This is a genomic window from Corallococcus sp. AB011P (genome assembly GCF_003611605.1).
Classification (GTDB): domain Bacteria; phylum Myxococcota; class Myxococcia; order Myxococcales; family Myxococcaceae; genus Corallococcus; species Corallococcus coralloides.
In genome coordinates, this window is record NZ_RAVX01000005.1 from 337049 (window position 1) to 392951 (window position 55903).

General features: G+C 70.4%; 52 protein-coding genes (2 of these 52 cut by a window edge). 21 read left to right on the forward strand and 31 right to left on the reverse strand.

What is annotated here, in order from left to right; genetic code table 11:
• From argG to D7X30_RS17120, 5 genes are all read right to left on the reverse strand, one after another.
• Nucleotides 1–48, reverse strand: the 5' end (the start) of a protein-coding gene (gene argG, locus D7X30_RS17100) for an argininosuccinate synthase (RefSeq protein WP_120563994.1). Its footprint begins 1140 nt before the window's first position; 48 of the gene's 1188 nt are visible here — the first part of the coding sequence; it begins with the start codon at nt 46–48; its stop codon lies off the left edge, out of view.
• Between the two features lie 40 nt (nt 49–88).
• Nucleotides 89–1438, reverse strand: coding sequence for an argininosuccinate lyase (argH, locus tag D7X30_RS17105; protein WP_199724366.1), 1350 nt, complete (start codon nt 1436–1438; stop codon nt 89–91).
• On the reverse strand, nt 1431–2492 hold the full coding sequence (locus D7X30_RS17110; protein ID WP_120563996.1) for a M20/M25/M40 family metallo-hydrolase: 1062 nt from the start codon (nt 2490–2492) through the stop codon (nt 1431–1433). Before D7X30_RS17110 ends, argH begins: the two co-directional genes overlap by 8 nt.
• Nucleotides 2489–3415, reverse strand: a complete 927-nt coding sequence (gene argB, locus D7X30_RS17115; RefSeq protein WP_120563997.1) for an acetylglutamate kinase — start codon at nt 3413–3415, stop codon at nt 2489–2491. Before argB ends, D7X30_RS17110 begins: the two co-directional genes overlap by 4 nt.
• A 61-nt stretch (nt 3416–3476) precedes the next feature.
• Nucleotides 3477–4481 carry an N-acetylornithine carbamoyltransferase gene (locus D7X30_RS17120; RefSeq protein WP_120563998.1) on the reverse strand — a complete coding sequence of 335 codons (1005 nt, stop codon included), beginning with the start codon at nt 4479–4481 and terminating at the stop codon, nt 3477–3479.
• 180 nt (nt 4482–4661) lie between these two features.
• Between D7X30_RS17120 and D7X30_RS17125 the strand changes: the two genes are divergently transcribed.
• Nucleotides 4662–5081, forward strand: coding sequence for an arginine repressor (locus D7X30_RS17125; RefSeq protein WP_120563999.1), 420 nt, complete (start codon nt 4662–4664; stop codon nt 5079–5081).
• On the opposite strand, the gene D7X30_RS17130 is transcribed toward D7X30_RS17125, so the two are convergent.
• Entirely contained in the window at nt 5062–5586 is a 525-nt protein-coding gene (locus tag D7X30_RS17130; protein WP_120564000.1) for a 2'-5' RNA ligase family protein, read from the reverse strand. The two genes, D7X30_RS17125 and D7X30_RS17130, sit on opposite strands and share 20 nt — an antisense overlap.
• Nucleotides 5587–5631: 45 nt before the next feature.
• Nucleotides 5632–6549 (reverse strand): NADPH-dependent F420 reductase, encoded by a 918-nt coding sequence (locus D7X30_RS17135; RefSeq protein WP_255424205.1) that lies wholly within the window; start codon nt 6547–6549, stop codon nt 5632–5634.
• Between D7X30_RS17135 and D7X30_RS17140 the strand changes: the two genes are divergently transcribed.
• On the forward strand, nt 6481–7221 hold the full coding sequence (locus D7X30_RS17140) for a glutathione S-transferase C-terminal domain-containing protein (RefSeq protein WP_120564002.1): 741 nt from the start codon (nt 6481–6483) through the stop codon (nt 7219–7221). The genes D7X30_RS17135 and D7X30_RS17140 overlap by 69 nt on opposite strands.
• Nucleotides 7222–7291: 70 nt before the next feature.
• On the opposite strand, the gene clpB is transcribed toward D7X30_RS17140, so the two are convergent.
• Entirely contained in the window at nt 7292–9916 is a 2625-nt protein-coding gene (gene clpB / locus D7X30_RS17145) for an ATP-dependent chaperone ClpB (RefSeq protein ID WP_120564003.1), read from the reverse strand.
• Between the two features lie 255 nt (nt 9917–10171).
• Between clpB and D7X30_RS17150 the strand changes: the two genes are divergently transcribed.
• Entirely contained in the window at nt 10172–10690 is a 519-nt protein-coding gene (locus D7X30_RS17150; protein ID WP_199724368.1) for a hypothetical protein, read from the forward strand.
• 51 nt (nt 10691–10741) lie between these two features.
• Here D7X30_RS17150 and D7X30_RS17155 read toward each other — a convergent pair whose 3' ends face one another.
• From D7X30_RS17155 to D7X30_RS17165, 3 genes are read right to left on the reverse strand one after another with little or no spacing between them, the layout of a single operon-like run.
• Nucleotides 10742–11404 carry a hypothetical protein gene (locus D7X30_RS17155; protein ID WP_199724369.1) on the reverse strand — a complete coding sequence of 221 codons (663 nt, stop codon included), beginning with the start codon at nt 11402–11404 and terminating at the stop codon, nt 10742–10744.
• A complete protein-coding gene (locus D7X30_RS17160; RefSeq protein WP_120564005.1) occupies nt 11401–11712 on the reverse strand; it encodes a DUF1844 domain-containing protein in 312 nt (103 codons plus the stop codon). Before D7X30_RS17160 ends, D7X30_RS17155 begins: the two co-directional genes overlap by 4 nt.
• Nucleotides 11709–12014: a hypothetical protein gene (locus tag D7X30_RS17165; protein WP_120564006.1), complete on the reverse strand. Its 306-nt coding sequence runs from the start codon at nt 12012–12014 to the stop codon at nt 11709–11711. Before D7X30_RS17165 ends, D7X30_RS17160 begins: the two co-directional genes overlap by 4 nt.
• Before the next feature lie 93 nt (nt 12015–12107).
• Between D7X30_RS17165 and thiE the strand changes: the two genes are divergently transcribed.
• Genes thiE through D7X30_RS17180 form a run of 3 tightly spaced genes read left to right on the forward strand, consistent with a single transcriptional unit; the run spans nt 12108 to nt 14291 of the window.
• Nucleotides 12108–12767, forward strand: a complete 660-nt coding sequence (thiE, locus tag D7X30_RS17170) for a thiamine phosphate synthase (protein WP_120564007.1) — start codon at nt 12108–12110, stop codon at nt 12765–12767.
• 19 nt (nt 12768–12786) lie between these two features.
• On the forward strand, nt 12787–13554 hold the full coding sequence (locus tag D7X30_RS17175; RefSeq protein ID WP_120564008.1) for a gamma-glutamyl-gamma-aminobutyrate hydrolase family protein: 768 nt from the start codon (nt 12787–12789) through the stop codon (nt 13552–13554).
• Nucleotides 13551–14291 carry a bifunctional hydroxymethylpyrimidine kinase/phosphomethylpyrimidine kinase gene (locus D7X30_RS17180; RefSeq protein WP_120564009.1) on the forward strand — a complete coding sequence of 247 codons (741 nt, stop codon included), beginning with the start codon at nt 13551–13553 and terminating at the stop codon, nt 14289–14291. Before D7X30_RS17175 ends, D7X30_RS17180 begins: the two co-directional genes overlap by 4 nt.
• Before the next feature lie 8 nt (nt 14292–14299).
• Here D7X30_RS17180 and dnaB read toward each other — a convergent pair whose 3' ends face one another.
• The 12 genes from dnaB to D7X30_RS17240 all read right to left on the reverse strand — a co-directional run bounded on the left by dnaB (nt 14300) and on the right by D7X30_RS17240 (nt 24156).
• Nucleotides 14300–15691 carry a replicative DNA helicase gene (gene dnaB, locus D7X30_RS17185; RefSeq protein ID WP_120564010.1) on the reverse strand — a complete coding sequence of 464 codons (1392 nt, stop codon included), beginning with the start codon at nt 15689–15691 and terminating at the stop codon, nt 14300–14302.
• A gap of 158 nt (nt 15692–15849) precedes the next feature.
• Nucleotides 15850–16620, reverse strand: a complete 771-nt coding sequence (locus D7X30_RS17190; RefSeq protein WP_120564011.1) for a LytTR family DNA-binding domain-containing protein — start codon at nt 16618–16620, stop codon at nt 15850–15852.
• On the reverse strand, nt 16617–17735 hold the full coding sequence (locus D7X30_RS17195) for a sensor histidine kinase (protein ID WP_120564012.1): 1119 nt from the start codon (nt 17733–17735) through the stop codon (nt 16617–16619). The genes D7X30_RS17190 and D7X30_RS17195 overlap by 4 nt, the downstream gene beginning before the upstream one ends.
• Entirely contained in the window at nt 17732–18889 is a 1158-nt protein-coding gene (locus D7X30_RS17200; protein ID WP_120564013.1) for an acyltransferase, read from the reverse strand. The genes D7X30_RS17195 and D7X30_RS17200 overlap by 4 nt, the downstream gene beginning before the upstream one ends.
• 196 nt (nt 18890–19085) lie before the next feature.
• Entirely contained in the window at nt 19086–19529 is a 444-nt protein-coding gene (rplI, locus tag D7X30_RS17205; protein ID WP_120564014.1) for a 50S ribosomal protein L9, read from the reverse strand.
• 30 nt (nt 19530–19559) lie between these two features.
• Entirely contained in the window at nt 19560–19970 is a 411-nt protein-coding gene (rpsR, locus tag D7X30_RS17210) for a 30S ribosomal protein S18 (protein WP_120564015.1), read from the reverse strand.
• 48 nt (nt 19971–20018) lie between these two features.
• Entirely contained in the window at nt 20019–20495 is a 477-nt protein-coding gene (gene rpsF, locus D7X30_RS17215; RefSeq protein ID WP_120564016.1) for a 30S ribosomal protein S6, read from the reverse strand.
• A 275-nt stretch (nt 20496–20770) separates the two neighbouring features.
• Nucleotides 20771–21346 carry an aminoacyl-tRNA hydrolase gene (gene pth / locus D7X30_RS17220; protein WP_120564017.1) on the reverse strand — a complete coding sequence of 192 codons (576 nt, stop codon included), beginning with the start codon at nt 21344–21346 and terminating at the stop codon, nt 20771–20773.
• A gap of 115 nt (nt 21347–21461) precedes the next feature.
• Nucleotides 21462–22151 (reverse strand): 50S ribosomal protein L25/general stress protein Ctc, encoded by a 690-nt coding sequence (locus tag D7X30_RS17225; RefSeq protein WP_120564018.1) that lies wholly within the window; start codon nt 22149–22151, stop codon nt 21462–21464.
• Between the two features lie 222 nt (nt 22152–22373).
• Nucleotides 22374–23327, reverse strand: coding sequence for a ribose-phosphate pyrophosphokinase (locus D7X30_RS17230; RefSeq protein ID WP_120564019.1), 954 nt, complete (start codon nt 23325–23327; stop codon nt 22374–22376).
• A gap of 41 nt (nt 23328–23368) precedes the next feature.
• Complete coding sequence (gene spoVG / locus D7X30_RS17235) at nt 23369–23668, reverse strand: septation regulator SpoVG (RefSeq protein ID WP_120564020.1); 300 nt, start codon at nt 23666–23668, stop codon at nt 23369–23371.
• Between the two features lie 116 nt (nt 23669–23784).
• Nucleotides 23785–24156: a DUF5658 family protein gene (locus D7X30_RS17240; RefSeq protein WP_120564021.1), complete on the reverse strand. Its 372-nt coding sequence runs from the start codon at nt 24154–24156 to the stop codon at nt 23785–23787.
• A 195-nt stretch (nt 24157–24351) separates the two neighbouring features.
• Here D7X30_RS17240 and D7X30_RS17245 point away from each other — a divergent pair, with 195 nt between their 5' ends.
• The 4 genes from D7X30_RS17245 to aqpZ all read left to right on the forward strand — a co-directional run bounded on the left by D7X30_RS17245 (nt 24352) and on the right by aqpZ (nt 27347).
• The gene (locus D7X30_RS17245) at nt 24352–24951 is read left to right on the forward strand and encodes a thymidine kinase (RefSeq protein WP_043321219.1); all 600 of its coding nucleotides are present in this window, start codon (nt 24352–24354) and stop codon (nt 24949–24951) included.
• A 41-nt stretch (nt 24952–24992) separates the two neighbouring features.
• Nucleotides 24993–25808, forward strand: coding sequence for a uracil phosphoribosyltransferase (locus D7X30_RS17250; RefSeq protein ID WP_120564022.1), 816 nt, complete (start codon nt 24993–24995; stop codon nt 25806–25808).
• Nucleotides 25809–25820: 12 nt separating this feature from the next.
• Nucleotides 25821–26357, forward strand: coding sequence for a hypoxanthine phosphoribosyltransferase (hpt, locus tag D7X30_RS17255; RefSeq protein WP_120564023.1), 537 nt, complete (start codon nt 25821–25823; stop codon nt 26355–26357).
• A gap of 162 nt (nt 26358–26519) precedes the next feature.
• Nucleotides 26520–27347 (forward strand): aquaporin Z, encoded by an 828-nt coding sequence (gene aqpZ, locus D7X30_RS17260; protein WP_120564024.1) that lies wholly within the window; start codon nt 26520–26522, stop codon nt 27345–27347.
• A gap of 80 nt (nt 27348–27427) precedes the next feature.
• On the opposite strand, the gene D7X30_RS17265 is transcribed toward aqpZ, so the two are convergent.
• The 3 genes from D7X30_RS17265 to D7X30_RS17275 form a co-directional block, all read right to left on the reverse strand.
• Entirely contained in the window at nt 27428–28438 is a 1011-nt protein-coding gene (locus tag D7X30_RS17265) for a ribonucleotide-diphosphate reductase subunit beta (RefSeq protein WP_120564025.1), read from the reverse strand.
• A 63-nt stretch (nt 28439–28501) separates the two neighbouring features.
• A complete protein-coding gene (locus D7X30_RS17270) occupies nt 28502–30859 on the reverse strand; it encodes a ribonucleoside-diphosphate reductase subunit alpha (RefSeq protein ID WP_199724395.1) in 2358 nt (785 codons plus the stop codon).
• Between the two features lie 542 nt (nt 30860–31401).
• On the reverse strand, nt 31402–32187 hold the full coding sequence (locus D7X30_RS17275; protein ID WP_120564027.1) for an IF-2 protein: 786 nt from the start codon (nt 32185–32187) through the stop codon (nt 31402–31404).
• 128 nt (nt 32188–32315) lie between these two features.
• On the opposite strand from D7X30_RS17275, the gene D7X30_RS17280 reads away from it, so the two are divergent.
• The 4 genes from D7X30_RS17280 to D7X30_RS17295 are packed head-to-tail and all read left to right on the forward strand — an operon-like array spanning nt 32316 to nt 43011.
• Nucleotides 32316–38726 carry a methyltransferase domain-containing protein gene (locus D7X30_RS17280; protein WP_120564028.1) on the forward strand — a complete coding sequence of 2137 codons (6411 nt, stop codon included), beginning with the start codon at nt 32316–32318 and terminating at the stop codon, nt 38724–38726.
• Between the two features lie 24 nt (nt 38727–38750).
• Nucleotides 38751–39602: a diaminopimelate epimerase gene (gene dapF / locus D7X30_RS17285; protein ID WP_120564029.1), complete on the forward strand. Its 852-nt coding sequence runs from the start codon at nt 38751–38753 to the stop codon at nt 39600–39602.
• Between the two features lie 34 nt (nt 39603–39636).
• Nucleotides 39637–41487: a response regulator gene (locus D7X30_RS17290; RefSeq protein WP_120564030.1), complete on the forward strand. Its 1851-nt coding sequence runs from the start codon at nt 39637–39639 to the stop codon at nt 41485–41487.
• Between the two features lie 24 nt (nt 41488–41511).
• A complete protein-coding gene (locus D7X30_RS17295; RefSeq protein WP_120564031.1) occupies nt 41512–43011 on the forward strand; it encodes a DUF4388 domain-containing protein in 1500 nt (499 codons plus the stop codon).
• Between the two features lie 4 nt (nt 43012–43015).
• Here D7X30_RS17295 and D7X30_RS17300 read toward each other — a convergent pair whose 3' ends face one another.
• Entirely contained in the window at nt 43016–44386 is a 1371-nt protein-coding gene (locus D7X30_RS17300) for a cytochrome P450 (protein ID WP_120564032.1), read from the reverse strand.
• A 133-nt stretch (nt 44387–44519) separates the two neighbouring features.
• Between D7X30_RS17300 and D7X30_RS17305 the strand changes: the two genes are divergently transcribed.
• Together D7X30_RS17305 and D7X30_RS17310 are read left to right on the forward strand one after the other, a co-directional pair.
• Nucleotides 44520–45548: an AraC family transcriptional regulator gene (locus D7X30_RS17305; protein ID WP_158619285.1), complete on the forward strand. Its 1029-nt coding sequence runs from the start codon at nt 44520–44522 to the stop codon at nt 45546–45548.
• Nucleotides 45549–45634: 86 nt separating this feature from the next.
• Nucleotides 45635–46234, forward strand: coding sequence for an RNA methyltransferase (locus tag D7X30_RS17310; RefSeq protein WP_120564034.1), 600 nt, complete (start codon nt 45635–45637; stop codon nt 46232–46234).
• Nucleotides 46235–46247: 13 nt separating this feature from the next.
• On the opposite strand, the gene D7X30_RS17315 is transcribed toward D7X30_RS17310, so the two are convergent.
• Nucleotides 46248–46490, reverse strand: a complete 243-nt coding sequence (locus D7X30_RS17315; RefSeq protein ID WP_233591618.1) for a hypothetical protein — start codon at nt 46488–46490, stop codon at nt 46248–46250.
• A 142-nt stretch (nt 46491–46632) separates the two neighbouring features.
• Between D7X30_RS17315 and D7X30_RS17320 the strand changes: the two genes are divergently transcribed.
• On the forward strand, nt 46633–47958 hold the full coding sequence (locus tag D7X30_RS17320; RefSeq protein ID WP_120564036.1) for a tetratricopeptide repeat protein: 1326 nt from the start codon (nt 46633–46635) through the stop codon (nt 47956–47958).
• Here the strand turns inward: D7X30_RS17320 and D7X30_RS17325 are convergent.
• On the reverse strand, nt 47939–49258 hold the full coding sequence (locus D7X30_RS17325) for a pitrilysin family protein (protein WP_120564037.1): 1320 nt from the start codon (nt 49256–49258) through the stop codon (nt 47939–47941). The genes D7X30_RS17320 and D7X30_RS17325 overlap by 20 nt on opposite strands.
• Nucleotides 49255–50796, reverse strand: a complete 1542-nt coding sequence (locus tag D7X30_RS17330) for a HAMP domain-containing sensor histidine kinase (RefSeq protein WP_120564038.1) — start codon at nt 50794–50796, stop codon at nt 49255–49257. The genes D7X30_RS17325 and D7X30_RS17330 overlap by 4 nt, the downstream gene beginning before the upstream one ends.
• A gap of 123 nt (nt 50797–50919) precedes the next feature.
• On the opposite strand from D7X30_RS17330, the gene D7X30_RS17335 reads away from it, so the two are divergent.
• The 3 genes from D7X30_RS17335 (at nt 50920) to D7X30_RS17345 (ending at nt 53897) form a co-directional block, all read left to right on the forward strand.
• Nucleotides 50920–52437: a kelch repeat-containing protein gene (locus D7X30_RS17335; protein ID WP_120564039.1), complete on the forward strand. Its 1518-nt coding sequence runs from the start codon at nt 50920–50922 to the stop codon at nt 52435–52437.
• Between the two features lie 63 nt (nt 52438–52500).
• A complete protein-coding gene (locus tag D7X30_RS17340; RefSeq protein ID WP_233591619.1) occupies nt 52501–53394 on the forward strand; it encodes a DUF2381 family protein in 894 nt (297 codons plus the stop codon).
• 11 nt (nt 53395–53405) lie between these two features.
• The gene (locus D7X30_RS17345; protein ID WP_120564041.1) at nt 53406–53897 is read left to right on the forward strand and encodes a serine/threonine protein kinase; all 492 of its coding nucleotides are present in this window, start codon (nt 53406–53408) and stop codon (nt 53895–53897) included.
• Between the two features lie 66 nt (nt 53898–53963).
• On the opposite strand, the gene D7X30_RS17350 is transcribed toward D7X30_RS17345, so the two are convergent.
• Nucleotides 53964–55079: a cell envelope biogenesis protein TolA gene (locus tag D7X30_RS17350; protein ID WP_120564042.1), complete on the reverse strand. Its 1116-nt coding sequence runs from the start codon at nt 55077–55079 to the stop codon at nt 53964–53966.
• Between the two features lie 178 nt (nt 55080–55257).
• Between D7X30_RS17350 and D7X30_RS17355 the strand changes: the two genes are divergently transcribed.
• A protein-coding gene (locus D7X30_RS17355) for a 2-oxo acid dehydrogenase subunit E2 (protein ID WP_120564043.1) crosses the window boundary here: on the forward strand, nt 55258–55903 show its 5' portion. It continues 194 nt past the right edge of the window; the window shows 646 of its 840 coding nt (coding positions 1–646); its start codon is at nt 55258–55260; its stop codon lies off the right edge, out of view.

The window sequence follows — 55903 nt, forward strand, 5'->3', positions numbered from 1 at the left end:
GGTATCGAGGCCGCCGGAGAACGCCAGCACCACGGACTTCTTGCTCATCTTCGGACTCCTGTTGCTGCGAAAGGGGGTGAGGAAGGGTTCAGGGGGCCCAGACGCGCGAAGCGGCTTGTGCCTGCTGTGCGTGGGTGCGCGTGAGCCAGTCGCGCGCATCCGCCAGTTCCTCGCGCGCGGTGGCGAGGCCCAGGTTTCCGGCGCCACCCAGGTGGGTGGCCGTCAGCGCGCCGCGGTCCGGCTGGAAGCTGCCGTCGTTGAGCTGACGGCCCACCTCCCGGTACGCGTCGCGGAAGGGCTGGCCCTTCGCCACGAGCGCGTAGGCGTGGTGCGCGGCGTAGAGCGTGTCGTCGCACGCCGCGCGAGCCTTCTCCGCGTTCACCTTCAGCGCGGGCACCAGCCGCGAGAGCACCTCCAACAGCGCCTTCGCGCTGGTGAGGGCCTGGAGGGTGGGGCGCTTCAGCAGCTGGAAGTCACGGTGGTAGCTGGAGGGAAGGCCTCCGGCCACCGCCTCCACCTGGTGCGCCAGGCCCCGCAGCTCGCGGCAGCGGCCCCGGGCCAGCTCCACCACGTCCGGGTTCTTCTTCTGCGGCATGATGGACGAGCCGGTCGTGAAGGCATCCGGCAGGGCCAGGAAGCCGAACTCGTCCATGCTGTAGAGCTGCACGTCCCAAAGCCACTTCTCCAGAGTGCCCGCCACCGAGCACGCCCAGGTGAGCAGCGCCGCTTCATGCCGCCCCCGACTGTCCTGCGCGTCGATGGGGCTGCGTTGAACTCGACTAAAACCGAGCAACCGCGCGACATATTCACGGTCGATGGGCAGCGGCACACCGAAGCCCGCGGCGGCGCCCAGCGGGCAGCGGTCGAGCCGTCCCCACACGCCCTTCAGCGCCTCCAGTTCCTCCAGCAGTCCCTCCGCGAACGCCATGCCCCACAGGCCGAACGTGGACGGCATCGCGCGGCGCAGGTGCGTGTAGCCGGGCAGGGGCAGGTCCGCGTGCGCTTCCGCGAAGTCGAGGAACGTGCCCGCGAGCTCCGCCGTGCGCGCACCCAGCGCGAGCAGCTCCTCGCGCATGAACAGGCGCAGGGCCAGCAGCACCTGGTCGTTGCGAGAGCGCGCCAGGTGGATGCGCTTGCCCGCTTCGCCGGTGCGCTCCACGAGCGCGGCCTCCAGCGCGGTGTGGCCGTCCTCCTGCTCCGGGCGGATGGTGAAGCGGCCCGCGCGCGCCTCGTCGTGGAGCGCGTGCAGGGCGCTCACGAGCGACGTGGCGGCCTCCGGCGTGAGCAGCCCCACGTGCGCGAGCATGCGCGCGTGCGCGGCGCTGCCCAGCGCGTCGTGCGGCACCAGCGACAGGTCCACCACGGGGTCGTCGCCCACGGTGAAGGCGTGGATGGCCGCGTCCAGCGGCTGGCCCTTGCCCCACAATGTCTCAGCCACGCGACACCTCCCCGGCATAGCCGTGCAGCAGTCGTCGATAGAACGCGAGCCCCGCCTCCAGCTCCGCGCGCGTGAGGTACTCGTTCGCCTGGTGGCTCCGGAGCGTGTCGCCCGGGCCCACCTTCACCGCCGGGAGGTCTCCCAGGAACGCCCAGTCGGACGTGGTGCTGGAGCCCACCGTGTCCTGGCCCGACGCCACCACCGCCGCGCGCACCAGCGGATGCGACGCGTCCGTGCCCTTGGGCAGGTAGCGCGCGGAGTGCACCACCACCTCGCTCTCCAGCGCCTGACCCACTTCCTCCGCCACCTTCGCGTGGTCCATGCCCGGCGTGGTGCGCAGGTCCACGAAGAACTCGCACCGGTCCGGCACCTGGTTGCGAGCCAGTCCGCCGGACACCTGCGTCACCTGCGCCCGCGCCTCACCCAGCAGCGGGTGCGCGGGGAAGCGCAGCGCGGACACGGCCTGGATGTCCCGGGCCGCCTTGAGGATGGCGTTGTCCAGCCCTCCTGTATGCGCGTGCGCCACGTGGCCGCTCTTGCCGTGCGCCACGCAGCGCAAAAGCAACATGCCCCGCTGCGCCGTGCAGGGCTTGAGCGACGTGGGCTCGCCCACGATGGCAGCGTCCAGCGGCCCCAGCGTGGACAACAGCGGCCCCAGCCCCTTGCCGCCCGTCTCCTCCTCGGCGGTGAGCGCGAAGACGCACTCGACACCCTTCGGCGCACCTTCCTCCAGGAGCGCCTTCGCGGTGAGGAGCATGGCGGTGACGCAGCCCTTGGCGTCGTTGGCGCCCAGGCCGTAGAGCGTGTCGTCCTTCCACACGGCCTCGTGCGGCTCCGTGTTCCACCCGGCGCACGGCTTCACCGTGTCCAGGTGCGAGTTGACGAGCAGGCGCTTCGGCCCGCTGCCCACGCTGAACCACACGTTGTGGCCCTGGCGGTGCACGCGGGCACCCCAGGACTCCGCATGGCCCGCGACGAGGTCCGCGATGCGGGCCTCGTCGCCGGAGACGCTGGGCGTGGCGACCAGCGCGGTGAGCAGCTCGGCGGGGTTCAACCCTTGGCCTCGCCGTGCTTCACCGGGTGCTCGCGCACGACCATGGTGCCGCTGCCCTCGTTGGTGAAGACCTCCTCCAACAGGGCGTCGGACTGCTTGCCGCTCACCAGGTGCACGCTGCCCACGCCGCCCACGAGCGCGTGGCGCATGGCGTGCGCCTTGGGACGCATGCCGCCCGTGAGCCGCCCTTCCGCCTCCAGGGACGCCAGGTCCGACAGCGTGGCCAGCGAGATGAGCGACGACGGGTCGGAGACGTCCTTGAGGAGCCCCGGCACCTCCACCATGAAGAACAGCTTCTCCGCGTGCAGCGCCGCCGCCAGGGCCGCCGCCACCGTGTCCGCGTTGGTGTTGTACACGGCGCCGTCCTGGCCGCCCGACAGCGGGGCGATGACGGGCACGTAGTCCGCGGAGCGCAGGTGCTCCACGACGCGCGTGTCCACGGACTCGATGTCGCCCACGAGGCCGTAGTCCACCATGCGCCCTTGAGTCTCGCCGGGCTCCGTCACCAGCACGGGCGGGCGCTTGCGCGCCTTGATGAGGCCCGCGTCCACGCCAGACAGGCCCACCGCGGGCACACCCGCGGCCTGGAGGTCCGCGAGCAGGTCCGTGTGCAGCTTGCCCGCGAGCACCATCTTCGCCGCGTCCAGCACGGGCGCGGAGGTGATGCGGCGGCCAGCCACCTTCTCGATGGGCAGGTGCAGGGCGTCACAGAGCGAGTCCAGCTCCGGACCGCCGCCGTGCACCACGACGGGGCGGATGGAGAAGGCCCACAGGAGTGCGATCTGCTCGCACGCCGTCTTTCGGGTGCGCGGATCCGTCAGCACGGCTCCGCCCAGCTTCACCACGAAGGTCTTGCTGCGGAACTGCTTCACGTACTTCGCCGCGTTGCGAAGTGCGGCGTACGGGTCGGGAGACAAAGGCACGGTGGACCTCTGAAAAAGCAAAAAGGGGACGAAGAAGGGTGGGGCGGCGGGCTTCTACGGCTCAGCCGCCGCGCATCCAGGCCAGGAGGGCGCGCTGCACGTGGTAGCGGTTGCCCGCCTCATCCACGACGCGGCTGCTGGCGTGATCCAACACCTCGTCGGCGACCTCCACGTTGCGGCGCACGGGCAGGCAGTGGAGGAACGCCGCGTCCTTCGCGGCCTTCGCCATGTGCCGGCGCGTGGGCATCCACCCCGAGTACGACGCGAGCAGCGCCGCCACGTCCGTGGGCGTGCTCGCCGTCTGGGCGGTGGGGCCCCAGGACTTCGCGTACACGGCGCGGCTGCCCACCAGCGCCTCGTCCTGGTCGTGCGTGTACGTGATGCTGCCGCCGGTGGCCTTGGCGTACGCCTCCGCCTCCGCGCGCACGGCCGGGTGCAGGTCGAAGCCCGGCGGATGCGCCACGCGCACCTCGCAGCCCGCGGCCGCCGCGGACAGGAGGAAGGAGTTGGGCACGGCCTTGGGCAGCGGCTTGATGTGCGGCGCCCAGGTGAGCGTCACCGGCAGCTTCTTCGTGGTGCCGAACGTCTCGCGCAGGGTGAGCGCGTCCGCCAGGCCCTGGCAGGGGTGCTCGCGCGCGGACTCCATGCTCACCACCGGCACGGTGGCCCACTTGCGGAAGGCGTTGATGACGGGGTCGGCCTCGTCCTCCTCGTCACCGCCACCCTGGGAGAAGGTGCGGATGCCGAGCATGTCCACGAAGCGCGACAGGACGGGCGACGCCTCCTTGATGTGCTCCGCGCGGTCCGCGTTCATCACCGCGCCGGGCCGGTCCTCCAGCTTCCACACGCCAGAGCCCACGTCGAGCACGATGGCGTGCCCGCCCGCGCGCAGCATCACCGCCTCGAAGGACGTGCGCGTGCGCAGGGACGGGTTGAAGAACACCATGCCCAGGAGCTTCCCCGGGAAGATGGACCCCGGATCCTTCTGCTTCCACGCGGCCGCCTGCGAGAGGACCGCCTCGACGCCTTCCGGGCCCAGGTCCTGAATGCGGGTGACATGCTTCATGGGCTTCGTGCTCCCCCGGCCGCGCCGGATGGATGGGGACTGCTGAATATGCACTTGAATTCGTGCATATTCCTTAAGGAGGCGCGGATATTATGCAGAACGGCGCAGCGCGCAAGAACATTCACTGGGATTTTTCATGCGCCTTGCGTGCGTATTCAGCCGCATGCATGGTGAACGTGAATGAACCTGGACGACGCCATCCTTCAGCTCATCTCCCGACAGGACGTTCCGGATCAGTTCGTCCTGCAGTCGTTGCTCGAAGAGGCGGGGCACACGCCCAGCCAGTCCACGCTGTCGCGGCGGCTGAAGAAGCTGAGCGTGCAGAAGGTGAACGGGCGCTATCAGCGCGCCGAGCCGCCGGTGGCGCCCGTGCCGCTCGCGCCGCGCGTGACCATCATCGAAGCGCCGCCCAACATGCTGGTGCTGAAGACGGCGCCCGGCTACGCGCAGATCTTCGGGCTGGCGTTGGATCGCGAGACGGTGGAGGGCCTGGCGGGCACGGTGGCGGGCGACGACACCATCTTCATCGCGGTGAGGGATCCGTCGTACCTGCGGGACGTGCGCGAGGCGGTGGAGGAGCTCATCCAGCGCGGCCCGTGAACGGGAAGCGGCGCACGGACTCCCACGGGCCGCCGAGGTAGCGCCAGAGCAGCAGCGCGGGTGAGTGCGACTCAAAGGCGGACCAGCCCGCGCCCAGCTCCACGAGCGCGGCCTTCGCCTCCTCCACCGTGGCCTTGTTCATCAGCGTGACGTGGGGCCGGAAGGGCTGACGGTCCTGCGGCGTGAGCCACTCCACGTAGGCGCGGGAGAGCTCGCGGTGCACGGGAGAGAGGCCGGGGGCTTCCACGTCCACCGCCATGCCGCGTCCCAGGCTCCGCAGCTTCGTGAAGCGCAAGCCAGGCGCGGGGCGCTCGGTGACGACCTCGAGCGCGGCCTCCACGGCGTCCTGCTCGTGCGCGGGCAGGTGGTGGAAGAGGGAGACGTGCGCCGGGATGACGTTGCGCTCGGGCGGGAAGTAGCGGCGGCGCAGGCCGTCCAGGCGCGTGAAGGCTTCTGGCTCCAGCTCGGCGGTGACGAGCAGCGGGGCTTCGGAGAGGGCGGCCATGCGGCGCACACCTTCGGTCCGAAGCCCCGGGGGCACAAGAGGGGCCTACTTCTGCGACGCGAAGAAGGCCCGCAGGGAGTCGTCGGCCTTCTGGCGGTACTCCGGCAGGCGCGAGCGCTCGGCCTCGGCGAGGGCCTTCTTCACGCCCGCCGCGTCGAAGTCGTGGGTGTAGACCGGCGTGCCGGGCTGCTGGCGCCACGAATCCGCGAGGCTTCCCGCGTCGATGGCGTCGAAGCCCAATTCCTCCACGAGCTTGAGGACCTTCGCGCGGTGCTCGGGCGGATCCCCGGCGATGGGCAGCGCGACGCGTCCGGGCGTGCCCTTCGGCGTGCCCTTCTCCAGGAGGCTCTGGAAGAAGATGTTGTTGAAGGCCTTGATGACGGGGCGGCCGATGAGCGACGCGACCCACTCGCTCTCGACCTTGCCGTTCTCCAGCTCCGGGATGCTTCCGTCGCGCACGGGGTAGTAGTTGCCCGTGTCGATGATCACGACGTCCTTCGGCACGTTCGCGAACAGGCCCTTCCGCAGGTCGGGGACCGCCTTCTGGGGAATGGTCACGACGACGACCTCACCCGCCTTCGCGGCCTCTTCGACGGTGACGGCCTTCGCGCCGGTCTCCTTCGCCAGGTCGCGCAGGGTGTCCGGCCCGCGTGAGTTCGCGATGGACACCTCATGGCCCAGCTGGGTCCACCTGCGAGCAAGCGTCCCGCCGATCAGCCCCGCGCCAATGATTCCGATCTTCATGTCGTCCTCCTCCGGAAAGTGAGTCCTACGACTGCATGCGCCGGTCGGATGCGCGGCCCTTTTCCGCGATGCGCGGGACCTGACGGGTTTTTCGTGAGGCCCCCGGGCACCGGGCGCGTTCCCGCGCGCCTTGATAGGGTCCCGCCCCCTATGCGAATCCTCGTCGGACTGACGTCGTCGGGCTGGACGGAGAAGGCCCGGTGGGCGTTGGACCACCACCGCGTCGCCTACCGCTACCAGGACTACGTCCCCCTCATCCAGGAGCGCTGGCTGCGCAAGCAGGTGGCGCCGGGCGTGAAGCCCTCCGTGCCGCTGCTCGTGGACCCGCCCCAGCCGGCCACGCACGGCTCGTTCGCCATCGCGAAGCACGCGGAAGGAGTGGGGCAGGGCAGCCCGCTCTTCCCGGCCGGGCATGGAGACGCCATCACCGCGTGGAACGACCTCAGCGAACACGTGCTGGACCTGGCGCGCGCCTACGCCATGCCGCGCATGCTGACCAACACCCGCGCCCAGGCGGAGATGCTGCCGAAGTTCGTCCCCGGCTGGCTGCGCACGGTGTTCGCGCCCTCCGCGCGCCTGGGCATGCGCTTCGTGGGGAAGAAGCACCAGGTGGCGGACGCCTCTCCGGAGTCCATCGAGGCCGCCGTCGCCCCCTCCTACGAAAAGCTGCGCGCCGCGCTGGGAGGCCGGCCCTACCTGCTGGACGCGGGCTTCACCTACGCGGACATCACCACCGCGGCGATGCTCGTGCTCTTGGGGCCGCCCGCGGACCGGCACCTGCCCATGGGGCCGGGCACGCGCGAGGTGTGGACCCATCCGGGGCTCGCCGCCCGCTTCCCGGACCTGCTCGCGTGGCGCGACGCGCTCTACGACAAGCACCGCCGCACCTGAAAAACACCACGGGCCGCCTCCCGGTGAGGGAAGGCGGCCCGCCGTGTGAATCACCGGTGCGTGAAGCCGGCTACCCCGCCTGCTTCACGCCCTTCGAGTTGTCCACCAGCACCTTGGCGAAGGTGAGCCCGTCGGGGCCCGCGTCCGCCTGGATGTGCTCGCCCGGCGCGAACTCGCCGTTCAGCACCTTGATGGCGAGCGGATCCAACAGGTACTTCTGCACGGCGCGCTTCAGCGGCCGGGCGCCGTACGTGGGGTCGTAGCCGCGCTCCGCCAGCAGCTCCCGTGCGCCTTCCGTGAGATCCAGCGTGAGGCGCTTGGCCTGGAGCAGCTTCTGGAGCTTGCCCAGCTGGATGTCCACGATGCGGTAGATGTCCTTCTTGCGCAGCGGCTCGAAGATGACGATCTCGTCCACGCGGTTGAGGAACTCCGGCCGGAAGTGTCCGCGCAGCGCTTCCATCACCTCGCCGCGCGTCTTCTCGTTGAGCGTGTCCGTGCCCGCCATGCCTTCCTGGATGGCCTGCGAGCCGATGTTCGACGTGAGGATGAGCACCGTGTTGCGGAAGTCCACCGTGCGGCCCTGGCTGTCCGTCACCCGGCCCTCATCCAGAATCTGCAGCAGGATGTTGAACACGTCGTGGTGTGCCTTCTCGATTTCGTCGAAGAGCACCACCGTGTACGGCCTGCGGCGCACGGCCTCCGTCAGCTGGCCGCCCTCCTCGTAGCCCACGTAGCCCGGGGGCGCGCCCACGAGCCGGGACACCGCGTGCTTCTCCATGTACTCGGACATGTCGATGCGGACCATGGCCGTGTCGTCGTCGAAGAGGAACTCCGCCAGCGCCTTCGCCGTCTCCGTCTTGCCCACGCCCGTGGGGCCCAGGAAGATGAACGAACCGATGGGGCGGTTCGGGTCCTGAAGTCCGCTGCGCGCGCGGCGCACGGCGTTGGACACGGCCTCAATCGGGGTGCGCTGGCCAATCACACGCTCGGCGAGCCGGTCCTCCATCTTGACCAGCTTCTGCATCTCGCCCTCCATCAGCTTGGAGACCGGGATGCCCGTCCACTTGGCCACCACGGAGGCGATGTCCTCGGAGTCCACCTCCTCCTTGAGGAACTTCTGGTTCTTCTGAAGCTCCGCCAGCTTCACGTTCTGCGCGGCGACTTCCTTCTCCAGGCCCGGGATGACGCCGAACTTCAGCTCCGCCGCGCGGTTCAGGTCGCCCTGGCGCTCGGCCGCGGCCTGATCATTGCGCGCCTTCTCCTGCTTCTCCTTGAGCGAGCGCAGGGCCGCGATGGCCTTCTTCTCCTCGTCCCAGTGGGCCTTGAGCGAGTTGAACTTCTCGTTCAGGTTCGCGAGCTCCTTCTCGATGGTGGCCAGGCGCTCACGCGAGTGCGGATCCGTCTCCTTGCGCAGGCCCTCGCGTTCAATCTCCAGCTGCGTCACCTTGCGGCGGATGTCGTCGATCTCCGTGGGCATGGAGTCGATTTCGATGCGCAGGCGGCTGGAGGCCTCATCGACCAGGTCGATGGCCTTGTCCGGCAGGAAGCGGTCCGAGATGTACCGGTGGCTGAGCGTGGCCGCCGCGACGAGCGCGGTGTCCTGGATGCGCACGCCGTGGTGCACCTCGTAGCGCTCCTTCAGGCCACGCAGGATGCTGATGGTGTCGTGCACCGTGGGCTCGCCCACGAACACCGGCTGGAAGCGGCGCTCCAGCGCGGCGTCCTTCTCAATGTGCTTGCGGTACTCGTCCAGCGTCGTCGCGCCAATGCAGTGCAGCTCACCGCGCGCGAGCGCCGGCTTGAGCATGTTGCCCGCGTCCATGGCGCCTTCGGCCTTCCCGGCGCCCACGAGCGTGTGCATCTCGTCGATGAAGAGGACGATTTCGCCCGCCGCGTCCGCGACCTCCTTGAGGACCGCCTTGAGGCGCTCCTCGAACTCGCCGCGGTACTTGGCGCCGGCCACCATGGAGCCCAGGTCCAGGGTGATGAGGCGCTTGTTCTTCAAGCCCTCCGGCACATCGCCGTCCACGATGCGGCGCGCGAGCCCCTCCGCGATGGCCGTCTTGCCCACGCCTGGCTCACCGATGAGCACCGGGTTGTTCTTGGTGCGACGGCTGAGCACCTGGATGCAGCGGCGGATCTCCTCGTCGCGGCCGATGACGGGATCCAACTTGCCGCTTCGCGCGGCCTCCGTGAGGTCGCGGCCGTACTTCTCCAGCGCCTGGTAGGTGGACTCCGCGTCGGCGCTCGTCACGCGCGAGGAGCCACGCACTTCCTTGAGGCCCGCCTGCACGCGCTCGCGCGTCACGCCGGAGGACTTCATGGCCTCGCCGACCGCGCCCTTGTCCTGGGTCAGCGCGAGCAGCAGGTGTTCCGAAGAGGTGAACTCGTCCTTCAGCGCCTTGGCCTCGTCCTCGGCCTTGTCGAAGGTCTTCATCAGGCGCTGGCTGAGCATGGCGCTCTCGCCGCCCTGGATGCGCGGGAGCTTCTGGAGCGCTTCGCCCAGCCGGCCCGCGAACAGCTTCACGTCCACGCCAATCTTGCGCAGAAGAGGGTCGACGATGCCGTCCTTCTGCCCCAGCAGTGCCGCGGCGAGGTGCTCCGGCTCGTAGTGGGGATTGTCGGCCCGGCGGGCCAGGGACTGACCCTCCTGGATCGCCTCCTGCGCCTTCACCGTGTATTTGTCGAGTCGCATGACTTCAACGTAAGGGCCGGGGACCCCTTGGCAAGGCGACACTGCCCGTATGCCCGGCGTTTTCCCCGGAATACTTTGAGCCGCTGGAAGCGGCCGGGTAATCGTGGTGGCGAAGTTGCCAGGGGGTGGGGGGGTCGGTTATAGGCGGCGCCCATCCTCGGGGGCTTCACTCTGGACGCGCACGGCGGCTATCTCGTTCGACTCGACACCTTCTCCGGGTTGGCGCTCGTGCGTCTGGCCCGGGAGGCCCTGTCGATGGACAGCGTCCTGGCCGCCACGGCGCTGCGCGTCACCATCAACCGCCGCCGCAAGGTGGTGCGCCTGGCCTTCCTGGGGCCCTTCTCCCAGGGACGGCAGGGCGCCCATTGGTACGCGGCGCACCATGCCCTGGCCCGCCTCCTGTCCGCAGCCGCCAACGCCACCGTGCACGCCTACGTGTACGACGCGGACGAAGGCGAAGAAGTGATTGCCTACGGCAACGGCCGCCGGGTGGGTGGGGAGAAGGTGGTGTACGAGGACGCGGAGCTGCCGTGTCCCCTGGAGGAGCTGGATGACGAGGCCTTCGCCCGGCTCCAGTCCCGCTGGCCCATGGGGCACCTGGCGTACGTGTTCGGCCTGACGCGGGACGAGCTCCTGCGCATCCCCCAGGCCCCGCTGGCCCGCGTGCTGCCGCTGGAGGGCACGGCGGCCGGCTCGGAAGCGGATGCGATGGCCGCCCTGGAGGCGCTGCTCCTGGGGCCCGCGCTGCCTCGCGCGGAGACGGACGCGGGCTGAAGCAGCACGGACGGCCTGTTCGCACCGCGCCGCGTCAGCCCTGCCCGGACTTCAGGGGTCTTCGGTGGGCCCGTCGAGCGTGAGGATGGCCTCGCGCACGCCCTCGCTGCGGAAGTACTGGGCGAGCAGGGCGAAGCCACCGGCGACGAGCACCGTGGGCAGCACCGCGCTGATGGTCATCAGGGACGGGACGAGTGCGTAGAGTTGCTGCGACGCGGCAGGGTCCTGGAACTCTGGCAGGCCCTTGAGTCCCTCCACCATGGCCTGGCTGGTGTGGCGGGCCACGACGGTCCACTGGGCCCCATCGATGGTGCGCATCAGCGCGGCGAAGATGCCCGCGCCGCCCAGCATCTGCCGGAAGCCGTTCCGGGGGATGCCGTCGGGGGAGCGCAGCATGCGGCTGGAGGCGAAGAAGAGCAGGGTGCAGGCCACCGTCAGCCCGGTCAGCACCAGGGCGCGGGACTCGCGCATGGGGGAGAGCGCGGACAGCTGCGCCTCCATGATGGCCTGGGTGACGGCGGGGTCCTTGCCCAGCAGGGCAATGGTGGGGGTGTGCTCCCGCTGCGCTTCGCGGTGGGCCTCGAAGTTCATCATGACGGAGGCCTCGCTGCAGGCGAGGAACCCCGTCAGGGTGGAGAGCATCAGGCACAGCCCGGCGGCGATCCGCACACCCCGGGGCAATCCCCCCGGGCGGGTGACTTCAGCAGGCTTCACTTCCGGCTTGCCTCCACGTAGCGCAGGCGCAGGTCGGACAGGAGGTTGTCCACCAGCTTGTCCTCCTCCGCGGTGAGGTTGCCGCGAGTCTTCTCGCGGAGCATCGCCAGGAGGTCCAGGTTCTGCCGGGCCGAAGGCAGGTCCTTCTCCATGCGGCCCGTCTCCGGGTTCGGCGCCCCACCCAGGTGGATGAGGACGGCGGAGCCCAGTCCGACGACAAAGGTGCTGAACGACAGGGACTCCTCGGAGGCGGGGCTCGCTTCCCCCGTCATCACGAAGGTCTCACCCCGCTTCTCCGAAGGGCTCATTCGGACGCCTTGTCCTCTTCGTTGGCAGGCTCGTCCGCCTTGTCCTCGTCCGCCTCGTCCGCCTCGTCCTCGTCCGCCTCGTCCTCGTCGGAGGCGTCGTCGTCCATATCGTCGTCGTCCTCGTCATCGAGGTCGTCGTCGATGTCGCCATCCATCAGCGTCTCGATGGGGACGGACTTGTCGGCCACGTCCGGCAGCTCCTCGAGGTGCTTCTTGTACGCGTCCTCGTCCACCTGGCCGCTGCGCTGGTAGCGCTCGGCGGTGCGCTTGTCGAGGTGCTTCGGGTTGATGCCTTCAGCCATGATTCAAATCCTCGGAATTGCTTGGAAAACAGCGCGGCACCTTATAGCAGGAGGGGCGCCTGTCAACGCTGGTGTCCCCAGGCCCGGAAACCGATGAACGTCTCGCCCCGCCCCCCGCTTCCCCAAGGCCCCTACCTGCTGTGCGACGACAGCATCCGCCCGGAGCTACCCCTGGTGGACAAGGCCGGCCAGCTGCTTGGGGGCGGTGCCCGGGTGCTCCAGCTGCGCATGAAGCACACCCCTCCCCGGGAGGCGCTGGCCGCGGCCCGGGCGGTGGTGGCCCTGTGCCGGCGGGCAGGCGCGGTGTGCCTCATCAACGACCGGGTGGACCTGGCGCTCCTGTCGGACGCGCATGGGGTGCACGTGGGGGACGAGGATCTGCCCCCGGAGGCGGCGCGGGAGCTGTTGGGCCCGGGGCGGTACGTGGGCGTGACGGCGCGGGGGACGGAAGGGGCGAAGGCGGCCCGGGCGGCGGGGGCGGACTACGTGGGCGTGGGGCCGCTGTTCGGCACGACGACGAAGGTGGTGGCGGCGCCGGTGCTGGGGCTGGAGGCCTTCCGGCGGGTGGTGGCCGACAGCCCGCTGCCGGTGGTGGGCATTGGCGGGGTGGGCCTGTCCAACATCGCGAGCGTGGCGGCGACGGGGGCGCACGGCGCGGCGGTGGTGTCCGACGCCCTGCTCGCCCAGGACATCGCCGAGCGGGTGCGTCAGCTGGCGGCGGCGTTTGACAGCGCGCGGGGGACTGGCCTCTAACCGGAGGGAGTACCCCACCATGAACCATCCGCCTCCGCGTCATCACGGGACGACACCGCGTCGTCCCAACATCGGCCTCAGCCCGGATTGGGCCCAGCCGGCCGACTCCGCCTTTCCCCGCTACGAATTGAAGGTGCCCTACGCGGAGGCGGTCCTGCGCGCGGGGGGCCTGCCCTTCGTGCTGCCGTACACCGACGACCCGTCCTGCGTGGACGCCTACCTGGAGCGGGTGTCCGGGCTGGTGGTGACGGGCGGCGCGTTCGACATCCCTCCGTCCGCGTATGGCGAGGAGGTCCGCGAAGGCATGGGGCCGCTGAAGGAGGGCCGCACGGCCTTCGAGGCGCAGCTCATCCGCGGCGCGCTCAAGCGCAACCTGCCGGTGCTGGGCGTGTGCGGCGGCATGCAGTTGTTGGCCGTGGTGCTGGGCGGCACGCTGTTCCAGGACATCCTGAAAGAGATTCCGGGCGCGCGCGACCACGAGCAGAAGCACGACCGCACCCAGCCGCAGCACCCGGTGGAGGTGAAGAACGGCACGCTGCTGGCGGAGGCCGTGGGGCACGGGCAGCTGATGGTGAACTCCACGCACCACCAGTCGGTGAACAAGCCGGGCACGGACGTGACGGTGAGCGCGGTGTCGCCGGACGGCGTGGTGGAGGCGATTGAATCCACCGCGCACATCTTCGCGCTGGGCGTGCAGTGGCACCCGGAGCTGATGCTCGGGACCATCCCGGTGCACCTGGGCGTCTACAAGGCGCTGGTGCAGAAGGCGCGAGAGCACCGCCGGTGAGGCCGCGCGTCCTGCTCCTGGCGGGACTGGAGCCCACGGGCAGGGCCGGGCTCCTGGCGGACGTGGCCGCGGTGCGGGCGCGGGGCGGCGACGCGGTGGCGGTGCCCACGGCCCAGACGGCGCAGGGCTCGCACACCTTCGCGGTGGTGCCGGCGTCCCCGCGCATGCTGGCCGCGCAGGTGTCGGCCGCGCGCGAGTGGGGCCCCCTGCACGCGGTGAAGTGGGGCGTGGTGCCCGGGCCGTCACAGCTGGCCACGGCGAGGGCGGCGCTCAAGGACGCGGACGCGTGGTGGGTGGTGGATCCGGTGGTGCGCTCCTCCCGGGGGCAGGTGCTGTCGCGGCTGACGCCCCGGCACTACCTGGCGCTCGCGGGCCCGCGTGTGCTGGTGACACCGAACCTGGAGGAGGCCGCGTGGCTGCTGGGCCGGCCCGCGCTGGGCACGGTGGAGGACGCGCAGGAAGCGGCGGAGGCGCTGTGTCAGCGCGGCTTCGGCGCGGTGCTGGTGAAGGGCGGGCACCTGCCGGAAGGGCAGGGGCTGGCGGACGTGCTGGTGTACTCAGGGCGCACGGTGGTGATGCGGGGGCGCCGGTTGAAGCGGCCCCCGGAGCGCCGGGGCACGGGTTGCCGGTTGGCGTCCGCGCTGGCGGCGGAGCTGGGCCGGGGCACGGGGCCGGAGGCCGCGGTGCGGGCGGCCCGTGAGCATGTCACGGGCTACCTGCGCACCGGCCGGGACTGACGCGGCGACTACTCGCTCCGGGCGCGGCTTTCGAAGCGCGTGTACTCCGCGAGGAACACCAGCTCCACGGACCCGATGGGGCCGTTTCGCTGCTTGGCGACGATGAGCTCCACGGGGATGACCGTGCTGCTCTGGCCGCCACCCCCGCCACCGCCGCCTCCGCCACCACCGCCTTCGCCACCTTCCTCCTCCGTCTCGCGGTGGATGAACATCACCACGTCGGCGTCCTGCTCGATGGAGCCGGACTCACGCAGGTCGGAGAGCATGGGCTTGCCGCCCTTGCGCTCCTCCACCTTACGGCTGAGCTGGCTGAGCGCGATGATGGGCACCTCCAGCTCCTTGGCCAGCTGCTTGAGCGCGCGGGAGATTTCAGCGACTTCCAACTGGCGGCTCTCCACCTTGCCCTTCTGGTGCATCAGCTGGAGGTAGTCGATGACGAGCAGCGACAGGCGCGGGTCCTTCTGCTTCACGCGCCGCGCCTTCGCGCGCAGGTCGAACGGGGACAGACCGCCGGAGTCGTCGATGTAGATGGGGGCGTTGTAGAGCGCGCCCGCCATCTCCTGGAACTTCTCCTCGTCGTGCGGGGACAGCCGGCCGCCGCGCAGCTTCTTCATGTCCACGCGCGCGGTGGACGCGAGCAGACGCATGAGCAGCTGATCCGCGGGCATTTCCAGGCTGAAGATGCCGACGGCCTTGTTCTCCTTCAGCGCCGCGTGCACCGCGATGTTCATGGCGAAGGACGTCTTGCCCACGCCGGGACGCGCCGCGAGAATGATGAGCTCACCGGCGTGCAGGCCGGTCAGCTGATTGTCCAGGTCGAGGTAGCCCGTGGACAGGCCCGTCACGCCCGTCGCCGCGGTCTTCATCTTGTCCAGCAGGTCGAGCGTCTGCTCCATCAGCTCGCTGACCGGACGCAGGTCGCCTTCGCGCTTCTTCTCCGCGAGGAGGAAGACCTTGCGCTCGGCCTCGTCGAGCAGGACGTCCAGCTCCCCCGTCTCCTGGCTGGCGAGCTCCTGGATCTCCCGGCCCACGTTGGCCAGGCGCCGGCGCAGCGCCTGGTCCTTGACGATGTGGGCGTACTGGACGGCGTTGGCCGCCAGCGGGACGACCTGGTCCAGGCCCATCAGGTACGCGGGGCCTCCCACCGAGACGAGCTGGCCCAGGACCTTGAGCTCCTCCGCGAGCGTCAGGTGGTCCACCTGCTTGCTCTGCTGATCCAACCGCATCATCGCGGAGAAGATCTGCGCGTGCGAAGGGCTGGCGAAGTCGTCCGCGTGGACGACCTCCGCCACGGGCGTGATGAGCCCGTTGTCCGCCAGCACGGCGCCCAGCACCGCGCGCTCCGCGGCGAGATCCTCGTGGACCCGCCGACCTTCCCTACCGTCCAGGACGTTCTGCATGGCTGCTTGGAACCTCTACAGGCAGCGTCTGACACGTTCCAGCGGACGTCCAGTTTCCAGGCAACAGACCTGTAGCACCCGGTGGGTCCGGGAGGGATGCCACGACCCGCCGTGGCACCTCCGCCCGGCCTCCAGGTGAACCGACCCCGCGCGTCGGGCTATTCGGCGGCGCCCCACTGCTGGAGGAAGGCCTCCCGGTAGGTGCGACTGAGGATCACCGTGGAGCCGTCCTTGAGCACCAGGATGCCGTCTCCATGCGTCCATGGCTCCAGCCGGGCCACGGCCTCCAGGTTCACCAGGTCGCCGCGGTGCACGCGCACGAAGCGGGTGGGGTCCAGGCGCTCCTCCAGGGCGCGCAGCGTCTGGCGCACCAGGTGCTCGCCCTGGGCGGTGAAGAGCCGCACGTACTTGTCCTCCGACGACAGGCGCCACACGGTGTCCAGGCGCAGGGGCACCCAGCCCTCGCCCACCTTCACCACCAGCCGCTCCAGGGGGCGTTCCGGGCGGGCCTTCGCCACCGTGGCGAGCAGGGCGTCCAGCGCGGCGGAGCCATGCGTGCCCGCGCCCAGCAGCGCATGGGCCTTGTCGAGCGCCCGGGTGAAGCGGCCCGCGTCATAGGGCTTGAGGAGGTAGTCCGCCGCGTGGGCCTCGAAGGCCTGGAGCGCGAAGCGCTCGTAGGCGGTGGAGAAGATGACCGCGGGGCAGGCGTCCGGCCCGAGCGCCTCCAGGACCTCGAAGCCGGTGAGGCCGGGCATCTGCACGTCCAGCACCACCAGGTCCGGCCGCAGCGACTCGATGCGCGCGAGCGCCTCCGTCCCGTCCGAGGCCTCGCCCACGCAGGTGAAGCGCGCGTCGTCCGCCAGCAGGCGCTTCACCTTCGCGCGCGCGGGCGCCTCGTCGTCCACCACCAGCACGCGGAACACCGTCATGACGAAGCCTCCAGCCGGGGCAGCCACACCGTCACGCGCGCGCCACCCTCCGGTCCCTCGCCGCGCTCCAGCCGGGCCCGGTCTCCATGAAGCAGCGTGAGCACGCGCGAAAGCTGCGTCAGCCCCACGCCGGGTCCGGAGGCAGGGGAGGGCGCCCCGAAGCCGCGCCCGGTGTCCTCCACCTCCAGCGCCCAGCGGTCCGCTTCGGCCCGGGTGCGGATGCGCACCTCCAGCGCGCCGCGCAGGTCCTGGTTGTGCTTCACCGCGTTCTCCACCAGCGTCTGGAGCGCGAAGCAGGGCACGCGCTGGGACTCCAACCCCGGCGCCACATCCCAGCGCACCTCCAGCCGGTCGCCGAAGCGCGCAGAGAGCAATGCGACGAAGCGCTCGGTGTGCCCGCGCTCCTCGGCCAGCGTCCAGGTGGGCTCGGTGCGCTCCAGGCTCGCGCGCAGGAGCTGGCCCAGGTCGCTCAGGAGCCGGTCCGTGCGCGGCAGGTCCTCGTACATCACCGACCCGATGGTGTGCAGCGCGTTGAAGAGGAAGTGCGGGTGCAACTGGCCCGTGAGGGACTGGAGCTGCGCGGCCCTCAGCTCGCCCTCCAGCTCCGCCGAGCGCAGCGCGCGGGCCTGCCGCTCCCGCCACTCGTGCAGGAGCGAGATGACCGCGCAGCCCAGGCCGTAGGTGATCAGGTCCTTCTGCGCCTCCATGGGGAGCGCGTACACGGGTGGCCCCAGGTCGTAGTCCCCCAGCTCCAGCAGCGCGTAGACGCCGTGCCGCAGCCCCGCCATCAGCGCGATGTGCAGCGACGTGAAGAGGAGGAACGCCGCCGCGTGGATGCCCAGGAAGCGCGCCCAGCCCACGCGAGGTGCCGGCGCGTTGAGCACCGCCGTCATCAGGACGGGGAGCAGCAGCGTGACGGCAAGCGCGCTGGTCATCTCCCAGATGAACGCGGGTGCCCAATGGCCCGGATGGGGCCGCATGAGCTGCATCAGCCGCACCGCGCTGCCCTGCCACACACCCAGGACCAGCCCGAACGCCAGGACCTTCAGCGCCGGACGCAGGCGCAGCCGGGGCCAGCGCCACCGCGTGGAGGGATGCTCCGCCCAGGTCCTCACCCCACGGCCTCCGGGGTGAGAACCGCCGGACGCGCGGCCCGGGGCTTCATGCCGAAGAGCGGCCGGAGCCACGACACGCGGGACACGCCCTCGCACAGCGCCAGCGTGACGGCGAAGGACAGCGTGAGCACCGCGAGGAGCATGGCCCAGGGACCCACCGGCAGGCGCAGGCACAGGTAGCCCACGCAGATGATGACCGTCTGGTGGAAGATGTAGAACGGATATGACAGCGCCTGCGCGTGCGGAAGCCACGCGGGGGCCGTGCGCACGTGGTGCCGCGCCCAGGCCAGCGCCACCAGCAGCCCGCTCCAGATGAGCACCGTGCCCCCCACGATGGCGGGCACCACCGGCATCACCGGCCACGGCCAGACCAGCTCCACCACGAGCGCCGCCAACGCCACGGCCAGCAGCACGTGGCGCAGCGCCACCAGCCGGCCCCACACGCCCGGGCAGCGGCCCAGCAGGTGGCCGTAGAGGAACAGCAGGCCGTAGTGGATGAGCGTGCGCGGATCATCCAGCAGCGCGTGCGTCTCCGGGAAGTCGCGCAGCAGCACCCGGTTGAGCGCCAGCGGCACGACGAGCCACAGCACGTTCACCCCTCGCGACAGCCACGCGTCCGCCGCCGCGAGGAACCGCCCCCCGGCTTGCGTGCGCAGCGCGGCGAAGAGGGGCAGGGCCATGAGGCAGTAGACGAACAGGTAGGCCACGAACCACAGATGGTGCCAGCTGAAGCTGCCCGCGGGGTAGGGCACGAAGTCGAACACCGTCGGGTAGAACGCGGCGTAGCTCCCCTGGAAGCGGCCCTGGAACAGCCGCTCCACGTAGATCTGCGGCGGCACCACCACGAACATGCCGAACACCAGCGGCAACAACAGCCGCTTCGCCCGGTCCTTCGTGAACGCCCTCAAGGAGCGCCGCCGGAGCGCGAACGCCGTGCCCGCGCCGGAGATGACCATCAGGAGCGGCATGCGCACCAGGTGCAGCACCCCCATGACAGGCTCCAGCACCGGCAGCGCCTGGGGGCTCTTGATGTGCCATTCCCAGGTGTTGAACATCATCCCGGTGTGGAACAGGTGCAGCACCACGATGGCCAGCACCCGGAGCCAGTCCAGGTCGGGGTGGTGCGCGGCGGCGGGGCGGAGTGGAGCGCTCATGCGGCGGGGACCTCCAGGCGGTGTCCGCCCCTGAAGTACCCACGCCCGCGCTCCTGGCTCCACGCGGATGCCGTGAAACGGACCGCCAGCGGCGCGAGCCGGATGGGGCAGGACCCCGGAGACGCGAAAAGGGCCGCCCGGTTGCCCGGACGGCCCTTCCCTTGAAGCGATGGAGCGCTTCAGGTGAAGCGGTGGACTACTCGGCCACCACGTCGACCTTGATCTTCGCCGTCACCTCGCGGTGCAGGCGGAGCTCCACTTCGTAGCTGCCCAGCGACTTGATGGGCTCGGCCAGGTGCAGCTGGCGGCGATCCACCTGCTGGCCCTGGGCCGCGAGCGCCTCGGCGATGTCCAGCACCGTGACGGAGCCGAACAGCTTGTCCTGCTCGCCCACCTTGCGCTTGATGGTGACCTTGACGGCGCCCAGCTTCTTGGCCTGCTCGTCGGCAGCGCCCTTCAGCTTGGCGTTGCGCGCAGTGTGCACGGCCTTCTCGTGCTCCAGCTGACGCAGGTTCTGCTCGCTCGCCAGGACCGCCTTCTTGCGCGGCAGCAGGAAGTTACGGCCGAAGCCGTCCTTCACCGTGACGAGCTCGCCGGACTTGCCGAGGTTGTCGATGTCCTCACGCAGAATGACCTTCATGTTCCTGTCTCCTGTGTTGCGGACCGGCGACTAGCCGACCACCGCGTTGTAGGGGAGGAGCGCGATGCCGCGGGCGCGCTTGATGGCGACCGCCACCTCACGCTGGTGCTTCGCGCAGTTACCGGAGATGCGGCGGGGGATGATCTTGCCGCGCTCGGTGACGAAGTACTTCAGCGTCGCCTGGTCCTTGAAGTCCACCGACGCGTTCTTCTCCGCGCAGAACCGGCAGACCTTCTTGCGGCCGAAGCCGCGACCACCGCGCTTGTCGTCGTCGCCGCCCATGCCGCCGCGGTCGCCGCGATCACCACCACGGTCGCGGTCACCGCCGCGATCACCACCGCGGTCGCCACCGCGCGAACCGCCGCCGTAGCCGCCACCGCCACCACCACCGGGGCCGCGGGAAGCGCCCGCGCCCTGCTTGCTATCCATGCCGTTGCTCATGAACGTTCTCGTTTCCTGGAAGGTTGGGGGAAGGTCCCGTCAGAGGCGTTACGCCTCCTCGGTGGACTCCTCTTCCGATTCGCCAGCCACGAACTCAGGCGTCTCGCTGCGGAAGCCACCCTCGCGCTCGGCGGGAGCGCCCGGACGGGTCTCCTCGACGTCGCCGGCCAGCTTGAGGTCCTCGAGCACCGGACGCGACTCGGGATCCACCTCGTCCGCGATCTTCACGGAGATGTAGCGCGTGACGTCGTCGAGGTTGCGCAGGTTGCGCTCGATCTCCGCCACCAGCTTGCCGTCACCCAGGAAGCTCGTGTGGACGTAGATGGCGCGGGGCTGCTTGGCCACGGGGAACAGGGTCTTCTTCTTCCCCCACACCGTGAAGCGGAGGACCTTGCCGCCCTCACGCGAAACGATGCCGCGGACGCGCTCCTTGAGCTTGTCCACGTTGTCGTCGGTCACGTCCGGCTTGACCAGGAAGATGGTCTCGTACTCACGAAGCCGCTTGGCGGCCTGCGTCTCTGCCATGTTTCTCTCCCCTTGGGGTCGAGTGCCCCCCGGACCATCCGGGGAGCGGGGAAACGGCCGGAGGCCCTCGAAGGCCACCACCGGGGACGGGAAATCCTCTCGCGCGCCCGTCACCGTCGCGCCTTGGCCCGTGCGTGAACACGGGAAGCTTTGAAAGAACATCCACCGGAAGGCGTGGGACGCACTCCGGGGGAAGGGGCTTCTAAGAGGACCCCTCCTGGAAAGTCAAGGGGAGCCAGAGGGGCAACCGGCGGACAGGCGGCCGGCCCGGAGCTTCAGGCCCGGCGATTGTGGCGGTTCATCGCCGTGGCGAGCCCGTCCCGCACCCAGCTCTCCGCCATGTCCGCCGCCTTCCCGACGAGCTCCTCCAGCTGGCGGCGCTCGCCGTCGTCGAAGTTGGACAGGACGTAGCCCGCCACGCGCTCCTTGGCGTTGGGGCCCTCCGGCTTGCCAATGCCCACCCGCACGCGGATGAAGGCGTCCTCGCCCAGGCACTGCACCATGCTCTTGAGCCCGTTGTGCCCGCCCGCGCCGCCGCCCGCCTTGAGCTGCAGCCTCCCGAAGGGCATGTCCAGCTCGTCGTGCACCACGAGCACGTCCTGCACCGCGACCTTGTAGAAGCGCGCGGCCTCCGCCACGGAGCGGCCAGACAGGTTCATGTACGTCTGCGGCTCCACGAAGAGGATGCGCTCGCCGCCCAGGCTTCCCTGGCCCACGCGCGCCTGGAACTTGTCCTGGGTGAGCTCCGCGCGGGCGCGCGACAGGAGCGCGTCCACCACCATGAACCCGACGTTGTGGCGGTGGCGCTCGTATTCGCGCCCGGGGTTGCCCAGCCCGCAGATGAGCTTCATGGAAGGCTCCCAAGGAGGGTGGGGGCCTTGAAGGGGTCCACACCCGGAAAAAGACAGCGGGGCAGGCCCTGGAAGAGGCCCGCCCCGCGGAGAGATACCGAACGGCGGAAGAGGACTACTTCTTCGCCGGGGCCTTGGCCGCGGCCGCCGCGGGGGCCTTCGCGTCGCCCGCCTTCGCGTCGCCCGCCTTGCCCGCCGCAGGGGCAGCCGCCGCCGCGGCCGCGGCCGGAGCCGCCTCCGCCGCTTCCGGCGCGGCGAGGACCGCGATGGTGTAGTTGACGTGCGTCTTCACGGACACGCCCTCGGGGAGCTTCACGTCGTTCACGTGGATGGCTTCCGCGATCTGCAGATTGCTGACGTCCACTTCAATCTGGAGCGGGATGGCGCCGGGGAGCGCCCAGACCTCCAGGTTGCGGCGCACCTGGGTGAGCAGACCGCCCTCCGCCACACCCGGGGCCTTGCCGGTGAGCACGACGGGGAGGTTCACCTTGACCTGCTCCTTCTCGCTCACGGCGATGAAGTCCGCGTGCAGGATGTCGCGGGTGAGCGGATCCATCTGGTAGTCCTTCAGCAGGACCTGCTGCTCATTGCCCGCCAGCTTCAGCTGGATGAGCGTGTTCAGCTTGTGCGGGGTGTTGATGGCCGTGCGGATGGCCTTGGGGTCCACGGAGATGTGCAGCGGCGCCTTCAGGTGCTTGCCGTAGACGACGGCGGGAACCTGGCCGGACGCGCGCAGGCGGCGGGCAATGCCCTTGCCGGAACCTTCACGGGCCTGCGCTTCGAGGGTGCTCTTGTCGGTGGCCATGGAAATCTCTCTTTTCGGTGGGGTACCGCAGTGTTCACCGGCGTCTGGGCGCCCTCGGCATCCCACCCCCATGGTGGGCCCCGAAGACGGCGCCCGGGCCTGTTGTCAGGCCCATGGAACCGGTGGAGGGGGCGGACATGCCAGCCCCCGGGGTCCTTCGTCAAGCCGCCCGGACTCCAGGCGGCTCTTCGCCTGGCTGCGCCCGGGCTGGCCCGGACGACGTCAGACGAACAGCGAGCTCAGCGAGTCCGCGCGGTGGATGCGCGCGATGGCTTCCCCGAAGAGGGCGTCCGTCTGCAGGGCGCGGATCTTCGGGCACGCCTTGGCGTCGGCCGCGAGCGGCACCGTGTCCGTGAAGACGACCTCCTCCAGGACGGAGTCGGTGATGCGCTGGATGGCGGGGCCGGACAGGATGGGGTGCACCGCGTACGCGAGCACCCGGCGCGCGCCCTTGTCCTTCAGCGCGAGGGCCGCCTGGGCGAGCGTGCCCGCGGTGTCCACCATGTCGTCCACCAGGATGGCGTCCTTGCCCTTCACGTCGCCAATGAGGTTCATCACCTCCGAGGCGTTGGGGCGCGGGCGGCGCTTGTCGATGATGGCCAGCCCCGTGTTCAGCCGCTTGGAGTAGGCGCGCGCGCGCTCCACGCCGCCGGCGTCCGGGCTGACGATGACCAGCTCGCTCGACTCCGGGAAGCGCTTGCGGATGTCCTCCAGGAACACCGGCGAGCCGTAGAGGTGATCCGAGGGCATGTTGAAGAAGCCCTGGATCTGCCCGGCGTGCATGTCCATGGACACCACCCGGTTGACGCCCGCGACCTCCAGCATGTCCGCCACCAGCTTGGCGGTGATGGGCGTGCGGGCCGCCACCTTCCGGTCCTGCCGAGCGTACCCGTAGTACGGCATCACGGCGGTGATGGAGCCGGCGCTCGCCCGCTTGAGGGCGTCGCACATGATCAACAGCTCCATCAGGTGGTGGTTCGTCGGCGGGCACGTGGACTGGACGATGAACACGTCCTGTCCGCGCACGTTCTCGCCGATCTCGACGTGGATCTCCCCGTCGGAGAACGTGTCCACTACCGCGTTGCCCAGGGGCCGCTGGAGGTACTCGCAGATGCGCTGCGCCAACGCCGGGTTCGAGTTCCCGGCGAACACCTTGAAGTCACGCGACGGCTGCATGGGGCGCTGACTAACCCGTGAGCGCCCCGAATGGAAGTTCGTTAGTCGAGTTCAGCCGCCACGGGACCGAGCGTCCCGCTCTGCGCCTGGTGAAGGTGTTTCTCGTACTCAATCAGGATGACGCGCTCCATCTGGCTTCGCGTGTCCGCGTTCAACGGATGAGCGATGTCCTTGTAGGTCCCGTCCTTCCGTTTTTTCGCGGGCATGGCAATGAAGAGCCCGGTGGAGCCGTGGATCACCTTCAGGTCGCGTACGACGAAGCAGTGATCCAGGGTGATGGTGACGTACGCCTTGAGCTTGTCCTCTTCGACCGGAAACACCCGGACGTCGGTGATGTTCATGGTCCCCCCCCGAACCTGGAAGGCCGGAGCTACGGGGAAGCCTGGGACAGACTGAAGGTGAAAAGCAAGCACCCCCTACCTGTCGCGCTGGGGACCGTTCACTGCTCCGCTAGCCGTCATGCCCCGAAGGGCCAATGACTCACCAGGTGGGTGAGGAAGGCCAGGTGGTAGACCACGATGATGGCGTAGACGACGGCGCCCACGCGGATGGCGACGCGGCTGGCCTTGAGCCGGCGGTGCAGGCACAGCAGGCACAGCCCCGCGTTCACGATGAGCAGCTTGGAGAACATGAAGAGCAGCGGTGACTGCTCGTACGCCACGCGCATCACCGGGTTGAGCTCCTCCGCCACTCCCAGCTGCAGGAAGAGCAGGGTGAACAGCCCGTCCAACAGGTTCAGCATGAGCAGCGCCACCGACGCCGGTGACGTGTAGAAAGAAGCCTGCTGCGCCCAACTCCCCGCCTGCACCTCGTTCGCCGTCGCCGCCACGCCCCACCCCCAAGGTTCCCGTCCTGGTACCTGGGGCCTGGGCTATTCAAATCCCTTGCCAGGGCTTCCACGACTTGCGGGAAGCAGCCGGGCAGGCGGCGGAGACGGGGGGCTTGCCAGCCTGGAAACGAAATTGACGGGAAGGGGTGGGTCGCGGAGATTGCCCCCGCCCTGCCACACCCCGACGAGCGTCCATTGCATCAATTCCCCAAAGATATCGGGTGGATAGAGGTCATCTGCGGATCCATGTTCTCCGGTAAGACGGAGGAGTTGATCCGCCGCGTCAAGCGCGCGCTGTACGGCCGGCAGAAGGTGCGCGTGTTCAAGCCGCGCATCGACACGCGCTACGACGACACGCAGGTGGTCAGCCACAGCCAGTTGAAATTGACGTCCCTGCCCATCGAAAGGGCTGAAGAAATTTTCCGGCACCTGTCCCCCGACACGCAGGTGGTGGGCATCGACGAGGTGCAGTTCCTGGGCGGAGAAGTGGTGCAGGTGTGCGAAGCGCTCGCCCAACGGGGCATGCGCGTCATCTGCGCGGGCCTGGACCAGGACTACCAGGGGCGCCCCTTCGAACCGATGCCGCAGCTGATGGCGGTGGCGGAGTACGTGACGAAGGAGCTGGCCATCTGCGCGGTGTGCGGGAACCCGGCCAACCGTTCGCAGCGCATCATTGGCAGCGAGGAGCGGGTGGTGGTGGGCGCGGCGGGTGCCTACGAGCCGCGCTGCCGCAAGTGTCACGTGGCGGAACCCGCGGAGGCGAGCCCTCCGCAGACGCTGAAGCTGTTCGACTGAAGCCGTAAGCCGCCTTAACCCCGGCGCGGGAGCCCCATCCGATGCGCGACACTCTCTACGCGAACGTGCCCTTCAAGTTGAACGAGATGGCCCATCACTATGGGGCCAACGTCCACCTGGTGGGAAATCCGTTTCTCCTCTCCCAGCTGGCCACGCTGTGCGCCAAGGGCACGCTGCAGCCGCAGATCAACCGGCTGGTGGAGCAGCTCTACGCGGACCTGGTGAAGACGGTCATCAACGCGGAGTTCCCGCGCAAGATGGTGACCATCCCCACCCGCATGATCGACTCCACGCCCCTGGGCATCTACCAGGGCGAGGTGGTGGACCCGCAGCTGCGCGTGGTGACGGTGAACATCGCGCGGGCGGGCACGCTGCCGTCGCAGGTGACGTATGACCTGCTCAACTTCACGGTGGACCCGTCCCTGGTGCGCCAGGACCACATCATCATGAGCCGGATGATCGACGCGGCCCAGGCGGTGGTGGGTTCGGAGATTGGCGGCGCGAAGATTGGCGGGGACGTGGACGACGCGTTCGTGCTGTTCCCGGACCCCATGGGGGCCACGGGCGGCAGCCTGTCCACGGCCATCCAGCTGTACAAGACGAAGGTGCCCGGGCGGGCCCGGCGCATCATCACGCTCAACCTCATCGTCACGCCGGAGTACCTGCGCCGGATGACGACGGAGCACCCGGACGTCATCATCTACGCGCTCCGTCTGGACCGCGGCCTGTCCCCGCCGGAGGTGTTCGGCACCGCGCCGGGCCTGCTCTGGGAGAAGGAGCGGGGCCTGGATGACCGGCAATACATCGTCCCCGGTGGCGGCGGCTTCGGGGAGATCATGAACAACGCCTACGTGTAGAGGGAGCACCCGGTGACGACGTTCCACGAGAAGGATGTCGGCGTCCTCATCTCCGAGGAGGCCGTGCAGGCGCGCGTGAAGGAGCTGGGCGCGCAGATTACCCGCGACTACCAGGGCAAGGAGCTGACGCTCATCTGCGTGCTCAAGGGCTCCGCGTTCTTCGCCATCGACCTGGCGCGGGCCATTGATTTGCCGCTGACGCTCGAGTTCCTGGGCGTGGCCAGCTACCACGGCGGCACGGAGTCCACGGGCGAGGTGCGCATCACCACGGATGTGTCCAAGCCGATGGCGGGCAAGCACCTGCTCATCATCGAGGACATCATCGACACGGGGCTCACCATGAGCTTCCTCCTGGAGAACCTCCGGGCGCGCCACCCGGCGTCGGTGAAGATCTGCTCGCTCCTGGAGAAGCCCGCGCGGGCCAAGACGAAGGTGGACATCGACTACAAGGGCTTCGTCATCGAGGACAAGTTCGTCGTCGGGTACGGCCTGGACTACGGCGAGAAGTACCGGAACCTGCCGTTCATCGGCATCTGGAAGCACGCCTGAGAAACGCCTGATGGGCTCGGGTGCCCCTCCCTTCGGGGTGGGGGCCCCGGGACTGCGAGGGCCCTGTCCATGCGCCGCACGGCGGCCGTGTGCAGGGCCTTCGTGCATCGAGGGGCACACGCATGCGCAGCCTCTCCTCTGAACACCTGAGGAGGCTTGGACATGCGAGACGGGAACGTGAGGGCCGCCCCGCGGACGGCGACAGCCGGCGGGGACGCGATGCAGAAGTACCTGGCGGAGGCCGTCGGCACGTTCGTGCTGGTGCTCGGCGGCGTTGGCGCGGCGGTGCTGGCGGGCGACCGCATTGGTTTTCTGGGCGTGGCCTTCGCCTTCGGATTGTCGCTGCTGGCCATGGTCTACACGATGGGCCCCATCTCCGGCTGCCACGTGAATCCGGCCGTGACGGTGGGCCTGATGATGGCGGGCAAGTTCGACAAGCGTCACCTGGCTGGCTACGTCATCGCGCAGTGCGTGGGCGCCATCGTCGCGGCGGGCGTGGTGCTGCTCATCGCGAAGGGGGCTCCGGGCGGTTACTCCGCGGGCGCGGAGGGGCTGGGCAGCAACGGGTACGGGGCGGCGTCGCCGGAGGGCTATGGCGGCGGAGCGGCGTTCCTCACGGAGGTGGCGCTCACCTTCCTGCTGGTGCTGACGGTGCTGGGGGCCACGGACTCACGCGCGCCGGTGGGCTTCGCGGGCGTGGCCATTGGCCTGGTGCTGACGCTCATCCACCTGGTGGGCATCCCCATCACCAACACGTCGGTGAACCCGGCGCGCAGCCTGGGCCCGGCGCTGTTCGCCGGAGGGGACGCCCTGCGCCAGCTGTGGCTGTTCATCATCGCGCCGCTGTTGGGGGCGGCCTTCGCGTCCGCGGTGTACCGGCTGGTGAACCGCCCGGCGGTGCAGATTACGGCCGCGCGCGCGGAGCAGGCCCTGGACGAGGAGCGCCGCGAGCGCGTGGTGGGACCGCGCGACGTGGAGCGCCCCGTCTGAAGCGTGTTGAACGCACGAAGGCCGTGCCTCGCTTCGACGCGGGGCACGGCCTGGGTGTGTGAAGCAGGGGAGGGGACGGCCTAGAAGGCGGCGTCGAAGACGACGTCGTTGGCGGCGCCCACGCCCACGGCGACCTGGTAGGACGACACGCGGCGCTCGAAGAAGTTCGTGAGCTCCTGCACGTCCTGCAGGTCCATGAAGTGCAGCGGGTTCTTGGTGTGGAAGATGGGGGCCATGCCCAGCATCTGGAGGCGCTGGTCGGCCACGTACTCCAGGTAGCCGCGCATCTCCTGCACCGACAGGCCCATCACGCCGCCGCTCAGCAGGTCCTGGGCGAACTGCGTCTCGCACTCCACCGCGTCGCGCATCATCTGCACGACGTCCTTCTCCAGGCCCGCGTCGAAGAGGTCCGGCTCCTCCTTGCGCGCCGTCTGGATGGCTTCGAAGGCGAAGGCCATGTGGGCGGACTCGTCGCGGAACACCCAGTTGGTGCCCGCGGCCAAGCCGTTGAGCAGCCCCTTGCTGCGCAGGAAGTACACGTAGGCGAAGGCCGCGAAGAAGAAGAGGCCCTCGATGCAGCCCGCGAAGCAGATGAGGTTCAAGAGGAACTGGCGGCGGTCCGACCTGGAGCGGACCTGATCCACCGCCTGGATGCTGTCCATCCACTTCATGCAGAAGCGCGCCTTGCGCTGGATGGACGGGATGTTGTCCACCGCCGCGAAGGCCTTGGCGCGCTCCGCCGGGTCCGGCACGTAGGTGTCCAGCAGCGTCAGGTAGAACTGGACGTGCAGGGCCTCTTCGTAGAGCTGGCGCGACAGGTACATGCGCGCTTCGGGCGCGTTCAGGTGCTTGTAGAGGTTGAGCACCAGGTTGTTGCCGACGATGGAGTCGCCCGTGGCGAAGAAGGCCACCAGCCGGTGGATGAGGTGACGCTCCGCGTCCGTCATCTTCGAGCGCAGGTCCACCAGGTCCGTGGAGAAGTCGATCTCCTCCACCGTCCAGGTGTTCTTGATGGCGTTGCGGTACATCTCGAAGAAGACGGGATACGCCATGGGGCGCAGCGTCAGGTTCATTCCCGGATCGAGCAGCATTGCTTCGGTACTCCCTTACTCACACGACGACAGGGGACAGCAGGGTGGGGGACCGCCAGAGGACTACTGGCAGGCCTCGCACGCCTCGGGGTTTTCCAGCGAGCACGCCACCGCTTCCGCCTCCGCGGTCACCACCTGCGGCGCGGGCGTGGGGGCGGCCGTCATCGTCGGGCCGCCCTGGCCCACGGTGGTCTTGGCGATGCGGGTCGCCGGGCGCGAGCGCATGTAATAGGTCGTCTTGAGCCCCTTCTGCCACGCGTAGAAGTACATCGAGGACAGCTTCCCGATGTTGGGCGTCTCCACGAAGAGGTTGAGCGACTGGCTCTGGTCGATGAAGGCGCCGCGGTCCGCGCCCATGTCCAGGAGCGCGCGCATGGGGAGCTCCCACGCGGTGCGGTAGATGGCGCGCAGCTCCTCCGGCAGCTCCGTGAGGTCCTGCACGCTGCCTTCGGCCATCTTGATGCGGTTGCGGGTGTTCTCGTTCCACAAGCCCAGCTGCTGCAGGTCGCGCACCAGGTAGCGGTTCACCTGGAGGAAGTCACCGGACAGCGTCTCGCGCTTGAAGAGGTTGGACACCTGCGGCTCGATGCACTCGTAGCAGCCGGCGATGGACGCGATGGTGGCCGTGGGCGCGATGGCGATCATCAGCGAGTTGCGCAGGCCCACCTTCATGATGCGCGAGCGCAGCGCGTCCCAGCGCAGCGTGTCCTCCGGGACGATGCCCCAGCTGTCGAACTGGAGCTCGCCCTTGGCCGCGCGCGTCTCCGGGAAGGAGGGGTGCGCGCCGAACTGCTCCGCCAGGTCGGAGGAGGTGACCAGCGCCGCGTAGTAGATCTCCTCCGAAATCTTCTTGGACAGGTTGCGCGCCTCCACGGAGTCGAAGGGCAGGCGCAGCTGGAAGAAGACGTCCTGGAGGCCCATCAGGCCCAGGCCCACCGGGCGCCAGCGGCGGTTGGAGTCCGCGGCGGTGGGGATGGGGTAGTAGTTGAGGTCGATGACGCGGTCCAACTGCTTGAGCGCGAGCATCGCGTTGGAGCGCAGCAGGTCGAAGTCGAACTTCCCGTCCTTCACCATGCGGCTCAGGTTGAGCGAGCCCAGGTTGCACACCGCCGTCTCACCCTGGCTCGTGACCTCCAGGATTTCGGTGCACAGGTTGGACAGGTGGATGACGTTGCCCGGCTGACCCGTCTGGTTGCTCTTGCGGTTGCAGATGTCCTTGAAGGTCATCCAGCCGTTGCCCGTCTGGGCGAGCACCTTCATCATCCGCGCGTACAGGTCGCGCGCCTTCACCTTGCGCACGGCCTGGCCCTGCGCTTCCGCCTCCGCGTAGGCCTTGTCGAAGGCGTCACCGAAGAGGTCGGTGAGGTGGGGAGTCGTCTTCGGGTCGAAGAGGCTCCACTCCTGGTCGGCCTCCACGCGGCGCATGAAGAGGTCCGGCACCCAGTTGGCCAGGTTGAGGTTGTGCGCGCGGCGGGCCTCGTCACCGGTGTTGTCGCGCAGCTCGAGGAAGTCCTCGATGTCCGCGTGCCACGTCTCCAGGTACACGCAGCACGCGCCCTTGCGCTTGCCGCCCTGGTTCACCGCCGCCACGGACGCGTCCAGCGTCTTGAGCCACGGGACGATGCCGTTGGAGTGGCCGTTGGTGGACTTGATCAGCGACCCGCGCGCGCGCACGCGGTGGTACGCCACGCCGATGCCGCCGGAGAACTTCGACAGCATCGCGATGTCCGAGTACTTCTTGTAGATGGCGTCCAGCTCATCCGCCGGCGAGTCCAGGAGGAAGCAGCTGGAGAGCTGCTCGTGGCGCGTGCCGGAGTTGAACAGGGTGGGGGAGGAAGGCAGGTACTCCAGCGAGCTGAACAGGCGGTAGAGCTCGATGGCCTCGCGCGCGTTGTCGCCGGACAGTGCGCACGCCACGCGCAGGAAGAAGTCCTGCGGCGTCTCGATGACTTCGCGCGTCTGCGGGTTCTTGAGCAGGTAGCGGTCGTAGACGGTGCGCAGGCCGAAGTACTCGAACAGGTCGTTGCGGACCGGGTCGATGGCGGCGTTGAGCTTGCGCGCGTTGGCCTGGACGAAGGTGAGCAGGCGGTCCGCGATGAGGCCGTGCTTGTGGCCGGCGGCGACGGACTGGCTGAAGGACTGGATGTCCTGGTTGCTGACCTCCTTCTGGATGAAGGTGGAGAGCAGGCGCGCGGAGAGCCGGGCGTACTCGGGCTCCTCCACGATGAGCGCCGCGGCGGTCTGGATGGACAGGCTGTCCAGCTCCCGCGTGGTGGCGCCGTCATACAGGCCGCTGATGGTCTTGGTGGCCACGCGCATCACGTCCACGCGCGACAGGCCCACGCACGACTTGCCCACCGCCCGGACGATCTTGTTGAGGTCCACCGGCTCCGCCGTGCCGTTGCGCTTCTTCACCCGCATGGTGGTGGTGAAGTCGCCGGGAGCCGACGGGGCCTGCGTGGCGGGCGCCACGGCGGCGGAGTCGGGGGGCGGCGAGGCGACGGCGTTCGGCTTGAAAGGCGTCTGGACGGTCACGGGCGTCTCACTTCCAGGACAAGGCAATGCGGAGCCACCAGGGCGGACTGACCCCGTGGGTGAAGGCTCCGGTGATGGCAGGGAGGAACTGACTTCCGATCAGGACCCGGGGGCTTGGTGACAGCGGCCCGACATGTAGCGAATTGTGGGGCAGGCGTGTGTGTCGATCAAGAAAACCACACCAGCCTCCGGGTTCCGGGAGCGAGCCCCCGGACTTGGGGCAGCCGCTCGAACGCACCCAACCTATGGGGGGTCACCTGGTGTGTCAACGCTAGATCCTGTGTAAACCTGCCGCCAGGGTCGGATCGATCATTGCAATCTATGATCACTCACCAACACTGTTCCGGCCGTCCTCCGCAGGACATTTACAGGGCCGGAAAAGCCCCTTCGGGACCGTCTTTTTCATGGGGTCACCCAACCCCTGGAGATCAGGGCTGGGCGCCCGCGTCGGGGGTTGGGGCGGCTGACGGAGGCGTGGCGGACGCGTCACCGGCGGGTGACGGGGCGGGTTGCCGGGGCGCCGGTGCTACAGGGGTGTTGTTCGGGGCGCTCTCGCTGTGGACAGCGCGGCGCAGGGCCTCCTCCAGGTCGCGTGCAGTGGGTCCCACGGTGGTGAGCATCTGGTTGGCGGCGCGGGCGTGGCGGTTCTCCGACTCCGCGGCGAGCTTGAGCTGGGCCAAACCTTCGGACACGAGGCGGCGGGCGTCCTCCAGCTTCTGGCGCGCCTGGTAGAAGGCGACGTCGGTGAGCATGGACTGGAGGCTTCTGCGCTGCTCCTCCGTGATGCCGGACAGCTTCTCCGCGCGGCGCAGATAATAGAGGCCGCGCTCCACCTTGGCGGGCTCGCCGGACGCGATGCGCGGGCGGGCCAGGGTCTCCAGGAGGGGGAAGAGGGCGCGGTCCAGGTCGTCGCGGTCGGTGAACTTCTGCTGCGTCAGCAGGGTGACGTCCTGGCCCTCCAGGGGGAGGGGGGCGTAGGCGTCCGCGAGGCGCGGGTCCCCGGGGCGGTAGGCGGCGGCGCCCGTGGGCAGGGCGCGGCCCTTCATCACCACCAGCTCGCCGTTCTCCTGCAGGACGGTGAAGGTGCGGGCGTTGAGCTGGCCCAGGAGGAAGACGACGCCGCCACCCAGGCCCAGGATGACGAGGAAGACGACGAGCCGGGTGAAGGTGCGGCGGGCCCGGTAGCCGAATCCCTGCGGTGAATGGGTGGTCATGTCGCCTGCTCTCCGGTCGGACGGGCTTGGGCCCGTGAGGGTCGAAACCTGAAATTGGGTCTTCTGGGACTCCAACGCTACAGTTTGCGCCCCGCCGGGATCATCATTTGCAATCCACCTTTCGTCGCATGGGGCCCAGCGAGCTGCTGCCCCGCTACATCTTCGCGGAGAGCCTGTTCGCGCGGCGACGCGTGCTCGAGGTCGACGCCGTGGCGTCCACGGGCGGCGAGAGCGCGCGCTTCCTGGTGGAGCGGGGCGCTCGCACCGTGGTGGCGTGCGACGCGGACGTGTCCGCGGTGGAGGCGGCGCAGAAGGCCCATGCGCACCCGCAGGTCCGCTACCGCGCCAACGTCTATGACGACCTGGAGGCGGGGAGCTTCGACCTGGTCCTGGTGACGGACCTGGCGCCCTACGTGCGCGCGCCGGAGCTGTTGGCGGAGCTGGCGCGGCTGGTGGCCCGGCAGGGCTTCCTGATGGGCGGCCTGCGCAACATCGCGGGGCTGGCGCTGCCGCAACTGCTGGAGCCGGAAGAGACGGTGCCGCCCACGTATGGGCAGCTCCTGGACGCGCTGACGGCGCACTTCCCCCATGTGGAGGTGGCCACGCAGTCGCCGGTGCTGGGCTACCAGCTCGCGTTCGAGCGGGGCGAAGGGCTGCAGGTGGACGGCTCGCTCGTGCGGCACAGCGAGGCGGCGTACTTCGTGGTGATGGCGGGTCTGGAGCCGGCGCGGGTGGTGGACCCCACGTGGGTGCAGCTGCCGCCGGAGCCGCTGGCCTTCACGCGCGGCAAGCTGGACGAGGTCGCGGCCCGGGCGAAGACGTGGGAGGAGCGGGCAGGGCGGCTGAAGGAAGCGGTGTCGAAGCTTCGCGCGGAGATTGGAGACCGCGAGGCGGAGGTCGTGTCGCTCAAGCCGGCGCTGGAGGGCGCCCGGCAGGACATGGCGCGGCTGACCGCACAGCTGGAGCAGGCTCGGGGCACGGTGGAGTCCGCTCGCGAGCGGGACGACCTGAGCAGCCGGCTGCGGCGCCGTGAGCTGGAGTTGCAGGTCGCGACGGAGCGGATCGCCGATGCGGACCGGCGGCTGACGGCGCAGCGCCTGGAGGTGGAGGCGGCGCAGCGCGCGCAGGCGGACGCGGGTGTGCAGGTGCTGGCCGCTCAGGAGACGCTGCGGCTGGAGCGGGCGCGGCGCGAGGAGACGGCGGCGACGCTGGACGAGTCGCGCGAGCGGCTGACGCAGGCGTACACGGATTTGCGCGCGCTGCAGGACGAGCTGGGCTCGCTGCGCATCGACCGGGAGCGGGACCGGCTGGCGGCGGAGCGCGCTCAGGACGGGGCGGAGGACAAGCGCCGTCAGGCGGAGGCGGCTCGCGAGCGGGAGCTGCGCATCGCGGAGCAGTATTCGACGGCGCTCGCGGCGGTGGAGCACCTGAAGGCGGAGCTGGCGCGCGCGCAGGAGTCGGCGCGGACGGCGGGCGACGCGGTGCCGGTGAAGGATGCGGAGCTGGCGCGAGCGCGCCGGGAGCTCGCCGAGGCCCAGCAGCGGATGCACTCCGCCGAAGGGGCGCGCAAGGACGCGGAGGCGCGGCTCGCGGAGCGCGAGGCGTTGCAGCGCGGCCTGGAGACGGAGCTCACCAGCGCGCGTGAGGCGGAAGGCCGGCTGCGGCAGGAGCTGGAGGGCCGCGCGCAGTCGGAGTCGGCGGCTCGGGCGCTGGCGGCGCGGTTGGAGGAAGAGCTTCACGCGGCCGGGCTGCGCCTGGAGTCGCTGGAGGCGGATCAGAAGCGGGTCGAGTCCGCGCAGCACGTGGCGGGGCAGCGGCTGGCGGCGGCGGAGACGGAGCGCGTCCGCGTGGAGGCCGCGCTCGTCCAGGCCATCGACGCGGAGCGGGGCCAGGCGCAAGCACGGCTGGAGGAGGCGCTGGCCCAGGCTCGCGCCGAGGCAGACGAGCGGGTGACGAACGCGCTGGCCGCCGCGCACGCCGACGCGGATTCGCGGCAGGAGCGCGCGCTGGCGGAGGCCCGCGAGCAGGAGGAGGCGCGGCTCGCGAAGGTGGTGGAGGAGGAGCGGGCTCTCGCGGAGCTCGTGCTGACGGAGGCTCGTGAGCAGGCGGAGGCCCGGCTCGCGCGGACGTTGGAGGAAGAACGGGCTCTCGCGGAGCTCGCGCTGACGGAGGCCCGTGAGCAGGCGGAGGCCCGGCTCGCGCAGTCGCTGGAGGAGGCCCGGTCCGACGCGGAGGCCCGGCTCGCTCGGGCGTTGGAGGAGGCCCGGTCCGACGCGGATGCCCGTGTCGAACGTGCGGCGGCGGATGCTCGCGAAGCGGCTCAGGCGCTGGAGGCGAACCGGTCCGACGCGGATACCCGTGTCGAGCGTGCACTGTCGGATGCGCGCGAGGCGGCTCAGGCGTTGGAAGTGGCTCGGGCCGATGCGGATGCCCGTGTCGAACGCGCGGTCGCGGACGCGGCTCAGGCGCTGGATGCGGCTCGGGCGGATGCGGATGCCCGTGTCGAGCGGGCTCTGGCCGAAGCGCGGGCCGACGCGGATGCTCGGATGGCGAAGGCGCTCGCGGACGCCGCTGCTGAACGGGCCTCGGCCCTGGCGGAGGCGGAGAACCAACGCGAGCAGGCGCTCACCGAGGTCCGTGCCACGGCCTCGGCTCAGCGGAGCCGGCAACTGGCGGATGTCGAGGCACGGACAGCGCAGGCCCTCGCGGAAGCGCGTGCCGAGGCGGAGGCCGAGCGGGCCCAGGCGCTGGCAGAAGCCCGCGCCGAGTCGGAGGCCGAGCGGGTCCGGCAGTTGGAAGAAGCCGAGGTTCGCGCGGCGCGGATGCTCGCGGAGGCGCGTGCCGAGGTCGAAGCCCGCGCGGCCAGCACGCTCGCCGACGCCCGCGCCGAGTCGAGCGGCCAGACGGAGCAGGTGCTCGCCAACGTGCGCGCAGAGGCGGAGGCCCGGCTCGCGGCGGCGGAGGCTCGTGCCGCGGAGGCCCTCGAAGCCGCGGTCGACCAGGTCCGTTCCGAATCCCGGGACACCCTGGCCCGTGAGGTGTGGGAACACGGGGCCCGGCTCGCGGAGTCGAACCAGGCGCGCGAGACCGCCGAGGCGCGCAACACGGAGCTGGAGGCAACGCTCCGCTCGCTGCGGCAGGAGTTGACCGACGCGGAAGCCCTGGCTGCGCTCATCCAGGAGGACCTGGCTCGGGAGCAGAAGGCCCGGGCCTCGGCGCAGGCGGAGCTCGACGCGGCTCGGGAATCGTTGACCCACGAGCAGGAGCGGGGGGCTCGCTGGGAGGCGTTGCTCGCCGATACCCAGGCGCAGTTGCTGTCGGAGCGCGAGCAGCAGGCCCGTGCACAGGTGGCGCTCGCGAACCTTCAGGAGTCGCTCGACGCGGAGCGGGCCCTTCGCGCACGGCTGGAGGGTTCCGAGTCCTCGTGGAACGAGGCGCAGAGCGCACTGGAAGCGGACCGGCTGCGGCTGGATGCCGCGCTGGGCGTGGCGCGCACGGTCCTGGAGGATGAGCGCGCGCAGCGGGCCCGTTTGGAGACGTCGTTCGCCCAGCTCCAACAGGACTCCGCTTCGGCGCTGGAAGAGGAGCGTGCCCGGGCTGAAGCCTCGCGGGCTTCGGCACAGGAGGCGCGGACCCAGCTCGAAACGGAGCTGTCGGAGGCGCGTGCCGCGCGGCTGTCCACCGAGGCCGCCTTCGAGCAGACGCGCCAGACCCTTTCGGAGGTCCAGGCCTCCTTCGCCGAAGCGCAGCGTACGAACGAAGCCGCGCTGCTGGAGCTGCGGCAGTCGCACGCGGCGTCGGCGGACGAGGCACGTGGTTACGTCCGGGAGCTGGAAGAGGCTCGCACCGCGCTGTCGGAGGCGAAGCAGTCGCAGACGGCCCTGGATGCGACGGTGCGCGAGCTGCGCGCGGAGCTCACCGAGGCGCGGCGGTCCGAGGTGGAGGCGCTGTCCTCGCTCGATGATGCGCGTACGCAGGAGGCTCGCGACCGCGAGGCGCGCGCGAAGGATGAGGCTGCGCTCAACTCGGAGCTGGAGACCCTGCGCGCGGAGTCCTCGGCCCAGCGCGAGCGCCTGACCGAAGCGGAGCAGGCGCGGGCCGCCGTCCAGGTTCGGCTCGCGGAAGCCGAAGCCCGCCGCGCCGAACTGGAAGCGTCGCTGTCGGACACCGAGTCCCGCTTCGCCGAAGAGGCCGCCCGTCTCCCCGCGATGCAGCATGCCCTCACGGAGGTCGAGGCCCGCCTCGCGACCGAGACCGCGCGAGGGACCACGCTGGAGCAGGCCCTGGCGGAGGCGGAGGCCCGGCAGACCACGGAGACCGAGCGCCATGCAGCGTTGGCGCGGACGCTCGCGGAGGCGGAGTCCCGGCTTGCCTCGGAGTCCACGCGGCGCTCCGAACTGGAAGCGGCGCTCGCGGAGGCGGAGTCCCGGCAGGCCGCTGAATCCACGCGGCGTGCCGAGCTGGAGGCATCGCTCTCGGAGTTCGACGTCCGGCAGGCCGCGGAGTCCATCCGCCGCTCCGAACTGGAAGCGTCCATCGCCTCGGCGGAGTCCACGATTGCCGCCGAGTCCGCTCGCCGCTCCGAGCTGGAAGCTTCGTTGAAGGATGCGGAGTCCCGCCTCGCCACCCTGGAGCAGGCCCTATCGGACGCGGAGAAGCGTGCCGCCTCCGAGACGTCGCGCCGGGTCGGACTGGAAGCCTCCCTGACGGAGGTCGAGTTCCGGCTCGCCGCGGAGACCACGAACCTCAGCGCGCTGGAGGATTCGCTCGCGCAGGCGGAGGCCCGGCTCGCGGAGGGTTCGCAGTCGCAGGACGCGGCACGCGAGTCCGAAGCCCGGGCTGCGCGTCTCACGGAGTCCCTGTCCGCGCGCGAACAGGAGCTGCGCGAAGCCAGCGCCCTGCGGGTCTCCATGGAAGCGCAGCTGGAAGGCGCGCTCTCTCGGACCGAGCGGCAGCAGCAGGATCTGGACGAGCTGCGCGAGCAGCTGGGGCAGAAGGAGCAGGAGCTGACGGCCCTGCGCGCGGAGACGGCCCGCTTGGGCGCCGCGCACCAGGAATTGATGCGCCTGGGCTCCGAGCTGCAACGGGCGCACGCCGCGCTGCATGAGCGGAGCCAGCAGGTCGGCCGGCTGGAAGCGGAGCTGGTGGACGCCAGCGACCGGCTCGCCGCGACACGCGAGCACGCGGAAGTGCTTGTGGTGCAGCTCGAAACCGCGCGCCGCTTCGCGGGCAAGGCCACGAACCTGGAGTCCTCGCTGGAAGGCATGCGCGCGGAACTCGAAGCCGCTCGCGCGGACGCGGCCCGGCTCACGGAGGCCGTCCAGACCGGGAACGAGCGCACCGCCACCCTGGAAGCCCAGCTCGCGGACCTCACCACGCGCGCGGAGCAGGAGCGGACGGATCTGGAAGCCCGGCTCGCCGAAGCCACCGCCCAGTCCGGCACGGAGCAGGCCGAGCTGGAGCTGCGCCTGACCGAAGCGCTCACCAGCGCCGGCACGGACAAGGCCACGCTGGAGCTGCGCCTCAACGAGGCGCTCGCGAGAGCCGGCCTGGAGAAGGCCGAGCTGGAGACGCGCCTCAACGAGCTCCTCGCGAACGCCGGGACCGAGAAAGCCGAGCTGGAAGCGCGCCTCAACGAAATCCTCGCGCACGCCGGGACGGAGAAGGCGGAACTCGAAGCCCGCCTCGCGGAACTCACCGAACAGGCCCGCGAGGAGAAGTCCTCCATCGAAGCCCAGCTCGCGGAAGCCACTGCCCGCGCCGCCGCGGAGCGGGCCGAACTCGAAGCCCGCATCGCGGACCTCACCGCTCAATCCGACTCCGCGAACGCGGAGCGCGAAGCCCGTCTCGCGGATGCCCAGACGCGCGCCGCCACGGAACAGGCCGAACTCGAAGCCCGCCTCGCCCAGTCCGCCGAACAGACCCGTGAATCCCTCGCCGCCATGGAGGCCCGGCTCGCCACGGCGCTCGAGGACGCGCGGACCGAACAGGCCGCGCTGGAGTCCCGTGTCGCCGCCTTGACCCAGGCCGCCGCCGACGCCGAGGCCCAGGCCCGCCGCGCGGACTCCGAGCGCACCGCCATGGCCTCCGAACGCGAGCGCCTCCAGTCGGACCTGACGGTCGCCCGCGCCGCCCGCGTCCGCCTGGAGGGCCGGACCAACTCCCTGGAGACCGCCGCCGCGGATGCCGCGCGCCTCCTGGACACCGAGCGCGCTGAACGCGACCAGCTCTCCACCCGGATCCGCGAACAGCAGGCCCGGCTGGAAGCGTTGGAGACCGAACGCGAGACCCTGGTCCAGGCCCTGGAGGAATCGAAGTCCGCCGCCGCCCCGCCCCCGGAGGACGTGCTGGAGATGGCCGCGGAGATGGAGGTCCTCCAGGCCCACGTGGAGAAGATGCAGGACCAGCTCGCCACCCGGGAGGCCGAACTGGCCGAGCTGCGCCGCGCCAGTGCCCCCGCCGCCCCCGGGGCCTCGCGCCGGGCCATGCCTGCCCTGGACGTTCCGTCCCCGCCCAAGAAGGTCGGCGAGCGCGAATAAACGCGGGCGTCTACACTTCCCCCCGTGGACGCAAGCGAACGCATCTTCAAGTACCACGGCCTGGGAAACGACTTCGTCGTCCTGGACCGGCGCCGCACGGGCCTGGACATCGGCGCGGAGCAGTCCCGCTGGCTGTGCGACCGGCGCCGGGGCATCGGCGCGGACGGGGTGCTCGCCATCCTCCCGTCGTCCCGCGGCCTTGCCCGCATGGTCGTCCACAACGCCGACGGCAGCATCGCGGAGATGTGCGGCAACGGCCTGCGCTGTGCGGTGAAGTATCTGGTGGACCAATCCGGCCAGCACCCCGCGCTCATCGACGTGGAGACCGGGGCCGGCGTGCTCACCTGCGAGCCCGGCTACGGCGACGGCGGCGTTGTCGGCGTGGACATCTCCATGGGCCCGGCCCGGCTGGTGGCCGCGAACCTGCCCTCCGGGACGACCGGCCAGCCCTTCGTGAGCGCCCCCGTGCCCGGCCATGAAGGTCTGCTCGGCACCGCGGTGAACATGGGCAACCCGCACCTGGTGCTCCTGGACCAGCCCCTGGAAGCCGCCGAGCGCCTGGGCCCCGGCCTGGAGCGGCACCCTGCCTTCCCGGACCGCACCAACGTGGAGTTCGTCCGCGTGGACGAGGACGGCCTCACCGTCGTGGTCTGGGAGCGCGGCTGCGGCCTCACCCAGGCCTGCGGCACGGGGGCGTGTGCGTCCGCCGTGGCGGCCGTGCTGGCGAAGCGCCTGCCCTCGAATGCCTGGCTGCGTGTCACGCTGCCGGGCGGCGATCTGAGAATCCGCGTTCCGGACGACCTGTCCGACATCCGGCTCCGAGGCCCCGTAGCCTTCGTCTTCGAAGGCGTTGTCGTGCTTCCAAGGGCCCGATAGCCTTCGGTTTTCCTCCCTTCTCCCCCCGAGCGCCGTGGCCGGTCCCATCCTCGTCGTCGACGACGACCTGTTCTTCCGACAACTCGCCACGGACTTGCTGTCACGCCGGGGGCACCGCGTGGTGGCGGTGGAGAACGCCACCCTGGCCCTGGAAGAGGTGTCCCGGGCGACGTTCGACCTGGTGCTCACCGACGTGGTGATGCCCGGCGTGGACGGCTTCTCGCTCACCGCGCGCCTGCGCGAACGCGACCCCGAGCAGGAGGTCATCCTCGTCAGCACGCGCGACGACGTGCAGGGCTCGGAGGTCGCGCTGCGCCTGGGCGTGGCGGACTGCCTGGTCAAGCCCGTGGAGGAGTCGGACCTGCTGCTCGCGGTGGACCGCGCCATGGAGCGCGCCCAGCTGCGCCACGAGCGCGCCCGGCTCCAGGACGAGAACCTGGAGTTCGCCCGCTTCCACAACCTCCAGCAGCGCTGCCTGGAGCTGCTCTCCCATCCGGATCTGGAATGGCTCCAGGAGCGCGTCATCGCGGACCTGGGCGCGGTGTGTGACGCGCAGAGCGCCGCGCTGTGGGTGGTGGACGACCGGGGAGACCTGGCGCTGCGCTCGTACCGGGGCCTGCTCGACAAGCAGTTCCTGCCGGAGAAGATGAGCCCGGAGGGGCCGCTGTCCCTGCGTCTGCGCGAAGCCGCTCCGTGGCTCGCGCGCGATGAGCGCTCCCCGGTGCTGTACGTGCCGCTGGTGGCCGCCGGGGAAGTGATGGGCCTGGCGCAGCTGTCCGACCCGCTCACCGGCGACTTCCGCCTGGAGCACACGCGCGACGCGAAGGTGCTGGCCGACTTCGCCGCGGTGGGCGTGAAGAACGGCCGCAAGCTGATGGCGCTCCAGCGCCTGGGCCTGCGCGACCGCGACACCGCCGCGTACAACCTCAGCTACTTCACCGACTACGCGTCCAAGGAGATCTACAAGGCGCGCAGGTACGGGCGCACGTTCTCGCTGCTGACCTTCAGCATCGACAACCTTCCGCTGGTGCGCGTGCGGCTGGGCGCGCAGGACGCGAAGAAGGCCGTGCGCGGCATCATCAAGGCGCTCAGTAAAATCATCCGCGACTCGGACGTCATCGCGAAGGCGAGCGACCAGGAGTTCTACCTCCTCCTTCCGGAGACGGACTTCTTCGGCGCCATGATGTTCGTGCGCCGCGCCGTCGCCGCCGTGCGTGACGAGCCGGAGGTGCAGGACGTGGAGCAGCGCCTGCCGCTGGCACTGGTGGGCGGGGCCAGTACGTTCCCCAAGGACGGCGAGGACTTCGACGAGCTGGTGCACCGCTGCCGCCGCCGCATGGACGAGCGCCGCGCGTCGCTCCAGCGCCGGCTGATGCTGGACGGGCTGCCGTTCTGGGACGAGGTGGACCTGCTGCTGGGCACGCCCAACAGCCCGCGCCTGCCCACGGACGACCGCGCGGAGCCCAGCCGCCGGGGCAAGGTGGCGGACGTGCTCTTCGACGAGCTCCAGGTGGAGATCGCCCGGGAGCTGGTGCGCGACCCGGGCTCGCGCGGGCTGCTCTACGTGGGCGGCCCGGAGATCCGCGCGGACCTGCCGCTGGCGGTGGGGCTGGAGCAGGCGCCGCCGGACCTGTCGTCTCGCATCTACCTGTTGGGCCGCCGCGTGGACCTGGAGTCGCACGCGGCGCTCACGCCGGTGTTCCTGGAAGGGGACGAACGGGTGGCGCGCCACGAGTTCATCCTCTGGCTGTCGGAGAGTGCGTCGTACGCGCTCATCCAGCGGCGCGGGCGGGGCGCGACGTGGGGTTTCCACACCTCGGACACCGCGGTGGTGGACGGGCTCATCTCCAAGCTGCAGGCCGAATACGACCTGCAGCCCTACTGACGTCACGAAGCGGAGCAAGCGACCTTGGCCCAGGTGCGGAAGATCCTCATCGCCGACCCCGACCTCGACTCGGTGCGCGCCCTGTCTCGGGCGCTGCGCACGAAGGGCTATCAGGTGCACTACGCGCCGGATGGCTCGCGAGCGCTGGAGGTCGCGGTGCTCCGGCACCCGGACCTGACGCTCTTCGACGAGGCGTGCCGGCTGCTGGACGCGCGCACGTTCGTGCAGATTCTTCGCACCAACCCGCGCACGGAAGACATCCCGGTGGTGCTCACCACGTCCAGCCTGGACTCGGACCGGGCGCGGGGCATGCGGGACGGCACGCTGCGCAAGCCCTTCAACCTGGATGAAGTGCTCAGCCGCATCGAGCACATCTTCCGGCGCAACGAAGCGGCCAAGGACCTCAAGAGCGAGCAGCAGGAAATCGAAGGTTCGCTCAGCCAGCTCAGCATCCCGGACCTCATGCAGATTCTGGGCATGAACAAGCGCAACGGGCGCCTGTCGCTGGAGCGCGGCGGGGAGCGCGGGGAGATCACCGTCTCCGATGGCCGCACGGTGAACGCGCGGCTCGGGAGGGTGGAAGGGGAGAAGGCGCTGTTCCGGCTCCTGTCGTGGACGGAGGGCAACTTCACCTTCACGCCCGGCACCAGCGCCGCGCGTCCGCGCATCAACCGAGCGATGGACGACGCGCTGCTGGAAGGCATGCGCCAGTCGGACGAGGTGAACCGCCTGTTGCCGGGCCTGCCGCCGCGACACACGCGGCTGATGCTGGCGCCGGAGGTGGACCTGTCCGAGGAGCAGCACCCGGTGACGGCGCAGGTGATGGAGCTGCTGCGCCAGCCGCGAGCGCTGGGCGAGGTGCTGGACCTGGCGCCCGCCACGGACATGGAAGTGCTGGGCGTGCTGTCCACGCTGCTCCAGAAGGGCGTGGCTCGCCCCACGGAGAGCGAAGGTCAGAACCTGGGCGGGGGCGATCTCATCGGCGCGGCGGAGGTGCACGCGCTGCGCGGGCGCCTGTTGCGCACGAGGACGCTGTCGAAGGTGGCGACGGCGAAGGTCTTCGTGTGTGGCAGCGGTTCGTCCGCGGCGCGCCGCATCCTGGCGCGGGTGCCGGGGCTGGAGGCGATGTCGGCGGATCCCACCGCGGTGAAGAGTGGCTTCGGGACGCTGGGTCGCCTGGAGCTGAGCGATGTGCTGAACGTGGACTTCTGCGTGCTGCCGCCCGCGGAGGCCGCGCGCCCGCTGTGGCGTCCATTCAGCGCGGGGTCCATTGGCGCGCTGTTGATGGACAACTCGGAGCCGGCGGTGCGGCTGGCGCACTACCTTGCTTGGGAGGTCCGCATCCCCATCGTGGTGGTGGGCACGGAGGTCCCGGCGCCGCTGCAGGGCGCCCCGGCCGGCGTGATTGCTCCGGGGGAGGACCTCACGGAGGCCCTGCGCGCCATGCTGGTCCAGGCGCTCAACCCCTCGCCCACGCTGCCCGGCGTCACGCAGGTGCAGCGCGCGTCCGTGACGCCCCCGTGAACGCTCAGCTCCGGCGCTCCAGGTACATGGGGAGCGCGCCCTTCGGCCGCAGCGTCAGGTGCGAATCCGGCTCCAGCGTGAAGCCGGGGGCTTCGCGCAGACGGTAGCGCTGGGCCACGGTGGCCAGCACGAGCTGCGCCTCCATCATCGCGAAGCTGTTGCCGATGCACTGCCTTGGCCCGCCACTGAAGGGGAAGTACGCGAAGCGGTGCCGCTTCGCCGCGGCCTCGGGGGCGAAGCGCTCCGGACGGAAGGCCTCCGGCTCCTCCCAGAAGTCCGGGTGGCGCTGCGTGACGTAGGGGCTCACGTCCACTGACGTCCCCTTCGGGATGCGGAAGCCGCCGATGACGTCGTCCTCCTGCACGCTGCGGCTGAAGATGACCGCCGCGGGGTACAGCCGCATCGTCTCCTCCACCACCTGCTTCGTGTACCCGAGCCTCGGCACGTCCTCCACCGTGGGGGCGCGTCCCCCGAGCACCGTGTCCAGCTCCGCGTGCAGCCGGGCCTCCACCTCCGGGTGCTTCGACAGCAGTCCCCACACCCAGCTCAGCGACGTGGCCGTCGTCTCGTGGCCGGCGAGGAGCATCGTCATCACCTCGGCCCCCAGTTGCTCGTCCGTCATGCCCTCGCCCGTGTCCTCGTCGCGCGCGAGCATCAGCATGGAGAGCAGGTCGCCCGTGTCGTCGCCGTGCTCGCGCCGCGTGGCGATGATGCCCCGCACGGTCCCCAGCAGCGTGGCGCGCGCGTCGCGGAAGGCGCGGTCGTAGCGGGTGGGCAGCACGGGCGGCAGCATGCGGAAGGTGCGGAAGCGCTCGGCGATCTGCTGGCTCAGCTCGGTGAAGGCCGCGCCCACCCGTTCGGTCTGGTCCTCCACGGACGTGCCGAAGAGGGCCTCCCCGACGATGGCCAGCGTCAGCCGCATCATCTCCTCGTTGATGCCCACGGGCGTGCCGTTCGCGGAGGCCGTCTCCCAGCGCTGGAGCAGCCCTTGCGTCTGCCGCACCATCCCCGCGGCCATGCCCGTGATGCGCTGCCGGTGGAAGGCGGGCTGCGCGAGCCGCCGCTGCCGGAGCCAGAAGTCCCCCGTGCTCGTGAGCAGGCCGTTGCCGGTGATCCACCGGCCCATGCGGTACGTGAGGTGGTCCTTCGTGTAGTTCTTCACGTGGTCCTGCAACACGTGCTTCACCGCGTCCGGATGCGCGACCAGGTGCGAGCGCATGGGGCCCAGCCGGTAGCGCACCACGTCGCCGTACTGGCGATGGAGGGTGCCCAGGCAGCCCAGGATGTCGCGGCGCACGTCGGGCAGGATGCCCATGAGCAGGTGGCCCCGGGGGCCCGGGGGCTGGCGGGTGACGGCGACGGCGGCGGTGGTCATCGGGCGCTTCCTCCTGATGGTGAGGTATCGCGCTCCCATGCCCCGCGTGCATGGTCCCGGGGCGCCAACGCATTGTCCGCGGGCGCCACCGCGCATTGCGAGGCGAGGGGACGTCAGGCCATGCTGTCCAGCGATGCGTCCCCAGACGCTCCAATCCTCGCTGTTCCGCCCCCTGTTCCAGGTGGGCATGTCGCTGGGCATCGCCCGTGCGCGGCTGCTCGAAGCGGTGGGCGTGGACGAAGCCCTGCTCGCGCGGCCAGACGTGCGGGTTCCCTACGCGGCGCTCCAGCGCGTGTGGACCCTGCTCGTCGAGATGGGCGGCTCCGAGCCGCTGGCCGTACGGCTCGCGCAGGCGCTGGAGCCCACCCACGTGGGGCTCGTGGGCTACGTGCTGGTCAACAGCCCCGACCTGCGCACGTCCCTCCAACGCTATTGCCGCATCCACGCGCTGTTGGATCCGCGCACGACGTGGCGCGTGCTCCAACTGCCCGGGGTGATGCGCGTGGAGCTGGAGTTGGATCCGCAGGACGCCTGGGCCTCGCGCCTGAAGCACCCCGTGGAGGGGCTGCTCGTGGCGATGGTGGCCAGCGGCCGCGCGCTCAGCGGCGAGGACTGGCGCCCCACGCGCGTGTGCGTCACGCATCCGCGCCATGCCGCTTCGCCGGCGGTGGAGGCGTTCCTCGGCGTCGGCATCGAATACGACGCGAGCGCCAACCTCGTGCAGGGCGACGAGGCCGCCGCGAACCTCCCCATCCGCCACGCGGACATCGAGCTGGGCAATCTGCTCCACGCCCGCGCCGAAGCGGAGCTGGCGCGGGTGGAGGCCCATGAGGTCCGCTCCTGGCGCGAGCGCGTGGAGGAGGTGCTCGCGGCCCAGCCCCGCACAGGGGACCTCATCCCCGCGGACGTGGCGACGCGGCTCGCGGTGAGTGAGCGCACGCTCCAGCGCCGCTTGCGGGAGGAGGGCGTCACGTTCGCGGGCCTGGAGGACGCCGTGCGCCGCGACCGTGCCTTCCAGCTCCTGCGCGACGGACAGCTGCCCCACTTCGAGATCGCCTTCCTCCTGGGCTTCAGCGACCCCAGCGCCTTCACCCGCGCCTTCCGCCGCTGGAGCGGGACGACGCCGGGGCAGTGGCAGGTGTCCCAGGCCGCGAAGCCCTGAAGGAGGCAGGCGCCGGAATCCGTCCCTCGCGCGGAATGTTTTCCCCATGGGCGCGGCACACGGCCGCACCGGAGAGGGGCACACGGATGATCAAGACGCTGAGGGACGCGGAAGAGCTGGTGCGCACGCGCCACGTCATCACCGAGGTGCCCACGCACGGGCCCACGTCCCTCGTCGAACAGGTCATGGGCGGCAGGCCCACCGGCAGCTGGCGCGAACACGCGAAGGGGCGCCTCGCGTACCGGCTGGGGCGCATGTTGCGCGCGTCGAAGGACGTGCTCGCGGTGCGGCTGGTGGAGGGCAAGGTCGCCTTCGTGGACCCCACGCTCTGGCCCGCCGTCTACCGCGTCGCCATGGAGCCCTCGCGCCGCCGCCCGTCACTCCAGGGCCTGTCCCCGGACGCACGCGCGCTGCTCTCCACCGTGGAGCGGGACAAGCGCGTTCAACTGGACAAAGACGGCCCGTGGACCAAGGCGCGCGAGGCGCTGGAGGAACGGCTGCTGATCCACTTCTCCGAAGCGCAGGATGAAGACGGCCGCCACGTCGCGGTGCTGCGCTCGTGGCGGGACTGGGCTTCTCCCTCGCTCAAGGCGGACGCGGCCCGGCTCTCCTACGAGGACGCCCAGGCGCGGCTCAGGGCGGCGTGCGACGGGGCGCCCACGGGGCTGGGGCCCTGGGTGTTCTAGACGCTCCGATGCTTCAGGCCGCCTCGTCCAGGATCTCCAGCGCGTCCCGGACACCTGGCAGCCGGGCGAGCAATTCGTACTCCGCGGGCTGGAGCATGGACACGCGGCGGCCCGCGACGCGCTCCATCCACAGCTCGATGCGGTGGTCTCCGTCCGGGTTGAGCTGGCGGGAGATGCGGGCGCGGCGGCCCTCCTTGTGACAGGCCAGGATATCCTGCTGGAGGCTGCGCAGACGACGGAACACCTTCAGCGCCATTCGACCCTCGGGGGTGTCGAACGTGTGGAAATGCCGGTTCCGCGACAGCGGCCGGCTGGGATCATGAAGCCTCTCCACGAGGCGGCGCACGAAAGGGTCCATCGACGGAGAAGGATAACATCCGCTACCCTGTCCCTCAGCGATGCCCCATCGATTTTTCCCCCGTCCTTGGACGCTCGTCCTGCTCCTGCCGCTTGCCTGCAAGGACCCAGAGACGGCGGCCGCGCAGAAACAGGCCGTCCAGGTCCAGAACTCCCTGTCCCAGGGCCGTGAAGCGCTTTCGCAGGGCCAGTACGTCCGCGCCATCTCCGAGCTGCGGAAGGCCGCCAACGCCGCGCCAGAGAGCGTGGAGCCGCTCCTCCTCCTGGCCAAGGCCCACCAGGGCGCCGGCAACCCGGGCGCGGCCATCCTCACGCTCAAGCAGGCGGAGGGCCTCATCCCGGGCACGGACCCCGTCATCCAGAAGCAGCTCTCGGACATGTACATGGGGGAGGGGCAGATTCCCCAGGCCATCTCCACGCTCGTGTCGCTGCGGGACGAGGGCAAGCTGTCCAACGAGGACATCCTGTCGCTGGCCCGCCTCCAGGCGCGGCAGGGGCACCCGGACGAGGCCTTCACCACGCTGGAGCGCATCCTCCGGGAGAACCCGGACGACGCCCCGACGAAGACGGTGGAGGCCGAAATCCTGCTCATGAAGGGCGAGGAGCTGCTCGCGGCGAACCTGATGGACCGCGTGCTCCAGGGCACGCCGAGCTTCACGCCCGCGCGGCTCCTTCGCGCGCGCTTCTTCCTGATGAGCGGCGTCAACGACATGGCGGAAGCGGACCTCCAGTCCGTGCCGCCCGAGGACGCGGACTCCACGGACGTGGTGGCGATGAAGGCCCGCGTGCTCATGGCGCTCGGGCGTCCGGCCGAAGCGGAGGGCGCGCTCCGCAAGCTCTTGGAGGACGACGCGGAGAACGCGGAGGCCGTCGCGTGGCTGGCGGAGATCGTCTGCGCCCAGGGCCGCGCGTCGGAGGCCCAGCAGCTGGTGGACCGCGCGCTGCACCTGCGCCCGCGCTTCGCCCGCGCGCTGTACGTGCGTGGCCGCGTGCTGGAGGAGCAGAGCGACGCGCGCGGGGCGGAGGACAGCTACCGCTTCGCCCTCAAGGCGGAGCCCGCCTTCCCGCCCGCGCTGTCGCGCATGTGGCGGCTGCACCTGAAGGCCGGCCGCAAGCCGGAGGCGCAGGAGGTCCTGGAGCGGCTGGCGGGCCTGAACGAGGCGACCGTGGAGGAGAAGGCCGCGCTCGCGAACCTCTATGCCCAGTTCGAGACGCAGCTGCCGCGCGGCAGGAAGCTCATCGACGAGGCCCTGAAGCGCGAGCCGCACAACCCCGATTACCTGCGCATCCAGAAGGCCATCGACAAGGCGACGCCCAAGAAGAAGAAGGCCCCGACGGGGCCTGTCATCATCCGCGGGCGGCGCTGACGGCGGGCGCGGAGGAGGGCAGCCCCTCCGCGTCCATGACGACCTTCTCCAGCGCCTTGAGCCCCTTGCGCTGGCCCACCGCCACCACGAGCAGGTTCTCCCGGGTGAAGTAGCGCCGGGCCACCTCCCGCACCCGCGCGGCCGTCTGGCGGTCCACCTGATCCGCGCGGTGGCCGAACGTCTCCGGCCGGCGGAAGAGCTCCACGCCGCCGAACCACCCGGCCAGCTCTCCCGGCGAGTCCTGGGAGAACTCCAGCAGCATCCGGTGGCGGCGCTTGGCGCGGTTGAGCTCCTCCTCGCCCGCCTCCTTCTCGCAGAGCTCGGAGAGCACGCGCAGCGACTCCGCCACCACGAGCGACGCCTTCTCCGGCGCGCTGGCTGCCTCAATCTCGAAGAGGCTGAGGTCGTGGTACGTGTCCAGCCCCGCCTGCACCGAGTACGCGAGGCCGCGCTTCTCCACGATTTCGAAGGGCAGCCGCGACGACAGGCCGTCGTCCAGGAGGCGCCGCAGAATCTGGAGCGCGGGGAAGTCCTCGTGCTGCTCCGGCACGGCGCGGAAGGTGAGCTTGAACTCCGTCTGCGACTCGTCGTGGGAGACGAAGTGGAAGTGCGGACCGGGGCCCAGCGGCGGCGGCGCGCTCTCCGTGGTGGCGCTGCCCGTGGGCAGGTGGGCGAAGGCGCGCTCGGCCAGGGCCAGCACCTCCGAGTGCTTCACGCTGCCCGCGGCGGACACCACCAGGTTGCCGGCCACGTAGTGCCGGGCGAAGTGCTCCAGCACCTGGGCGTGGGTGAGGGCCTTCACGGACTCAGGGGTGCCGGCGATTTTGAGGGACAGTGGGTGGCCGGGGAACAGCAGGCGCTTGGACAGGTTGTCCAGGTCGATGTCGCGCCCCTTGTCGTCCACCTCGTCGAGCATCTCCTCCAGGATGATCTGCCGCTCCACCTCCATGTCGGTGAGTCGGGGGCGGGTGAGCATGTCGCCGATGACGTCCAGGCCCACGCTCAGGTGCGACGGGTGCAGCGGGGTGTAGTAGTAGCCGTGGTCGCGGGTGGTGGCGCCGTTGAGGTTGCCGCCCACCTCCTCCACGGCCGCGTTCATCTTCACCGTGTCCGGCCAGGCCTCGCTTCCCCGGAAGAAGAGGTGCTCCAGGAAGTGGCTGACGCCGTTGTTCTCCACCGACTCATGACGGCTGCCGGTCCTCACGTAGACGGCCAGCAGGGCGGTGTGCAGGTGGGGCGTTTCGACGGTGACGACGCGCAGCCCCGAGGGCAGCACGTCCCGGTACGGTGTAAAGCTCATGCGCGAGGAAGCCTTAACACGAAGGTCGTCCCCTGGCCGGGAATACTCTGGCAGGAGAGCGAGCCCCCGTGGGCCTGGAGGATCTGTTGGCTCACCGCGAGCCCCAGGCCCGTGCCGCCCTCCTTGGTGGTGAAGAAGGGCTCGAAGAGGTGGCGGCGGGCCTCCTCCGTCATGCCGGCGCCGGTGTCCCGCACGGTGACCTCCACGTCCCCTTCACGCGGGACGGTGGCCACGGTGAGCCGTCCCCCGGTGGGCATGGCCTCGCGGCTGTTGCGAAGCAGGTTGAGGAACACCTGCCGCAGCTGGCCCTGGTCCGCGAGCACGCGGGGCGTGCCGGGAGCGAAGTCGCGCACCACCTCCACGCCTGCGCGCACCAGCTCCTCGCGGGTGAAGTCGAGCACGCCGTCGAGCACCGCGATGATGTCCTCCGGCTCCAGGTCCGGCCGGGCGGGGCGGGCCATGCGCAGGTATTGCTCGGTGACGTCGGTGAGGCGGTCCACCTCGTGGGTGACGGCGGAGAGCAGCTCGCGCGCCTCCGTGGCGGTGTCCTGCGAATCGAAGTTCGCGCTGTCCACCGCGTCCTGGAGCAGCTCCACGTTGAGGCCGATGGAGGACAGCGGGTTGCGCACCTCGTGCACGATTTGAGCGGAGATGCGGCCGACCGCGGCCAGCTGCTCCGCGCGCATCAGCGCTTCCGCCTGCGACTTGAGCTGCGCCTCGCGCGCCTGGAGCGAGCGGGCCATCTGGTCGAACTCGCGTGCGAGCAGCGCGACCTCGTCCTCGCCGCGCACGCCCAGCTGGGCGGAGTAGTCGCCCCGGCCGATGCGGGACACGCCTTCAATCAGCGTGCGCACCGGGCGCAGCGTGCGGGCGGACCACGCGGTGACACCCACGCCCACGCCAATGGCCATGATGGACAGCGCGATGATGGTGAGGCCTGTCCTGCGCTCACGCTCCTCCGCGCCGTCCACGCGCTCGCGGATGCGGTTGGTCAGCGTCGCGCGCAGCACGCGCAGCTCACGGCCGATGGCGCTCTCCAGTTGGCGCAGCTCGGCGGTGGCGCGCGCCACCTCCTGGCTTTCGGGGGACTCGGACGCGAGCGAGGTGAACACGGCCTCCACCGCGTGGCCGTAGGCCTTGGAGTTGCGTGACAGCTCCGCGAAGCGCGAGTCCAGCTCCATCACGAAGGGCACCTCGCCTTCCGGGGCGAAGGTGAGCACCTCGCGGGCCTTGGCGCGGGCGGCCTCCAGGCGCTGGGCCATCTGGGGCGCGTAGTACAGGCTCGCCAGGCGGATGAGCGCGCGGCGCGTCTCCACGCTGTTCTGCTCCAGCACGCGCTCGGTGTCCTTCTCCTGGCTGGTCTGGAAGGTCTCCAGCGCGGCGGCGTCCTGGGACAGTTGGAGGTAGCCCTGGCTGACGAGCCGGATCTCCAGCCGGTTGCGGTGCAGCTCCGCCACGCTGAAGAGGGACACCGCCCCGAACGTCAGCAGCACCAGCGCGTAGCCCAGGAAGATGCGGGTGGCGAGCGAGAGCTTCATGGAGGAGGGGACAGGACATACGTCCTGGAGCGGGCGCATTACAGCGCAATCCCCACCGCGCCGCCTGCTTCCGGACGCCTGGACTCCACCCCTCCGGGGAGGGGGGCTGGTAGCGTCCGCCGCATGGCCCCGCGCTTCGTCCGCTCCACGCTCCTCGCCGCCGCCCTGGTGTCCCTCACCCCCGCCTGCGGGGAGAAGGAGGTCCGCCCCTCCCTGGACCTGCTCACCGCCTCCTGCGCCGGCATCCAGCCCCTGGCCGGGGTGACGCACCTGCGCTTCCGCGTGACGGGCCCGGGGCTCGACACGCCTCGGGAGCGGGTGTCGACGGTGGAGTGGGCGCAAGAGGACGTGCCGGCCCTGCCGCCGGGGAGCGCGCGGGTGCTGGAGGTGCGGGCCTACGTGGGGGCACCGGGCCAGGGCGGACAGCTGGTGTCGCTGGGGCGCACCCCGCCGTTCGACGTAGCGGAGGGGCAGGCGCCCAAGGTGCGGGTGTTCCTGCGGCGGCTGGGGGAGTTCGTGCCGGTGAACCTGGCGTCGGACCCGAGGACGTGCTCGTTGCCGGCCGAGGCGCGCGCGGCGCACACGGCCACGACGCTGCCGGATGGACGGGTGTTGATCACCGGGGGCTATCTGCCCCAGCCAAATGGCTCGCGGCCCGTGTCGGGGACCACGGAGGTGTTCAACCCAGCGGACGGCACATTCAGCGCCGGGCCGGACGTGGGTGCGAGGGCCTTCCACACGGCGTCGCTGCTGCCGGATGGCCACGTGTTCCTGGCGGGCGGCGCGGAGTCCTTCGCCCCGGTGTCATTGCAGTCCACGGCGCGCCTCGTGGACGTGGCGACGGGCGCGGTGAGTGAGCTCACGCCCAAGGTGGCGCGCTATCAGCACTCGGCTGCGGTGGATGCGGCGGGCCACGTGTTGCTGGTGGGCGGGCGTGCCGCGGAAGGGAGCGGGGTTTTCACGGCGGAGGCCTTCGACAGTGCCTCCAACCGCTTCGTTGATGTGGCCGGTGACATGCGCCGCGTCGACACGACGCTGACGGTGATGGCGGACGGAAAAACCTTCCTGATTGCGGGCGGCGCGGACACCCAGGGGCCCGTTGCGGAGGTCGTGGCCGTCGGCTTCAGTGGGACGGACCTGGAGCGCCTGACGAACGTGCCGCCCCGGCTGCGCGTGCCCCGCGTGGGCGCCGCCGTGGCGGTGCTGGGCAGGCCGGACGAGTCACCGCGCCCGCTGTTGATGGGCGGCTTCGACGACGTGGCTCCCACCCTGGACGCGCGGGCGGTGGGCGCCTCCGAGGTGCTGGAGGACGTGATGGCCGTGAGCGACGGCCCCGCGCTGATGCCCCGGAGCAATCCGTGCGCGGTGTCGCTGGCGGACGGCCGGGTGGTGGCGCTGGGCGGGCGGGGCACCGGCATCGGCACGACGTACGCGGTCCCGTGGGCGGAGTTGATCACCCCGTACGCAGGCGCGCAGCCCACCGTGCTGGGCCTGACGCTGATGCCGCAGCCGCGCGTGTGGCACACGTGCTCCGCGCTGCCAGACGGCTCCGTGCTCGTGGTGGGCGGCGTGGACGACAGCACCGGGGAGGCCCGCGCCAACACCGAAGCCCTGGTGGTGATGCCGCCGCCGCGCGACTGAAGCTGCTACGCTCCAGGTCCCATGAAGGACTGTCTACCTGTCCGGTTTGCTCTGGCCCTGGCGTTGCTCCTGACGACCGCGGAGGCCATCGCGCGTGAGCAAGAGGAACTCGCGATCCGCACGGTGCTGCTGTCGGAGCACCCGTCGGACTCCGCACCCTCCCTCTACGTGAAGGGGAAGGTGGCCACCGTCCTCCGCTTCGAGACGTCCGTGGACCCCGCGCGGACCCGCATGCTGGCGTGGGAGGGCCGGTTCGAGCCGCTGCTCGCGGGCGGACGCAAGGTGGTCGTGGAGCCTCTCCGGGACCTGGGGGAGGACGAAGGTGTTCCCTTGTTGGTGACGCTCTCGAACGGCAAGCAGGTGCCGTTCCTGCTCAAGCCCGCGGAGGAGGGAGGGCGGAACGCGGTGGATCAACAGGTGAACGTGTTCGAGGACCCGCGCGGCTATGACGCCATGTACTCGACGCTGATGGACTCGCTCAAACAGCGTCGCGCCCTGGAGGAGGAGAACCAGCGCCTGCGGGAGGAAGAGCACTCCGCGGATCACGCGCTCGCGACGCTCCTGGCCAAGGGGAACCTCAAGCACACGCCATTCACCCGTCGCCAGGGCTGGCGCCTCAAGGAGGAGGGGGCGGACATCCTGGTGGAGGTGCTCTCCAGCAAGACGCTGCCGAAGATGGCCGTGTTGTTCACCCTGACGAACCGTGATGCGAAGAAGCCCTGGCGGATGATGGAGGCCCGGCTGTCCACGGTCTCCGGCGGTAACTCACGTGCGTTCGCGCTGCGCATGCAGCAGGAGGAGATTGCTCCGGGCGCCATGGGCCGCATCGCCGTGGTCGCTGACGACAGCGCCTTCCAGTCACCGCAGGGTCTGGAGCAACTGGCGCTGGAGTTGTTCCGGTCCGATGGCCTGTCCCAGGCCTACCTCGTCCTGGAACAGCGTTTCATCCGGGAGTAGATCGACGCGACATGAACGCACCGCGCAAGTGGTCCCCGGCTGCCCTCGTGCTGGCCCTGTCGCTGGGCTGCACCACGACCCGAGGGGGCGTGGGGCTTCATTCGGATGGGACGCCCAAGCCCGAGGACTGTCCCGAGGACGCGCTGAACACGATGCGGATCCTCCGGCTGCGCGTGGGTGACGGAGCGAATGTCACGCTCGACATCAATCAGGACGACGTCAGCCCCATCACGCTCTACGACGGCCCCGTGGAGAGCATGCTCATCTCCAGCCTCGGGCCTCTTGAAACGACCACCCGTCTCTACGGGCGGGTGTGGACCGGAGGACCCCAGGTGGTGGTCCGGTACTACGAGGCGCATCCACCCGACGGCGACAAGATTCCCATCTGCGCCGTGGCGCGGCTCTCCAAGGGGCAGTTGCGGAAGCGGCCCGACTCCAAGCCAGGAACGGCCATCCTGGAGTTCTCCTCGGCGGGCGTCGACATCGTCGAGTCCTATCGCTGAAACACGAAGGCCCCGCGTCCCGGTGAGGGGACCGCGGGGCCTCTGTGCTTCACGCCAGGGTACGGCTCAGGCGTTGGACGGCGGGGCCTCGGAGGGCTTCGCCTCGCCCTCGGTGGTGGCCGTCGGCTCGGTGCTGGACGCCGGCTCGGTGGCGGCCGGGGCTTCCGTGGGCGTGGCCGCGGCGGTGGCGCGGGCCTCCGCTTCGGCGCGGGCGCGGGCCTGCTCGTCGCTGCGCTGGTCGCTGGCGGCGACTTCGTCCGGCGTCAGCTCCGTGCGGTCCGCGAGCATGCCCGTCTTCTTCTCCAGGTCCTTGATGGCCCGGCGAAGCAGGTCGCGCTCCAGCAGTGTGCGGTTGAGGCGCTTCTCCAGCGCCTTGTACTTGTCCTTGCCCAGGTCGGCCTCGGACTTCGTCACGGACAGGATGCGCGCGTGCGTGTCGGCGCGGCCCTTGAGCCGGCGCACTTCCTTCTCCAGCTCCGCGGCGCGCGAGCGGTCCTTGTTCGCCGCCTGCTCCAGCCGGTTCATCTTCTCGCGGTCCGCGTCGCTCAGCTCGCGGTAGCGGCGCACGGGCTCCGCCGGGGCCACGGGCGCGGGCGTCACGGCCACCGCCGCGTTCACCACGGGCTCGCTCGCGGGCGCGGCGATCTGATCCACCGGAGCCGCGGCCGGAGCATCGGCGGCGGGGACGGCGGCAGGCGCGGTCGTCTGCGCCGGGACGGCGGCGGCGGGGGCCTCACGGCGGCGGGGGCCATTGCGCGACTCGGTCTCCGCGCGCAGCCGGGAGTTCTCCGTCAGGGCCTGCGCCAGCTCCGCGCGGGTCTGCTCCAGCTGCATGCTGGCGTTGCGCTCCACCTCGGCGCGGGCCTTCACCAGGTCGTTCGAGCCCTTCTCGCCTTCCTTCTGCTCGAAGAGCTTGCGCTTGGTCTGCTTGAGCTGCTCCTTGACCTCCTGGAGCTGCGCGCGCTGCTCGTCCAGCTCCTTCTGCTTGCGCTGGACCTCCGATTCCGCCTTCGCGCGCGCCTTGCTCTCGGACTCCAGCTCGCCCCGGAACGACGGCGCGGAGGAGGAAGAGGAGAGCGAGGGACGGCCCGCGTTGGCACCAGCGCCGCTCTTGTCTCCGAAGAGCAGCAGACCGAGCGTCACGGCGAACCCGATCGATACAAGGATGAGTGCAACCAGCAAGGGAACGACCTCCACAGAAAGATGCAAAAAGCGGGGCAGCCTACCGCTGGGACATGGCGCGTCAAGGCTTCACTGGCAGGCAACCCGGCGGGCCCCAACCGCCGCGCTGGCCGGGCCGTGGCGCCCGCCTGCATTCCGGCTCCCCCGTCAGCGCCATCCTGGGGCACGCTCGCGCCCCATGGCGCACCTGGAGCTGAAGCCGAAGCGGGACGTGTCGAGCTTCCGCAAGCTCGCCATTGGCAGCTGGGCGACCGCGTATGACCCCACGGTCTACGGCACGCTGACGGTGCGCATGGACGCCGCGCTCGCCTGGATGGACGCCTTCCACCAGCGCACCGGTGTGCGGCTCACCGCGACCCACCTGGTCCTCAAGGCCATGGGCGAAGCGCTGCGCCGCTGTCCGGACGCCAACGCGCTCCTGCGCTACCAGCGCATCTACCTGCGACAGCGGATCACCGTGTGCGCGGTGCTCCCCGGTGCGGATCAACGCGGCCTCACTCCCGTGCGCATCGAGGACGTGGACCGCAAATCCGTGCACGCGCTGGCGCTGGAGGTGGAGTCCACCGCGGCGCGCGTGCGCGAAGGCCGGGACGCACAGGTGGAGCAGGGCCGGAGCCTGCTCGCGCGCGTGCCGCACCTGCTGCTGCACCGCTTCACCGGGCTCGTGTCGTTCCTCACGTACACGCTGAACCTGGATCCGTCGTGGCTCGGCCTGCCCAGGGATCCGTTCGGCGCCGCGGTCGTGGTGGACGTGGGCAAGCTGGGACTGGACACGGCGTACCTGCCGCTGGCGCCCTTCACCCGCGTGCCCATCTTCCTCGCGC

Excerpts from the sequence above, each read along its gene's own strand:
- D7X30_RS17120 (WP_120563998.1), bottom strand. The coding sequence starts at position 4,481 with ATGAAGCATGTCACCCGCATTCAGGACCTGGGCCCGGAAGGCGTCGAG.
- D7X30_RS17125 (WP_120563999.1), top strand. The coding sequence starts at position 4,662 with ATGAACCTGGACGACGCCATCCTTCAGCTCATCTCCCGACAGGACGTT.
- D7X30_RS17130 (WP_120564000.1), bottom strand. The coding sequence starts at position 5,586 with ATGGCCGCCCTCTCCGAAGCCCCGCTGCTCGTCACCGCCGAGCTGGAG.
- D7X30_RS17140 (WP_120564002.1), top strand. The coding sequence starts at position 6,481 with ATGCGAATCCTCGTCGGACTGACGTCGTCGGGCTGGACGGAGAAGGCC.
- clpB (WP_120564003.1), bottom strand. The coding sequence starts at position 9,916 with ATGCGACTCGACAAATACACGGTGAAGGCGCAGGAGGCGATCCAGGAG.
- D7X30_RS17150 (WP_199724368.1), top strand. The coding sequence starts at position 10,172 with ATGGACAGCGTCCTGGCCGCCACGGCGCTGCGCGTCACCATCAACCGC.
- D7X30_RS17160 (WP_120564005.1), bottom strand. The coding sequence starts at position 11,712 with ATGAGCCCTTCGGAGAAGCGGGGTGAGACCTTCGTGATGACGGGGGAA.
- D7X30_RS17165 (WP_120564006.1), bottom strand. The coding sequence starts at position 12,014 with ATGGCTGAAGGCATCAACCCGAAGCACCTCGACAAGCGCACCGCCGAG.
- thiE (WP_120564007.1), top strand. The coding sequence starts at position 12,108 with ATGAACGTCTCGCCCCGCCCCCCGCTTCCCCAAGGCCCCTACCTGCTG.
- D7X30_RS17175 (WP_120564008.1), top strand. The coding sequence starts at position 12,787 with ATGAACCATCCGCCTCCGCGTCATCACGGGACGACACCGCGTCGTCCC.
- dnaB (WP_120564010.1), bottom strand. The coding sequence starts at position 15,691 with ATGCAGAACGTCCTGGACGGTAGGGAAGGTCGGCGGGTCCACGAGGAT.
- D7X30_RS17190 (WP_120564011.1), bottom strand. The coding sequence starts at position 16,620 with ATGACGGTGTTCCGCGTGCTGGTGGTGGACGACGAGGCGCCCGCGCGC.
- D7X30_RS17200 (WP_120564013.1), bottom strand. The coding sequence starts at position 18,889 with ATGAGCGCTCCACTCCGCCCCGCCGCCGCGCACCACCCCGACCTGGAC.
- rplI (WP_120564014.1), bottom strand. The coding sequence starts at position 19,529 with ATGAAGGTCATTCTGCGTGAGGACATCGACAACCTCGGCAAGTCCGGC.
- rpsR (WP_120564015.1), bottom strand. The coding sequence starts at position 19,970 with ATGAGCAACGGCATGGATAGCAAGCAGGGCGCGGGCGCTTCCCGCGGC.
- rpsF (WP_120564016.1), bottom strand. The coding sequence starts at position 20,495 with ATGGCAGAGACGCAGGCCGCCAAGCGGCTTCGTGAGTACGAGACCATC.
- pth (WP_120564017.1), bottom strand. The coding sequence starts at position 21,346 with ATGAAGCTCATCTGCGGGCTGGGCAACCCCGGGCGCGAATACGAGCGC.
- D7X30_RS17225 (WP_120564018.1), bottom strand. The coding sequence starts at position 22,151 with ATGGCCACCGACAAGAGCACCCTCGAAGCGCAGGCCCGTGAAGGTTCC.
- D7X30_RS17230 (WP_120564019.1), bottom strand. The coding sequence starts at position 23,327 with ATGCAGCCGTCGCGTGACTTCAAGGTGTTCGCCGGGAACTCGAACCCG.
- spoVG (WP_120564020.1), bottom strand. The coding sequence starts at position 23,668 with ATGAACATCACCGACGTCCGGGTGTTTCCGGTCGAAGAGGACAAGCTC.
- D7X30_RS17250 (WP_120564022.1), top strand. The coding sequence starts at position 24,993 with ATGCGCGACACTCTCTACGCGAACGTGCCCTTCAAGTTGAACGAGATG.
- aqpZ (WP_120564024.1), top strand. The coding sequence starts at position 26,520 with ATGCGAGACGGGAACGTGAGGGCCGCCCCGCGGACGGCGACAGCCGGC.
- D7X30_RS17265 (WP_120564025.1), bottom strand. The coding sequence starts at position 28,438 with ATGCTGCTCGATCCGGGAATGAACCTGACGCTGCGCCCCATGGCGTAT.
- D7X30_RS17270 (WP_199724395.1), bottom strand. The coding sequence starts at position 30,859 with ATGCGGGTGAAGAAGCGCAACGGCACGGCGGAGCCGGTGGACCTCAAC.
- D7X30_RS17275 (WP_120564027.1), bottom strand. The coding sequence starts at position 32,187 with ATGACCACCCATTCACCGCAGGGATTCGGCTACCGGGCCCGCCGCACC.
- D7X30_RS17280 (WP_120564028.1), top strand. The coding sequence starts at position 32,316 with ATGGGGCCCAGCGAGCTGCTGCCCCGCTACATCTTCGCGGAGAGCCTG.
- D7X30_RS17300 (WP_120564032.1), bottom strand. The coding sequence starts at position 44,386 with ATGACCACCGCCGCCGTCGCCGTCACCCGCCAGCCCCCGGGCCCCCGG.
- D7X30_RS17305 (WP_158619285.1), top strand. The coding sequence starts at position 44,520 with ATGCGTCCCCAGACGCTCCAATCCTCGCTGTTCCGCCCCCTGTTCCAG.
- D7X30_RS17310 (WP_120564034.1), top strand. The coding sequence starts at position 45,635 with ATGATCAAGACGCTGAGGGACGCGGAAGAGCTGGTGCGCACGCGCCAC.
- D7X30_RS17315 (WP_233591618.1), bottom strand. The coding sequence starts at position 46,490 with ATGGCGCTGAAGGTGTTCCGTCGTCTGCGCAGCCTCCAGCAGGATATC.
- D7X30_RS17320 (WP_120564036.1), top strand. The coding sequence starts at position 46,633 with ATGCCCCATCGATTTTTCCCCCGTCCTTGGACGCTCGTCCTGCTCCTG.
- D7X30_RS17325 (WP_120564037.1), bottom strand. The coding sequence starts at position 49,258 with ATGAGCTTTACACCGTACCGGGACGTGCTGCCCTCGGGGCTGCGCGTC.
- D7X30_RS17330 (WP_120564038.1), bottom strand. The coding sequence starts at position 50,796 with ATGAAGCTCTCGCTCGCCACCCGCATCTTCCTGGGCTACGCGCTGGTG.
- D7X30_RS17335 (WP_120564039.1), top strand. The coding sequence starts at position 50,920 with ATGGCCCCGCGCTTCGTCCGCTCCACGCTCCTCGCCGCCGCCCTGGTG.
- D7X30_RS17345 (WP_120564041.1), top strand. The coding sequence starts at position 53,406 with ATGAACGCACCGCGCAAGTGGTCCCCGGCTGCCCTCGTGCTGGCCCTG.